Raw genomic sequence first — 57671 nt, forward strand, 5'->3', positions numbered from 1 at the left:
ACGAGAACATCTCCTGGAAATCCGTTTCGAGCTGCTGCTCGACCGGCTCCAGACACCTTACGCACTCCCCCTTGGCCAGCGCATGGGCGGTGCCTGTGACAAGCACCCCTTCCATGACCGACTCAAGACGGAGGTCGAGCTTCACCAGGGCGCCTTCCGGCACTCCGATGACTCCCTGCAGACCGAGGTCCTTGGGAGCGTCGATCTCACGGGTCAGGCGCTGCAGCGCACCGGGACGCCGCCCCAGCTCGTGTGTGTCGAACACAAGAGGGTTGCGGTGGTCGAGGCGGGCGTTCAGAGCCATTCCTGCTTTCGATCTCGAAACTCGGGGTACTGCCCTCGGTGATTCCCGGGCAGCTGTGATCGCGGACGTGCACACGACCGAAGAGCCAGGATACTGGACCTTTCGCTCACGGCCCAATCCGGTGCCCGCGCCCCTCCCGGGGCCCCGCCGGGGCGTGTGGTCAGCGCCCCTGTTCGTACGCCCGCAGCTGCTCCGCGCTGATCATCGTGGTGTCGAAGAGACTGGTCTCGTCGAGCGCGTTCTCCTGCGGCTGGGGCGTCTGGGGAGCCTGGGCGTACGCCTGCTGCTGGCCGCTCTGGTCGTACGCGGTCTGCTGGTCGTAACCCTGCTGCGGGTAGGCGGCGTACGGGTCGGCGTTCTGCTGGTAGCCGTACCCGTCGTGCTGCGCGTACTGCTGTTGCTGGTAGCCGTACGGGTCGGCGCTCTGCTGCTGGTAGGCGTACGCGTCCTGCTGTCCGTACTGCTGCTGGTGCGGCAGCTCCGCCGGAGGCTGGGGCTGGTCGGCGGCCCGGGGCCTGACGGCCTGCTCGGGGATCTCCGCGAGGCCGTCCAGGTACTCGGCGTCGGTGGTGTGCTGCCCGGTCGTCCCGTCCTCGCCGAAGGCGCCCAGGTCGCTCAGGTCGTCGCTGGCGATGCGGCCGTGCAGCTTCTGCCGGCCGCGGCCGACGGCGTCCAGGGTCTTGGCGAGGACGGCCTCGAAGGCGCCGAGCTTGACGTCGACGTACTGGTCGGCGTTGTGGCGCAGGGTCTCCGGGTCGAGGCTGCGCTCGGGGGCGTCCTCGTCCTCGTACCCCTGCTCGTCGGTGCCGGGGCCGGTGCCGAGCAGCTTCTCGCGGCCTCGGCCGACCGAACCGAGGGTCTTGGTGAGGACGACCTCGAAGTTGGCGAGCTTGGAGTCGACGTACTCGTCGGCCTCGGCGCGGACGTCCTCGGCCTCCTTGCGGGCCTCGGCCAGGATCCGGTCGGCCTCGTTCTGCGAGCGGCGGGCGACCTCGGTGTCGGAGATCAGCGAACCGCGCTCGGCGTGCGCGGACTCGACGATCCGCTCGGCCTCCAGCCGGGCCTGCTCGACCATCTGCTCACGGCCGCCGATCAACTCCTCGGCCTGGGCGAGAGAGCCGGGCAGCGCCTGGCGTACCTCTTCGAGCAGGGAGAGCAGTTCGGCGCGGTTGACCACGCACGAGGCCGACATGGGCATCGAACGGGCGCTGCCGACCGTCGAGACGATCTCATCGAGCTTCTTCTGCACGTCCACCGTGTGCTCGCCACTCTCTACAGCTGTGATGGAGACGGACGGTTCGACTGTACGACCACTCCCGCCCCGTCCGACACCGGATGCCGGACTTGCTCAGTCCTTCTTGAGCCGTTCCGTGAGGGCTCCGAGGACCAGCGGCGGGACCAGGTGGGAGACGTCTCCGCCCCAGGTCGCGACCTCCTTGACCAGCGAGGAGGAGAGGAAGCTGTAGGTGGGGTTGGTCGGCACGAAGAGGGTCTCGACGCCGGAGAGGCCGTTGTTCATCTGGGCCATCTGCAGCTCGTAGTCGAAGTCGCTGACCGCGCGCAGGCCCTTCACGATGGCCGGGATGTCGCGCTCCTTGCAGAAGTCGACGAGGAGGCCGTGGAAGGACTCCACCTCCACGTTCCCGAACTCCGCCGTGACCTGGCGGATCAGGTCGATGCGCTCCTCGATCTCGAAGAGGCCCTTCTTGGACTGATTGATCATCACCGCGACGTGCACGACGTCGTACAGCTTGGAGGCTCTGGCGATGATGTCGAGATGTCCGTTGGTAATCGGGTCGAACGACCCGGGACAGACGGCACGGCGCACTTCAGATCCCTCGCTCTCCGGTCCGGTCATCGTGCGTCTTCACACGTAGAGGCGGCGCGACCGTACCAAAACGTTCCCTCGCCGTAGCGACGGGAGCGCAGTGCGTCGAAGCCGTCCGGCCATCGGAACTCGCCGCCCCTTGTACTGCGTTCAACGGTGACGAGCGCTTCGCCCGCGAGCCAGCCCCCCGCACGGAGTGTGAGCAGGATCTCGCGAAGATCGTCGTCCGTGACCGCGTACGGCGGATCGAGGAACACGAGGTCGTACGGGGCTTCCGGGGAGGCGGTGCGGATGATCTGTTCCGCTTTGCCGGACCTCACCTCGGCGCCCGGCAGGCCCAGCAATGTCACGTTCTCGCGGATCGTGCGGGTGGCTCGGGCGTCGGCCTCCACGAGCAGGGTGTGTCCTGCGCCGCGGCTCAGTGCCTCCAGGCCGATGGCGCCCGAGCCTGCGTACAGGTCGAGGACGCGGTCGCCGTCCAGGGGCCCGCCGAGCAGGGACTGCCAGGTGGAGAAGAGACCCTCGCGGGCGCGGTCGGAAGTGGGCCTTGTGCCGGTGCCGGGCGGGACCGCGAGGCGGCGTCCGCCTGCTGTGCCGGCGATCACGCGGGTCATCGCGGGTCCTTGCTGGAGGGGGTGGTCACGGGGTCAGTCTGGCAGGTGAGGGGTCCTTCGCACGGTGGGCGGGTGCGGGTCCGTCGTGGTTGCTCGCGCAGTTCCCCGCGCCCCTACGAGGCGGGGCTGCGCCCCTGCCCTCGGGCTTGTCCGTCAGCTGCGGGCCCGGTGGGGGCCGGTCGCGCAGTTCCCCGCGCCCCTGAAAAGCCGGCTCCGCCGTGCCTTTCGTCTCGGCCGGCTGAGAAAGGCGGGGCTGTGCCCCTGTTTTTCAGCCCGTCCGGCGTTTGAGGACGAGGCCGTTCAGGCCGATGCGGGGGTCCGGGGGCGCAGCCCCCGGGGGACGGCCGCTCTCAGCCTTTGTCCAGGTACTGCTCTCTCTCCTCGTCCAGGAGCGCCTGGAGTGCCGTGCGCAGCCCGGGGAGACCGTCGAGGTCCGGGTCCGCGGCGACCACCGCCGTCGCCTCCTCGCGGGCCTCGGCGATGATCTCCTCGTCGTCGATGACGGCGAGCATCCGCAGCGACGTACGGGCCCCGGACTGCGCCTGGCCCAGAACATCGCCCTCGCGCCGCTGTTCGAGGTCGATACGGGAGAGTTCGAAGCCGTCGAGCGTGGACGCCACCGAGTTCAGCCGCTGGCGGGCCGGGCTCGCCTCCGGCATCTCGGTGACGAGCAGGCACAGGCCCGCGGCGGACCCACGGCCGACCCGGCCGCGCAACTGGTGGAGCTGGGAGACACCGAACCGGTCGGCGTCCATGATCACCATCGCGGTCGCGTTCGGCACGTTCACCCCGACCTCGATCACCGTCGTGGCGACGAGGACATGGGTCTCCCCGGCGGCGAAGCTCCGCATCACGGCGTCCTTGTCGTCCGGAGGCATCCTGCCGTGCAGCACCTCGACCTTGAGGCCCTGGAGCGGGCCCCGGGCGAGCTGGTCGGCGACTTCGAGGACGGCCAGGGGCGGCCTCTTCTCGGCGTCGTCCTCGGGCGACGCCCTCTTCTTCGCCTTCTTCGGGTCGTCGTCCTCGTCGCCGATGCGGGGACAGACCACGTACGCCTGATGGCCGTTCGACACCTCCTCCCGCACGCGTTCCCACGCGCGCGAGAGGAAATGGGGCTTGTCCGCGGCCGGGACGACATGGCTGGCGATGGGCGAGCGTCCGGCGGGGAGCTGGTCGAGGACCGAGGTGTCCAGGTCGCCGAAGACGGTCATGGCGACCGTGCGCGGGATGGGCGTGGCGGTCATCACCAGCAGGTGCGGGGGCTGTTTGCCCTTGCCGCGCAGGGCGTCGCGCTGCTCCACGCCGAACCGGTGCTGTTCGTCCACGACGACCAGGCCCAGGTCGTGGAACTGCACCTTGTCCTCGATCAGCGCGTGCGTACCGATGACGAGCCCCGCCTCGCCGGTGACCAGGTCGAGCAGCGCCTTGCGGCGGCCGGCCGCGCCCATGGAGCCGGTGAGCAGCACCACCTTCGTGGAGTCCTCGGCCCCGCCGAGCATGCCGCCCTCGGCCAGCTCCCCCATCATCTCGGTGATCGAGCGGTGGTGCTGCTGGGCGAGCACCTCGGTGGGGGCGAGCATCGCGGCCTGTCCGCCCGCGTCGACGACGGCGAGCATGGCGCGCAGGGCCACCATCGTCTTTCCGGAGCCCACCTCCCCCTGGAGCAGCCGGTGCATCGGGTGTTCCGTGGCCAGGTCGTCGAAGATCTCCTTGGAGACCTTCTGCTGGCCTTCCGTGAGCGTGAAGGGGAGCTTCGCGTCGAAGGCGGTCAGCAGGCCGTCCTGCTTGGGTTTCCTCGCCACCGCGGGCAGTTGGGAGTCCGCGTGGCGGCGGCGGGCCAGGGCCACCTGGAGGACGAAGGCCTCGTCCCACTTGAGGCGGGCGCGGGCATCCTCGATGTCCGCCTTGGTGTGCGGGCGGTGGATCTTCAGCAGGGCCTCGGGCAGGGAGACCAGGCCCCGGCCCTCCTGGAGCGGCCCGGGCAGCGGGTCGACGGCCTCCTGGGCGCTCGGCAGGACCGTCTGCACGGCCTTGGCGATCTTCCAGGACTCCAGTTTGGCGGTGGCGGGGTAGAGCGGGATCAGTGCTCCGGCCCAGGTGTCCACGGTCTCGTCCGCGTCCTCCCCGCGCAGCAGCTCGTACGCCGGATGGGCCAGCTGGAGGCGGCTGTTGAAGACGGAGACCTTGCCGGAGAACAGCGCGCGGGTGCCGGGCAGGAGGTCCTTGTGGGGCTTGTGCACGCCGTTGCCGAAGAAGACCAGCTTGAGCCGGCCGCTGCCGTCCGTGATGGTCACTTCGAGGCGCTGGCCCTTGCCGCGGGGTGCCTTGGCCGAGGCGAAGGTGAGCAGGCGGGCGTCGGCGACCTGGGCGACCACCGTCACGTGCTCGTCCATGGGCAGGTCGGCGAGGTGCGTGAGCTGCCCGCGCTCCTCGTATCTGCGCGGGTAGTGGTGCAGCAGGTCGCCGACGGTGTGCAGGCCGAGATGCTCGGCCATCACCTTCGCGGTGGCGGGTCCGAGCACCTTCTTCAGTGGTTCTTCGAGCGCGGGCACGAGATCCATTGCACACCACCCCACTGACAATGCCGTATACGTACTGGAAATCCCCTGGTCAGACGGCTCGTTCCGGGCCTAGGATGTCGCGCTCCGGCACTGTTCGCGGTCGCCTCGTCACGGGACCGCCCGACCCCGCGCCGTCGCACGTCCCCCCACCGGCGCAGCGACGATGGACTTCCAGAGCTCACAGCCGTCTCAGGCATCCCAGTCACCTCATACGTTCCAGGTCGACCTGCGCGGCCTCGTGGACCTTCTCTCCCACCACCTCTACTCCAGTCCCAAGGTCTATCTGCGCGAACTGCTGCAGAACGCCGTGGACGCGATCACCGCCCGGCGGGCCGAGCAGCCGCACGCGCCCGCGCTGGTGCGGCTGTTCGCCGAGGACGGCACCCTGCGCGTGGAGGACTCCGGGATCGGCCTCACCGAGGAGGACGTGCACAGCCTCCTGGCGACCATCGGCCGCAGTTCCAAGCGGGCGGACGGCCTGGAGTCGGCCCGTTCCGAATTCCTCGGCCAGTTCGGCATCGGCCTGCTCGCCTGCTTCGTGGTCGCCGAGCGCATCCGGGTGGTCAGTCGCAGCGCGCGTACGCCCGACGCACCGCCCGTGGAGTGGACGGCGACGGACGACGGCTCGTACCGGGTGCGTACGCTGCCGCCCGAGGCCCGCGCCGAACCGGGCACCACCGTGTATCTGGAGGCCCGTCCGGGAGCCGCCGACTGGCTGGCCGGGGAGCGGGTGCTGTCGCTGGCCCGGGACTTCGGTTCGCTGCTGCCGTACGACGTCCGGGTGGGCGACGAGGCCGTGACGGATCTGCCGGCGCCCTGGGACCGCTCGTACCCCGGTCCGGCCGCCCGGCGGGTCGCCCTGGCCCGGCACTGCCACGACCTGTTCGGGTTCACCCCGCTGGACTCGATCGAGCTGAACGTGCCGCTGGCCGGGATCCGCGGGGTGGCGTACGTGCTGCCGTCCGCGGTGAGTCCGGCCCAGCGCGCCGGTCACCGCGTCCATCTGAAGGGCATGCTGCTCACCGAGCGCGCCGAACAGCTGCTGCCCGACTGGGCGTTCTTCGTGCGCTGCGTCCTGGACACGGACAGCCTGCGGCCCACCGCGTCGCGGGAGGCGCTGTACGAGGACGAGACCCTGGCGGGCGTACGGGAGGCGCTGGGCGAGCGGATCCGGGCCTGGCTGACGTCGCTCGCGGCCGGCGATCCGGAGCGCCTCGCCGCCTTCCTGGCGGTGCACCACCTGGGGGTGAAGTCGCTGGCGCGGCACGACGGCGAGATGCTGCGCACGATGCTGCCGTGGCTGCCGTTCGAGACCACCGACGGGCGGCTGTCCCTGGAGGAGTTCGCGCAGCGGCATCCGGTGGTGCATTTCACGCGGACCGTGGAGGAGTACCGGCAGGTCGCGCAGATCGCGTCCGCGCAGGGCGTCGGGGTCGTCAACGGCGGCTACACGTACGACACCGAACTGGTCGAGGCCCTGCCCTCCGTGCGCCCGGGGACGGTCGTCGCGGAACTGGACGCCGACACGGTGACCGCCCACCTGGACGCGGTCGACCCGGCCGTCGAGCTGGCCCTGTCGGCCTTCCTGGGGGCCGCGCGGGCGAAACTCGACCCCCTGGGATGCGATGTCGTCCTACGGGCCTTCCATCCGCTCTCCGTCCCTGCCCTGCACCTGGACGACCGCGCGGCCCGCCACGAGCAGGCACGCGCGGACGCCGAGGAACAGGCCGACGACCTGTGGGCGGGCATCCTCGGCTCCCTGCGTGGCACCGCCCCACGCGCGCGGCTGGTGCTCAACCACCTGAACCCGCTGATCCGGCGGATCAGTTCGCTCGACGACCGGGAGCTGATCGGCACGGCCACGGAGTCGCTCTACGGACAGGCACTGCTGATGGCCCAGCGTCCGCTGCGGCCCGCGGACTCGGCGCTGCTGAACCGCGCGTTCATGGGCCTCCTGGAGTGGGCCACCCACCACGACCCCCCGGAGGAGGGCCACCGATGAGCGAGCCCATGGACAGGGACTTCGACGCGCTGCGCCGGGCGATGCAGGACAACTACGAGCAGCCGGAGGGCCCCGCCCGCAACGCGCGCGCGGAGCAACTGCTCACCGAGGCCGAGAAGCTGAACATCCCGCTCGCCGTGATCGAGGCGCTCGGCCACCAGCTGAAGGTCTACAACTACAGCTCCGAGAAGGACCGGATGTTCGTCCCCTTCGCGCGGCTGCTGCGCATGTGGGACGAACGGCCCGAGGACTTCGACGCGTACGAGATCCACTCCCTGCACTGGGTCTTCAAGTGGGTGTCCTCGGGGATGCTCGGCCAGCCGCACATACCGCTCGCCTCCATCGAGAAGTGGCTCGGCGAGATGGAGCACCGCTACCGGCTCGCCGGGCACTCCGAACGGGCTGTACGCGCCGCCGAGTTCACCGTGGCCAGGGAGGTCGGGGACCTGGGGCGGGCGGAGCGCGCGTACACGGCGTGGCTCGCCGCGGACCGGGACCGGATGGCCGACTGCCACGCCTGCGAACTGCACGACCAGGGCGGCTGGCGGGCCGAGCGGGGCGCGGACGCCGAGGCCCTTGAGCTGTGGCGGCCTGTCCTGGAGGGCGAGTACACCTGCGCCCACGAACCGCACGCCGTCCTCGCGTCCTCGCTGCTGCCCCTGCTGCGCCTCGGCCGTACGGATGAGGCACGTGCCCACCACTTGCGCGGTCTCCGGCTGGTGCGCCCCATGGAGAGCATGCGCGGCGCGTACGCGGACCATGTGGAGTTCTGTGTGCTGAGCGGCAACGAGGCACGCGCTCTGGAACTGCTCGCGGAGCGGCCCTCGTACTTCACGGACAGCGGGGAGCCGCGCAGCCGCATGGACTTCCTGGCCGTGGTCGCCCTGCTGGCGGACCGGCTGACCTCTCTCGGGCTGGGCACCAGGACCGTGCCGGGTCCGGCGGGGCGCACCTGGACGGCGGGCGAACTCGCCGCCCACGCACGCGTGGAGGCCCTTTCCCTGGCCGGGCGCTTCGACGCGCGCAACGGCACGACGCGGGTGAGCGAGCGGATCCGCCGGCGCATGGACCGGCAGCCGCTGGTGGAGCGCCTGCCGCTGGGCATACGGGCGTCGGTGCGGACCGGCGCCGCCACCGCTCCCGTACGGTCGGCGCCCGCTCCCGGCGCCGACGCGGAGCCGGAGCTGCCCGCGCTGCTCGCCGAGGCCCGGCGGCTCTCCGCGTCGCTGCATCCGGAGTCCGTCGCGGCGTGGGCGGCGGTCGCCGGGGCCGTCGGAGCCACTGGGGCCGTCGGGGACCAGGAGCTGACTCCTCGCGACCGCGCGGAGATGACCGACCACGAGGCGATGGGGCTCGGCCCGGAGGGCGTGGAAGTGTTCGCCCGCGCCGCCGAGTTGTACGAGGACGCTGGCGACCCGGGCGAGGCCCTGGCGGCACGCGCGCGTGGAGCGTACGCGCTGGCCCTGTCCGGCCGGAGCGAGGAGGCACTGGCCGCGGTCTCGGAGCCGTACGAGCTGGTGCTCACGCTCTTCGCGGAGGGTACGACCGGGCTCCCGCAGGCCGCTTCCGTGCTGGTCGGGCGGGCCCGGATTCTGCTTCAGCGGGCGCACGAGGCGGCTGCGACGAACGGGCTGAACGGTGGCTCGGGCGGCGGATCGAAGGCTTCGGCCGCCGCCCGGAGCGCCGCACGGGAGTTGCTGGCCCTCGCCGGGCCGGGCGCCGGGGACGATCTCCTCGTCGCCTCACGGGCCGCGGAGGCGCAGGCGATGCTCGGGGAACTCGCCGCGCTCTCCGGAGACGCGGAGAAGGCCGCGGAGCTGCTCACCCGGGCCTCGGAGGCGTTCGTCGCGGCCGGGGTGCCGTGGTTCGCGGTGGAGTACGAGGCCCGGCTGACCGGGCTCGCGCGCCAGCTGGGCGACGCCGAGGCGGCCGAGCGGGCGGCCAGGGCGGCGCTGGAGCACGGGGCGCTCTTCATGGAGGCGGTCGGGCATGCCCAGCTGCATCTCCAGCTGGCCGAGATACTCGGCGCCACGGGACGGTTCGGGCCCGCGGCGGACCACGCCCTGGAGGCGTCGCACTGGGCCGACGAGGGCGGCGAGAGCGCCACGCTGGGCGCCTGGGCGCGGCATCAGCTGGGCGGCTTCCTGCTGCGCCAGGAGCGGTGGGCGGAGGCCGCGGAGATCCTGGAGTCGGCGCTGGCGGAACTGAGCGCGGACACGCACGGCGACGAGGCGATCGTGCAGACGCGGTGGTGGCTCGGCGACTGTCTCACCGAGCTGGGCGAGCACCGCGAGGCGGCCGAGCACTGGCTCCGGGCGGCCGACATCGCCCGGCGGTGGCCCGAACAGCAGGACCACGCGACACTCGCGCACCTCGCCGCGGAGGCGCTCGGGCACGCGGGGCTGCTTGCCGAGGCGGAGCTGGCCTACGAGCGCGCCGGTGATCTGTGGGCGACCCTCGGGAACGTCCACGGGCTGGTCCGGTCGCTGCGGGCCCGTGCGTGGCTCGCTGTGCGCGGGCAGGACGGCGGGGGCCTTGAGGGTGCCGGGGACTCCGAGGTGTCTGAAGGTGCGGGGGCCGATGTGGCGCGGGAGTTGATGGGGCGGGCGGTCCTGGCGTGCGAGGCGGGTGTGGCCGCGTCCGTGTCCCTTTCCGGGGACGGGGACGGGGACGCTGCCCGTGCGTCGCTCGTCGCCGAACTCGCTCATACTCACCGTCAGTTCGGGGATCTGGTCGCCCGGTCCGTGCCAGAGGACGCGGCGGACGACGCGATTCGTGCCGTGTTCGAGGAGGCTCTGGGGCATTTCACGCAGGCCGTGTCGGGGTTTCTCTCGCTCGGTGAGGACGCGGTCCATGACTGGACGGGGGCGTTGCTTGCGGCGGGGTGGATCGAGGCGGATCTTGAGCGGCCGGGCGAGGCTGTCGGGCGGGCCCGAGCGGTCCTTGACGCCTACGCCCACGCCGCCGACGAGGTCGTGGTGGCTCGGGTTGCTGAGGCGGAGCGGTTGTTGCGGGCTGCGGGAGGGGGCTGAGCGCCGGGTGCGGGCCCGCTGTGGCTGGTCGCGCAGTTCCCCGCGCCCCTGGGACGGGGCTTCGCCCCGGAGGGGTCGAGGGGTGGGTGCGGGCCCGGTGGGGGCTGGTCGCGCCGTTCCCCGCGCCCCTTACAGGGCCCGCCGGTTCGTCACGGCGCTCGCGCAGCTCCCCCCGTCCCTGAGAAGCAGGGGCTGCGTCCAGGTTTCGCCCTGAAGGGGCGCGGGGAACTGCGCGACCAGCCCCCACCGGACCCCCACCCGACAGAAGTCCGAGGTTCGGTGGACGCGGAAGCGTCGAGGCCACTCGCGCCGCTCCCCGCGTCCCTTACGGGGCCCGCCGGTTCATCGTGGCGCTCGCGCCGTTCCCCGCGCCCCTTACGAGGCTCAAGGGGTGGCTACTCCACGCCGATCAGTAGCAGGGCTCCCTGGTGGCCGCCCCGGTACACCACCGTGTCCACGGCCAGGTAGGACTCGCGGACCCTTGCTTCCAGGTGGTCCGCGATCGTTGCGGGGGCCTCGTCGCCCAGGACCAGGGTGACCATCTCGCCGCCCGCCGAGAGCATGCGGTTGAGGACCGACTCCGCGGTGGCTGTGACGTCGGAGCCGATGACGGCCACGTCGCCGTCGATGAGGCCGAGGACGTCGCCGGCCTGGCAGATGCCGGCCATGGTCCAGGACTGGCGTTCCGCGACCTCCACCTCGGCGTACCGGGTCGCGCCCGCCGCCGAGGTCATCGCGACCACGTCCTCGTCGAAGCGCCGCTCGGGCTCGTGCACGGCGAGCGCGGCGATCCCCTGCACCGCGGAGCGTGTGGGGATCAGCGCGACCCGTACGCCCTCGGTGCGGGCCTGCTCCGCCGCCGCGGCGGCCGTGTGGCGCAGCTCGGCGTCGTTCGGCAGCAGGACGACCTCCAGGGCGTGGGCCCGCCGTACCGCGTCCACGAGCTCTCCGCTGGCCGGGGGCTCCCCGGGGCGCGCGAGGACGGTGGTGGCCCCGGCGTCGGCGTAGAGCCGTGCGAGGCCCTCCCCGGGGACGACGGCCACGACCGCGCGCTGTGCCCTCTCCCGGACCGGCCGGACCGTCGAGCCCGTGGTGTGCGCGTCGGCGGGCCCGAAGTGCGTGATCCGGATCCGGTACGGCCGGCCGGCCTCGACGCCCGCCTCCACGGCCGCGCCCGCGTCGTCGACGTGGACGTGCACGTTCCACAGTCCGTCCCCGCCGACCACGACGAGCGAGTCCCCGAGCCCGTCGAGCCGGTCCCGCAGGCGCGCGACGGCCGTGTCGTCCGCCTCCAGGAGGTAGATCACCTCGAAGGCCGGGCCGCTCTCGTCCTCGACGGGTGCGGTACCGGGACCGCCGTCGGCACACTCCCCCGTGTCGGCCTGCACGCGCGCGTGGGACGCGAGTACCGGGATCGCTCCCACGGCGGGGGCCGCTCCGGTGAACGTCTCCACCAGCGCCCCCAGCACGGCCACCAGTCCCCGTCCGCCGGCGTCGACCACTCCGGCCCGTTCCAGGACGGCCAGTTGCCCGGGGGTCGCCGCGAGCGCGGCCCGCGCGCCCTCGTACGCGGCCCGCGCGACCACCGCGCAGTCCCCCTCGGCGCCCGAGGCGGCGTCGGCGGCGGCTGTGGCGACCGTGAGGACCGTGCCCTCGACCGGGTGCGCGACGGCCTGCCTGGCCGCGTCGGCCGCGTGCCGCAGGGCGAGCCGCAGCCCCGGCCCGTCGGTCCGCTCGGTGCCGGTGTCCGCGGCGAGCACCTGGGCCATGCCCCGCAGGAGCTGCGCGAGGATCGTCCCCGAGTTGCCCCGGGCTCCGATGAGCGCGCCGTGCGCCATCGCCCGTACCGCGTCGGCGAGTGTGGGCGGCTCGATCAGCGGCCCATGGGAGACCGGCCCGTCGGAGACCGGCCGCCCGTCGGACACAGGCACGTCGGACACCGGTCCCTCGGACGACGGTCCCCCGGGTGCGGTGCCGACGACGGACATCGCCGCGTGCGCCGCGAAGACCGCCTCGACCGCCGCGGCGGCCGACTCGACGGTCAGATAGAGGTTGGTGCCGGTGTCCCCGTCGGCGACGGGATAGACATTGATCGCGTCGATCTCCTCGCGCGCACGGCCGAGGGCCTCCAGCGCGAGTCCGCTCCAGGCGCGTACCGCGGATGCGTCCAATGTCTGCGGCACCTGCGGCACCTGCGCCTCCTTGAGCAGCCGGTCTGAGCGGCCGGACCGAGCGGCCGAACGTCCGACGCAGCGTAGACCCAGGTGGGGTGCCGGCCGGAAGAGGGCCGGGAGAGACCCCGCACGGGACATGGTAGTTTCGTTGTACGGACGCAGTCGTTGTATGCTGCTCCGGTTGCCCGATCTCATCGGGCCTTCCCCCTGGCAGCGCCACTCAGATCCTACGATCCTGATCCCGGCATGCCGGGATCCACCGTAAGAGCATCTGAAGTCTTTGGAGTGACCCGTGGCTGCCAACTGCGACGTCTGTGGCAAGGGGCCGAGCTTCGGCAACAGCATCTCGCACTCGCACCGCCGTACGTCCCGTCGCTGGAACCCGAACATCCAGCGCGTCCGTACCGTGGTCAGCGGGACGCCGAAGCGCGTCAACGCTTGCACCTCGTGCATCAAGGCCGGCAAGGTCTCGCGCTGACATCTGCACAGCGCGCAGCCACTGCTGGTCCACCGCTCAAAGCCGGTCCCCCTCACGGAGGACCGGCTTTCTGCTGTTCACGAGCTGCTCGGCGATGTAGCGGGCGCCTCGCCTCGGCTACCCGGTCGCCCTCAGCGGCTCTCAGCCGCTCGCGGTCACCGAGGTGAACCGCCAGCCGTGATGCACCGGGCCGATCCCGGCCCCGAGCGCGAATCCGGCCGCGATCGCCCCGGTGACGTACTCCTTCGCCGCCACCACCGAGTCCGGCACCGACAGCCCCTTCGCCAGCTCCGAGGCGATCGCGCTCGCGAGCGTGCACCCCGTGCCGTGGGTGTGCCGGTTGTCGAACCGGGGCGCGCGCAGCCACAGCTCGTCGGAGCCGTCGGTGAGGAAGTCCACCGCGTCCCCGCTCAGATGGCCGCCCTTGATCAGCGCCCAGCCGGGCCCGTACGACAGCACGGCCTCCGCCGCCCGCCGCATCCCGTCCTCCGACTCGACCGTCACCCCTGTGAGCTGGGCCACCTCGTCGAGGTTCGGTGTCGCCACCGTGGCCACCGGAAGCAGCTTCGTGCGTACGGAGTCCAGGGCGGACGAGGCCAGCAGGGAGTCGCCGTGCTTGGAGACGCCTACCGGGTCGACGACGGCCGGCGCGTCGGTGCCGCCGATCAACTCGGCGACGGCCTCCACGAGTTCGGCGGAGGAGAGCATGCCGGTCTTGACCGCCTGGACGCCGATGTCGTCGACCACGCTGCGGTACTGGGCCCGCACCGCCTCCACCGGCAGCTCCCAGGCGCCCTGCACGCCGAGGGAGTTCTGCGCGGTGACGGCGGTGAGCACGCTCATGCCGTGCACGCCGAGCGCGAGCATGGTCTTCAGGTCGGCCTGGATCCCGGCCCCGCCACCGGAGTCGGAACCCGCGACCGTCAGCACACGCGGCGGGGTGCGGGGAGCGGCACTCGGCGGGGTGCGGGAAGGGGCACTCGGCGGGGTGCTCATGACTCGATGTCCCCGAAGTGGTCCCAGCCGCCCTTGCTGGTCCAGGGCGCCCCGTCAACCGTGACCTGGGGCAGCGCCGACGGGTTGAGGACCTCGCCGATCACCTTCCAGCGGGCGGGCAGTTTCACGTCCGCCGGGAAGGTCGCGACGATCGCGTGGTCCTCGCCGCCCGTGAGCACCCACTGGATCGGGTCGACGCCGACGGCCTGGCCGATGTCGTTCATCTGCGTGGGGATGTCGACGGCACCGGAGCGGATGTCGATGCGGACCTTGCTGGCCTCGGCGATGTGCCCGAGGTCGGCGATCAGCCCGTCGCTGACGTCCGTCATGGAGGTCGCGCCGAGCCCGGCCGCCGCGGGGCCCGCGTGGTACGGCGGTTCCGGGCGCCGGTGGGCCTCGACGAAGGCGCGGGGCGAACGGAAACCGCGCGAGAGCACGGCGTGCCCGGCCGCGGACCAGCCCAGCCAGCCCGTCACGGCCACCACGTCACCGGGCCGGGCGCCGGCCCGGGTCACCGGCTCGTGGTTGCGCAGATCGCCGAGCGCGGTGATCGCCACGGTGATCGTGTCGCCGCGTACGACGTCTCCGCCGACCACCGCCGCCCCCGCGACCTGGCACTCGTCGCGCAGGCCGTCCATCAGCTCGGAGGGCCAGGTGGCGGGCAGTTCGGCCGGGACGACCAGGCCGAGCAGCAGTGCGGTCGGCACCGCGCCCATGGCGGCGATGTCCGCGAGGTTCTGCGCGGCGGCCTTGCGCCCGACGTCGTACGCCGTGGACCAGTCGCGCCGGAAGTGGCGCCCCTCCAGGAGGATGTCGGTGCTCGCCACGACCCTGCGGTCGGGGGCGGCCACCACGGCCGCGTCGTCACCCGGCCCGACGCGTACCGCCGGGGTGGTGGTGAGCCGGGAGGTGAGCTCCTTGATGAGCCCGAACTCCCCCAACTCGCCCACGGTTCCCTTCACCGAGTCTCACCTGTTCCCTTCGTGCCCATGAGGCGAGTAGCCCTGTCTGCTTCTGTTCCTGCGTGACTGCGTCTGCTCTGTATGCGCTCGTTCGCGTCCAGCGTGCGTCCGGTCGCGGGCCGTCCCGTACCTCGGTACCGTCGAATCAACCGTCAACCTGTGCCGTCCGTGCACCCTGGCGCGCAAGCCCCCGCCCCCGCGGGTCTCCCCGTGGCGTGCGGCGACGCGATACCGTGGCGTTCCTTTTCCCCACATGATCCTCGTGGCCGCCCTGGAGGTTCCGTGGTACAGGCGTACATCCTGATCCAGACGGAGGTCGGCAAAGCGTCGACCGTCGCCGAGACGATCAGCAAGATTCCGGGGGTGATCCAGGCCGAGGACGTGACCGGGCCGTACGACGTGATCGTGCGGGCCCAGGCCGACACCGTGGACGAGCTCGGCCGCATGGTGGTCGCCAGAGTCCAGCAAGTGGACGGCATCACCCGCACCCTGACCTGCCCGGTCGTGCACCTGTAGCCCCCGTCTACGCTGGGCCGGTGGACTTCTTCCGTCACCGGCGTGCTTCTTTGGTCGGGCTCCCCGCCCTCGTTCTGCTGATCGCTGCCACAGGCTGCTCCTCAGCAGACGACAACGCCCCGGTCACGGTTCCCAGTCCGGGTGCGAAGGCCGCCGAGCTGTGCCGGAACCTGGACAAGTCGTTGCCACGGAAGGTGGACGGCCTCGATCGGGAGGATCCCGAGCCCCGGTCAGCGCTGACCGCGGGCTGGGGAAGCCCGGCGATCATACTGCGCTGCGGGGTGTCGCGGCCCGCGAAGATGGTCGACCCCAAAGTGGCCGACGGGAGTGATCCCGATGCGATCGGGGGTGGCGTGAACGGGGTGGGGTGGCTGATGGAGGAGCGGGACGATGGGGTGACCCGCTTCACCTCCGCTCAGCGGCGCGTGTACGTCGAGGTGACGGTGCCGTCCGGGCGGGATACGTCTTCTGTTCTCGTCGATCTGGCCGGGGCCATCAAGAAGACGATTCCTTTGGGGATCGCGGATTGATGGCCACGGCCGGTTCGTTCTCCGCCGGTGCGTTGCCGGGTGCGGGTGCGTCGTGGTTGGCGTTGCGCAGTTCCCCACGCCCCTAAAAGTAAAAGCCCGACCCAGCCCCGCCCGAAGGAGCGAAGCCGGCACCCGCGCCCCTATAGGCAAAGCCAAAAGCCTTACCGCAGGCCCGTCGACCTGCGTAGGGCCGCCTGGATCAGGCGGTCCACCAGTTCCGGGTACGGGACTCCTGTCGCTTCCCACATCTTGGGGTACATGGAGATCGGCGTGAAGCCGGGCATCGTGTTGATCTCGTTGATCACGAACTCGCCGTCCTCGGTGAGGAAGAAGTCCGCGCGGACCAGGCCCTCGCAGGACGCGGCCTCGAAGGCCTCGACGGCCAGGCGCCGGATCTCGGCGGTCTGCTCGGGAGTCAGCGGGGCCGGCACGATGCCGGGCGTCGAGTCGATGTACTTCGCCTCGAAGTCGTAGTACGCGTGCGACTGCACCGGCGGGATCTCGGCCGGTACGGACGCCCGGGGCCCGTCCTCGAACTCCAGGACCCCGCACTCGATCTCGCGACCGCGCAGCAGCGCCTCCACGAGGATCTTCGGGTCGTGGTGCTGGGCCGCCGCGATCGCCTCGTCGAGGCCGGACAGGTCCTCGACCTTGGTGATGCCGATCGACGAGCCCGCGCGCGCGGGCTTCACGAAGAGCGGCCAGCCGTGCTCCCCCGCGAAGTCGATGATCTTCTTGCGGGCCGCCGACTCGTCCTGCTCCCACTCACGGGGCCGGATCACCACGTACGGGCCGACCGGCAGCCCGAAGGAGGTGAACACCCGCTTCATGTACTCCTTGTCCTGGCCGACGGCCGAGGCGAGCACGCCCGAGCCGACGTACGGGACACCGGAGAGCTCCAGCAGACCCTGAAGGGTGCCGTCCTCGCCGTACGGGCCGTGCAGCATCGGGAAGACGACGTCGACCTCGCCGAGCGCCTTGGGCACCGAACCCGGCTCGCTGTAGACCACTTCGCGGTCGGCGGGGTCGAGGGGCAGGATCACGCCGCCCTCGCTCGACTCGGCGAGTTCCGCGACGTCGGGCGTACGACGCTCGCTGATCGTCATGCGCTCCGGGTCGTCGGCCGTGAGCACCCAGCGGCCTTCCCTGGTGATTCCGATCGGCAGGACGTCGTACTTGGTCCGGTCGACGGCCCGCAGGACGGCTCCGGCGGTGACCATGGAGATCCCGTGTTCGGAGCTGCGTCCGCCGAAGACGACGGCCACGCGCGGCTTGCGAGGCGGCTGCTCAGGGCTCTGGGGAAGGTTCTCGGTGCTCATATCGGGTTGAGAGTACCCGGTGGCAGGACCCTGAGTCAGCGGCCGGTGGCGGGGTCGCTCAGTGCCGTTCCGGCTTGGCGCTGCGTGACATCAGTTCCTTGACGGCGACGACCGGCGGCTTGCCCTCGTGGACGATCTCGACGACGGTCTCCGTGATGGGCATGTCGACTCCGTGCCGGCGCGCCAAGTCCAGTACGGACTCACAGGACTTGACGCCCTCGGCGGTCTGCTTGGTGACCGCGATGGTCTCCTGGAGGGTCATGCCCTTGCCGAGGTTCGTGCCGAAGGTGTGGTTGCGCGAGAGCGGCGAGGAACAGGTCGCCACGAGGTCGCCCAGGCCCGCGAGTCCGGCGAACGTCAGCGGGTCGGCGCCCATCCTCAGCCCGAGCCGGGTCGTCTCCGCCAACCCCCGTGTGATGAGGGACCCCTTGGCGTTGTCGCCCAGGCCCATGCCGTCCGCGATGCCGACGGCGAGGCCGATGACGTTCTTCACCGCGCCGCCGAGCTCGCAACCCACCACGTCGGTGTTCGTGTAGGGCCGGAAGTACGGCGTGTGGCAGGCGGCCTGGAGCCGCTGGGCCACCTCTTCGTCGCTGCACGCGACCACGGCGGCGGCCGGCATCCGCGCGGCGATCTCCCGGGCCAGGTTGGGCCCGGTGACCACGGCGATCCGGTCGGCGCCGACCTTCGCGACGTCCTCGATCACCTCGCTCATCCGCATCGCGGAGCCGAGTTCGACGCCCTTCATGAGGGAGACGAGGACGGTGCCGGGCGCGAGCAGCGGCGCCCAGTCCGCCAGGTTCTCGCGCAGTGTCTGCGAGGGCACGGCGAGCACCGTGAAGTCGGCGCCGCGGGCGGCCTCGGCGGCGTCCGTGGTGGCCCGCAGGTTCTCCGGGAGTTCGATGCCCGGCAGGTAGTCGGGGTTCGTGCGGGTGGAGTTGACCGCTTCGGCGAGTCCGGCCCGCCGTCCCCACAGCGTCACGTCGCAGCCCGCGTCGGCGAGCACCATGCCGAAGGCGGTGCCCCACGATCCGGTCCCGAAGACGGTCGCCTTGACGGGCCTGCCGGATGTCGTCACTTGCCGTGCCCCTTTTCGTGCTCTGCCTCGGTCGTGTCCCGCGCGCCTGCTTCCCGCACGGTGTTCTCGTGCGCGGCCGGTCCCCGGCGCGCGTTCAGCTCGTCGTGCTCGTCGTGCGCTTCCTGCTCGTCCTGTTCGCGCGTCCTGCGCCGCTGCTCGATACGCACCAGGCGCGGGTCGTACCGCGTGGCCGGCGCCTTCTCGCCGCGGATCAGCTCCAGCTGCGCGGTGATCGCGGCCATGATGACCTCGGTCGCCTCCTTCAGGAGGTCGGGGGTCATCTCCTTGTCGTAGAACCGCGAGAGGTCCACGGGCGGGCCGGCGAGCACGTGGTGCGTCTTGCGCGGAAAGAGATCGGGCTTCTTCGCGTACGGGGCCAGAAGGTGGTTGGCGCCCCACTGGGCCACCGGGATCACCGGGCACCTGGTCTGCAACGCGACCCGCGCGGCACCCGTCTTGCCGGTCATCGGCCACAGGTCGGGGTCACGGGTGAGGGTGGCCTCGGGATAGAAGGCGACGCACTCCCCGCGCTCCACGGCGTCGATCGCGGCCCGGTAGGCGCTGAGCGCGTCGGAACTCTCGCGGTACACCGGGATCTGCCCGGTGCCCCGCATGGCCGCTCCGACGAATCCGCTCTTGAAAAGCCCGCTCTTGGCGAGGAAACGCGGAACGCGGCCGGTGTTGTACTGAAAGTGCCCGTACGCGAACGGATCGGCGTGGGAATTGTGGTTCACCGCGGTGATAAATCCGCCATCGGCAGGAATGTTCTCCATTCCACGCCAGTCCCGCTTGATCAGAACCACCAGCGGCGGTTTGACGAGGACCGCTGAGAAGCGGTACCAGAAGCCGATTCTGCGGCGGGACACGCGAACACCTTCCTCTTGGGCCTTGGGGGCCGCACAAGTGTCACCCCAGGCCGCCGGTCTGTCGAGAACACCGTACGCCCCGGCCTCGGCGCCTCTCCGGTGCCCGGGGGACAATGGGCGGGACAAGGGAGGGACGAGACGCTCGTGCAATGGATCATGGTCGTACCCCTCAAAGCCCTTGCGCGGGCGAAGAGCAGGCTCTCGGACACCGCGGCCGACGGTCTGCGCCCCGGGCTCGCCCTCGCCTTCGCACAGGACACGGTGGCCGCGGCGCTGGCCTGCCCGGAAGTCGCGGATGTGGCCGTAGTCACGGGCGACGCGCTGGCCGGACGCGAGCTGGCCGCCCTGGGTGCCCGGATCGTCCCGGACGAGCCCGGGGGCGGCCTGAACGCCGCGCTGCGGCACGCGGAGGCGGTCGTACGCATCGCGAACCCGCACACACCGCTGGCCGCCATGAACGCGGATCTGCCCGCTCTGCGGCCTCTCGAATTGGCCCGGGTGCTCACGGCCGCCGCCGAATTCCCCCGGGCTTTCCTCGCGGACGCCGCCGGAATCGGCACCACTCTCCTGGCCGCGTCCCCGGGCCACGAATTGCTTCCCGCTTTCGGAACGGATTCCCGCGCGCGCCATCGCGCCTCGGGCGCCGCGGAACTCCTCCTGACCGCGGTGGATTCCGTACGCCAGGACGTGGACACGGGCGCGGACCTCCGAGCGGCATTGACACTGGGCACAGGCCCCCGCACGACAGCAGCCGCCCAACACCTCAAAGCAGCCTGAGCCCCGATAGGGGCGCGGGGCTGTGACATTTTGCGGCTCCGCCGCGGAGCGCGACAAGCCCCCAGCGCCGCCCCAAAGGGGCGCGGGGAACTGCGCGACAAGCCCCCACCAGCCCGCACGCACCCACCAACCCCGGAAACCCCACCCCTCCCCCGGCAGGGAAACCGCATACCCTTCCCCCATGCAGGCGACCGCGTACACATACGACCCAGAGACCCGCACGGGCCAGGTGCTGCTGGACGACGGCACCCCCGTCCCCTTCGACGCCCCGGCCTTCGACAAGGGCGGCCTGAGACTGCTCCGTCCGGGCCAGCGCGTACGGATCGAGGTCGAGGGCGACGACAACCGCCACATCACCCTGGTGACCCTGCAGACCTTCTGAGGCAAACCCACAGCATCCGCAAACGCCGCGGGCCGGGCTCCCCCGTGGGAGCCCGGCCCGGCGCGTTTATGCCCTGCGCCCCTGTCTACCTGCGGGCGGTGGCCTTCTTGGCGGTGGTGGTCGTACGGGCCGCCGACTTCTTGGCCGGCGCCTTCTTGGCCGCGGCCTTCTTCGCGGGGGCCTTCTTCGCCGCCGCCTTCTTCGCGGTGGTCTTCTTGGCCGCCGCCGAGGTCTTCTTCGCGGTCGCCGACGTCTTCTTGGCGGTCGCCTTCTTGGCCGTGGCGGTGGTCTTCTTCGCAGCCGCGGACGTGGTCTTCTTCGCCGCGGTCGCCTTCCGGGTCGTCGCCGCGGCCGTGGTCTTCTTCGCGGCCCCCGTCGCCTTCCTGGCGGTGGTGGCCTTCTTGGCCGCAGCCTTCTTGACCGTGGCGGAAGCGCCACCGCTCAGGCTGCCCTTGGGGGCCTTCTTGACCGCCACGTCGTTCTTGGGGAGCTTCTTCGAGCCGCTCACCAGGTCCTTGAAGCCCTGGCCCGCACGGAACCGGGGCACGGAGGTCTTCTTGACCCGAACCCGCTCTCCGGTCTGCGGGTTGCGGGCGTAACGGGCCGGACGGTCCACCTTCTCGAAGGAACCGAAGCCGGTGACCGAGACCCGGTCCCCGCCGACAACTGCACGCACCACGGCGTCCAGTACGGCGTCGACCGCGTCAGCGGCCTGCTGACGCCCGCCGACCTTGTCGGCAATCGCTTCTACGAGCTGCGCCTTGTTCACGTCTTCCCCTTCGGAGACATTGCCAGAACGAAAGTGTTCAAGCTTTTTCGCACGTTAGGCAGATATATACCGCAAATCAAACACGAAACGGGCTAATCACCCTTGTGCCGCAACGAACTGGGGCGCTGCCCAAGTTCCTCAGCGTTCCTCTTCGGGGATTCGGCCCTCGTCGAGGTCCGTCGTGAACCGCTCCAGACGCCTTGTCGCATCGGCGAGATCGTGTTTGGCCACGGCCGTAATGACCAGCAGCTTCCGGGTCAGCGCCATCCGTACGCCCTCCGGGACTTGCAGTGCGCGCACCGATGTGTGCGCTTCCTTGAGTTGGGACGCGACTGCCGCATAGAGGTCGAGTTGGCCGTCGTGTTCCATGCACAGATTGTGCCATCTGGGGCGAGTTGTCGCCTGCGCAGGGGGTAACTACCGCCTCCCGAGGGCCTTCCGCACACGTGCCCACCAGCCCCTGCCGGGGTTCGGCTACCCCAACAAGGCCCCTTGAAACAAGGGTAGTTGAGGCCAATCACAAAGGCCGGAACACCCCTTCCGGAGGCAGACACGGATGTACCCCCAACCGTCCACGATTGGGGGTACAGAGGCCTGTTGCCTGGCTGGAATCAGCCGTGCGGGTCCCGCTCCGGTCAGACCTGAACGGTCCGCGGCTTGTAGGAGGGCCGCTTGGCCTCGTACGTGGAGATGTCCGCCTCGTTCTGGAGGGTGATGGAGATGTCGTCCAGCCCGTTCAGCAGCCGCCAGCGGGCGTTCTCGTCGAGCTCGAAGGCGGCCGTGATGCCCTCGGCGCGCACCTCACGGGCCTCCAGGTCGACCGTGATCTCGGCCTCGGGGTCCTTCTCGGTGAGCTCCCAGAGCGCGTCCACGATCTTCTGCTCCAGAACCACTGTGAGCAGGCCGTTCTTCAGAGAGTTGCCGCGGAAGATGTCCGCGAAGCGCGACGAGATCACCGTCTTGAAGCCGTAGTTCTGCAGGGCCCAGACGGCGTGCTCGCGCGAGGATCCCGTGCCGAAGTCGGGGCCCGCGACCAGGACCGTGGCGCCCGCGCGCTCGGGCCGGTTGAGGATGAAGGACGAGTCCTTGCGCCAGGCCTCGAAGAGCCCGTCCTCGAAGCCGTCCCTGGTCACCTTCTTGAGCCAGTGGGCGGGGATGATCTGGTCGGTGTCCACGTTGCTGCGGCGCAGCGGGACCGCCCGGCCGGTGTGCTTGGTGAATGCTTCCATGGCTCTCAGACTCCAGCGGGCGTGCGGACGTCGGCGTCGGACAGGTCGGCGGGGGACGCCAGATGGCCCAGTACGGCCGTGGCGGCGGCGACCTGCGGCGACACCAGGTGCGTACGGCCGCCCTTGCCCTGCCTGCCCTCGAAGTTGCGGTTGGAGGTGGACGCGGAGCGCTCACCGGGGGCCAGCTGGTCGGGGTTCATGCCCAGACACATCGAGCAGCCCGCGTGCCGCCATTCGGCGCCGGCCTCCTTGAAGACCAGGTCGAGGCCCTCGGAGACGGCCTGCAGACCGACGCGCGCGGAGCCGGGGACGACCAGCATGCGTACGCCGTCGGCGACTTTGCGGCCTCCCACGATCTCCGCGGCGGCGCGCAGGTCCTCGATGCGGCCGTTGGTGCACGAACCTACGAAGACGGTGTCGACCTTGATGTCCCGCAGCGGCTGTCCGGCGGTCAACCCCATGTACTCCAGGGCCTTTTCGGCGGCGTACCGCTCCGAAGCGTCTTCGTACGAAGCAGGATCGGGGACGGCGGCCGAAAGCGGTGCTCCCTGGCCGGGGTTGGTGCCCCAGGTGACGAACGGCGCGAGGGAGGCGGCGTCGATGACGACCTCCGCGTCGAATTCGGCGTCGTCGTCCGACTTCAGGGTCTTCCAGTACGCGACGGCGGCGTCCCAGTCCTCGCCCTCGGGGGCGTGGGCGCGGCCCTCGATGTACGCGAAGGTGGTCTCGTCGGGGGCGATCATGCCCGCGCGGGCGCCGGCCTCGATCGACATGTTGCAGATGGTCATGCGGGCCTCCATCGAGAGTTTCTCGATGGCGGAGCCGCGGTATTCCAGGATGTAGCCCTGGCCGCCGCCCGTACCGATCTTGGTGATGATCGCCAGGATCAGGTCCTTGGCCGTGACGTCCTCGGGCAGGTCGCCGTCGACCGTGATGGCCATGGTCCTGGGGCGGGCCAGCGGCAGCGTCTGGGTGGCCAGCACGTGCTCGACCTGGGAGGTGCCGATGCCGAACGCGAGCGCGCCGAACGCGCCGTGCGTGGAGGTGTGGGAGTCACCGCACACGACCGTGGTGCCGGGCTGGGTCAGGCCCAGCTGCGGGCCGACGACGTGGACGACACCCTGCTCGACGTCGCCCAGCGAGTGCAGACGCACGCCGAAGTCGGCGCAGTTCTTGCGCAGCGTCTCCAGCTGGGCCCGGGAGACCGGGTCCGCGATGGGCTTGTCGATGTCGAGGGTGGGGGTGTTGTGGTCCTCGGTGGCGATGGTGAGGTCGAGCCGGCGCACGGGGCGCCCCGCCTGACGGAGGCCGTCGAAGGCCTGGGGGCTGGTCACCTCGTGCAGCAGGTGCAGATCGATGAAGAGAAGGTCGGGCTCGCCCTCCGCGCGCCGGACGACGTGGTCGTCCCAGACCTTCTCCGCGAGTGTCCTACCCATCGCTTTCCCTCCGGCCGGCCTGTGTGGCGCCGGCCCAACTAGAGATTTCCGGGGCGGCGGGCGCCCGTACCCCCCGTACCGGACGTCTTCCGCCAGGCCCGTCGGTCCACGGGCCGTGTACGTATCAGGGTGGCGCGTTCCACCGAAAATTGAACTTGCGTTTCACAGAGTGAGACGCGAGTATCGTTTCATGGACAACAGTAGCGGCGTCGGCGTTCTGGACAAGGCAGCCCTTGTCCTGAGCGCACTGGAGTCCGGTCCGGCCACCCTTGCGGGACTGGTCGCGGCGACCGGACTGGCACGGCCCACGGCACATCGCCTCGCCGTGGCACTTGAACACCACCGGATGGTGGCGCGCGACATGCAGGGCCGTTTCATTCTCGGCCCCCGGCTGGCCGAGCTGGCCGCGGCGGCGGGCGAGGACCGCCTCCTCGCGACGGCGGGCCCGGTGCTCACGCATCTGCGCGACATCACGGGCGAGAGCGCGCAGCTCTACCGCCGCCAGGGCGACATGCGTATCTGCGTCGCCGCGGCGGAGCGCCTGTCGGGCCTCAGGGACACGGTCCCGGTCGGCTCGACCCTCACGATGAAAGCCGGTTCCTCGGCCCAGATCCTGATGGCCTGGGAGGAGCCGGAGCGTCTGCACCGCGGCCTCCAGGGCGCCCGCTTCACGGCGACGGCCCTGTCGGGCGTACGGCGCCGGGGCTGGGCCCAGTCGATCGGCGAGCGGGAGCCGGGCGTCGCGTCCGTCTCCGCGCCGGTGCGCGGGCCCTCGAACCGCGTGGTCGCCGCCGTGTCGGTGTCGGGCCCGATCGAGCGGCTGACGCGCCACCCGGGCCGGATGCACGCCCAGGCGATCATCGACGCAGCCGCGCGGCTGTCCGAGGCACTGCGCCGCACCAGCTGAATCCCATCCTGTCGACCACCCCCCGGCCGATCGCTTCAACGCCGCAGCGAACGGCCAGGGTTGACGCCCTCACCTGTTGTCCTCGTCCGATGTCCTCAGGGCGCGCAGCACGAAAGAAGCCCTCCCCAAGCGGGGAGGGCTTCCTCTGTATGTACCCCCGACCGGATTCGAACCGGCGCTACTGCCGTGAGAGGGCAGCGTGCTAGGCCGCTACACAACGGGGGCGAGGATCACAAGTGATCCAGCTGGGCTACCAGGACTCGAACCTAGAACAACGGAACCAGAAACCGTCGTGTTGCCAATTACACCATAGCCCAATAGTGGTCTAGACCACTCCGTACCCCCGACCGGATTCGAACCGGCGCTACTGCCGTGAGAGGGCAGCGTGCTAGGCCGCTACACAACGGGGGCCCTAGCGATCCTGCATGAGAGTCAGCGGGTGCGACCCGGACTGACCCCCTGGGAAGGATCTGTACCCCCGACCGGATTCGAACCGGCGCTACCGCCTTGAGAGGGCGGCGTGCTAGGCCGCTACACAACGGGGGCCTTGCAGAGCTGGTCTCTGCTTGTGCAGATAAGCTCTGCGAGCTGGCCTACCAGGACTCGAACCTAGACTAACGGAACCAGAAACCGTCGTGCTGCCAATTACACCATAGGCCACTGAAACTCAACCCCATGGGGATTTTGTTTTAGCTTGCGCCTCCGGTCTCCGGCCTTTCGGCCCGCACTCCGGCGGCGCAGGAAGAACATTACCTGAAGGTGGACGGCGCTCCAAAACGGGTATCGGGCCGGAGGATCGCGGGGAGTTCGGCCAGCGAGACGATCCGCCGCGGGTGGGAGAGCCGATCCGCGGGCGGGCCCGGTGCGGCATCCGCAGCGGGGGGTGCGACCGCGCTCATGCCCGTGCGGTCGATCCAGACGGAGAACAGGCCGGCGTCGGCCGCGCCCCGCCCGTCGATCTCCGGATGGTCCCCGACGTACGCGACCTGGTGCGGGGGCAGGTCCAGGGCCTCGCAAGCCGTGTGGAAGGCCTCGGCCGCGGGTTTGGAGACGCCGAGTTCGGCCGCGCACAGCACCGATTCGAAGCGGTCCCGTACGCCGAGGACGCGCAGTTTGTGGTCCTGGACACGCAGGCTGGAGTTGGAGAGCACCGCGTGACGGTGGCTGCCCGCCAGGAGGTCGAGGACGGGCAGGACGTCCGGGAACAGCGCCCAGGCCCCTTCGTAGTGACCGAGATAACGGCCGAACCAGTCCTCCGCCTCCGCGTCGGTCAGCGGCCGGTCCAGGAAGGCCCGCACCCGGTCCCGGCGCCCGCCCTCCCAGTCCACCTCGCCCGCCGCGAACCGCGCCCACTGCTCGTCGGTGAGCTCGCGCCAGCGGTCCAGGGCCTGCTCCACGGAAGCGAATCCGCCGAGCAGCCCCTCAGCGGTCAAGTGCCCGCGCATACCGGCCCGGTCGGCCGTGGTGTAGTCGAAGAGGGTGTCGTCCACGTCCCACAGCACGGCTCGGATCGTCATGGTCCGACGGTACCTCCGGCGCCGTTCCCGGCGGACAGGGGGAAGGGGCGGCATCCCGTACGGATGCCGCCCCTTCCCCACGCGTCCGTCGTCGCCTACGCGGTCAGCTTCGCCAGGGCCGCGTCGATGCGCGCCAGCGACTTCTCCTTGCCCAGGATCTCCAGGGACTCGAAGAGGGGCAGGCCGATCGTGCGGCCGGTGACGGCGACACGGACCGGGGCCTGCGCCTTGCCCAGCTTCAGGCCGTGCGCCTCACCGGCGGCCAGGACGGCCTCCTTGAGGGCCTCGGCGGAGGTCCAGTCGGCGGATTCCAGCTTCTCGCGGGCCGTCGTGAGGAGAGCGTCGGAGCCGTCCTTCATCGCCTTCGTCCAGGACGCCTCGTCGACGGCCGGCTCCGGCAGGAACAGGAAGTCGACGTTGTCGGTGATCTCGGAGAGCACCTTCAGGCGGGTCTGGGCGTGCGGGGCGATCGCGTCCCACTTGGCCGGGTCGAAGCCCTCCGGCGCCCAGGGCGCGAAGGGGGCCTTCAGCCAGGGCGCGCAGCGCTCGGCGAACTCCTTGACGTCCAGGAGCCGGATGTGGTCCGCGTTGATGGCCTCGGCCTTCTTGAGGTCGAAGCGGGCCGGGTTGGGGTTCACGTCCGAGACGTCGAAGGCGGCGACCATCTCCTCGACGGAGAAGATGTCGCGGTCCGCCGAGAGCGACCAGCCCAGCAGGGACAGGTAGTTCAGCAGGCCCTCCGGGAGGAAGCCGCGCTCCCGGTAGAGGTTCAGCGAGGACTCGGGGTCGCGCTTGGAGAGCTTCTTGTTGCCCTCGCCCATCACATAGGGGAGGTGGCCGAAGGCCGGGGTCTCCTTGGCGATGCCCAGCTCGGTCAGCGCCTTGTAGAGGGCGATCTGACGCGGGGTGGAGGAGAGCAGGTCCTCGCCGCGCAGGACGTGGGTGATCTCCATCAGGGCGTCGTCGACCGGGTTGACCAGCGTGTAGAGCGGGGCGCCGTTGGCCCGGACGATGCCGTAGTCCGGCACGTTCTCCGGGAGGTAGGTGATCTCGCCGCGGACCAGGTCCGTGAAGGTGATCGCCTCGTCGGGCATGCGGAAACGGACGATGGGCTTGCGGCCCTCCGCCTCGTACGCGCTCTTCTGCTCGGCACTCAGGTCGCGGCAGTGGCCGTCGTAGCCGGACGGCTTGCCGGCGGCGCGGGCGGCGTCGCGGCGGGCGTCCAGCTCGGGGGTCGAGCAGTAGCAGTGGTAGGCGCGGCCGGCGTCCAGGAGCTTCTGCGCGACGTCCTTGTAGAGGTCCATGCGCTGCGACTGGCGGTACGGGGCGTGGGGGCCGCCGATCTCGGGGCCCTCGTCCCAGTCGAAGCCCAGCCAGCGCAGCGAGTCCAGGAGCTGCTCGTACGACTCCTCGGAGTCGCGGGCCGCGTCGGTGTCCTCGATACGGAAGACGAATGTGCCGCCGGTGTGGCGGGCGTACGCCCAGTTGAAGAGGGCCGTGCGGACCAGGCCCACGTGGGGGTTGCCGGTCGGGGAGGGACAGAAACGTACTCGGACGGCGGGGTCGGATGCGCTAGCCACGCTTGACAACCTTGTTGGTGAGAGTGCCGATGCCTTCGATGGTGACGGCGACCTCGTCGCCGGCACCGAGGGGGCCGACCCCGGCGGGGGTGCCCGTGAGGATGACGTCTCCGGGGAGCAGCGTCATGGCCTCGGTGATGTTGACGATCAGATCCTCGATGGAGTGGATCATCTCGCTGGTGCGGCCCAGCTGGCGCTGCTGGCCGTTGACCGTGCACTGGATGGTGAGGTCGGACGGGTCGAGGTCCGTCTCCACCCAGGGGCCGAGCGGGCAGGAGGAGTCGAAGCCCTTGGCCCTGGCCCACTGCTTCTCGCGCCGCTGGACGTCGCGCGCGGTGACGTCGTTGGCGCAGGTGTAGCCGAGGATCACGTCCTTGACACGTTCGCGCGGGACCTCACGGCACATCCGGCCGATGACCACGGCCAGCTCGGCCTCGTGGTGCAGTTCCTCGGTGAAGGAGGGGTACGCGATGTCGTCGCCGGAGCCGATCACCGAGGTGGAGGGCTTGAAGAAGGCGAACGGGGCGTCGGGCACCTCGCCGCCCATCTCCTTGGCGTGGTCCGCGTAGTTGCGGCCGAAGGCCACGACCTTGTTCGGGAGCACGGGCGGCAGGAGGCGGACCTTGCTCAGCGGGACCTTGGTCCCGGAGAGCTCGAAGTCGGCGAACGGGATGCCCTTGATGATGTCGAGCACGAGGCCGTCGGTCGATCCAGGAGGGCTCTCGCCCTCGACCGCACCGAACGCGACGTTGCCGTCGATGGAGAATCTGGCGATGCGCACGGTGTCCTTGCGCCCCTCACTGAGCTGGCCGGAGTCTGATGCTCCAGGCTAACGCGGCAAGGGGCGACCGCCTCGCGCATTACGGGCGAGGCCCACCGGGCCGGGGCCCGTCGGGGTGCGGTGACTACTCGGTGACGCCGGCCGCGACCGGGACGTCCATCAGGATCGTGCGGCGGGGGTTGGCGGTCTGCGCGGGGAGCTCGACGGCGTGCCCCTCCTGCTCCGGCGTACGCAGGTCCTCGGTGTCGTCGAGGTGCGCCAGGGTGGTGCGTCGCGGGTTGGCTATGTTGAGGAAGGTCATCGTCGTCTTCATCTGGGGTTACAGGCCCTGTTCCTTGGAGGCGCCGGCGGGTTCGGAAAACCGTCGCGTAGGCGCGGGTTGTCGGATTTGCCATCCCTGTAAAGCGTCAGGCTAAACATGCGCTTCCCTGTCGAAGCCGTGAAGACGCCGTGATCGTCGTGTGAGTTTCCTCACTTACTGCCGGGCATATGGGTCAATTGGGACCCCCGGCCTCGGGTCACCAAACGGGCATTACGCCACGGAAGACATCATTCCGCTCCTGATCATGGCGACTGGGACACCCCTTGCTCACGAAGGTCTCGTCCCTATGTGTCCGATATGGATGAGGTCACTTTCTACGTCTCGTGACGCTGCCCTCACAACGCGTCACGGAGGTCACAGCATGACCCATGGGCCTTGTTGGAGATCCGGCACTGTGCTGGAATTCCTCGGACCGCCGCAGGAACGACCCGGCGCGCAGGGGCGCAACGCAGCGCCGAGTGGCGGCGGGAAAGGGGAACCTGCGCCGGTCACTCACGACCACCACTGGGAGTGCTTTCAGGGCGCTCCCAAGACGCCGACACCGTCCCACCGTTCACGCGGAGGGGCGCCTGGTCCAGAGGTTGCGACGCTAGTGCAGGGACGTTTCAAGAGGGATGGCAGCGCTTCGGCGGAGCCGGAGCCGCAAGGCGGGACTGGCCCCAGGGCAGTCGGCTCCTCGCCCCAGCACGCCCAGAACCCGGGACCGGCGCAGGCCGGCAACAACGGTGACCGCTCCTCGCGGCCCGGTGCGCCCAAGGGCGCCCAGGGCAAGGGCGGTCCGAACGCGGCGAACGGTGCTCCCGGCACCCCGGCTCCCGCGCCGCCCAAGGCGAAGGCCCCCAGCGGCCCCGGCTCGCGAATAGCGCTGCGCAACTGGCGCATCTCCACGCGTCTGGTCTCGCTGCTCGCGCTGCCCGTGGTCGCGGCCACCTCGCTGGGCGCGCTGCGCATCAGCGACACGATGGACGAGATCCAGCAGCTCGAGAACATGAAGCTGCTGACCGACATGACCAAGCAGGCGACCGAGCTCGCCGCTGCGCTCCAGACGGAGCGCGACAGGTCGGCCGGTCCGCTCGCCAACGGCACCAAGGCCAGCGACGTCACGATCAAGGGCCTCCGCGACAAGACGGACCGTGCGCGTGCCAACTTCCTCGAAGGCACCCACGAGCTCGACGACGCGGACAACAACGAGAACCTCGACGGTGTCCGCGACAACGTGGTGGCCATCGCCACCCAGCTGAACACCCTCAACAAGGTCCGCAACAACGCCTTCCAGGACGAGGACAACTCGTCCCAGTCGGTCGAGGCGTACCACCGCCTCATCGAGCAGCTGCTCGGCCTCTCCCAGGACATGGCCGAGGCGACCAGCAACCCGGAGATGATCCAGCGCACGCGCGCCCTGGCGGCGTTCTCCACCGCCAAGGAGTACGCGTCCGTCCAGCGAGCGATCATCGCCGCGGCCCTGCCCGCCACGAACAAGACGTTCGGTGAACTCTCCCCGAACGACCGTCAGTACGGCCTCTCCGCCTTCGAGAACCAGAAGTTCGAACTCACGAGCTTCGCCAACATCTACGAGGGCAACGCCGACCAGCTCACCAAGCCGCTCGACGAGCCGAGCCCGACCATCAAGGACGCCGACGGCTATCTGTCGCGCGTCCTGCAGCGCAACAACGGTCTGCAGCTGCAGGCCAAGCGCTCGTACCTGGACTGGGTGGACGCCGACTCCGCCAAGATCCTGGAGATGTCGAAGATCGAGCTGACGCTCCTCAACCAGATGGAGCAGAAGGCCCGCGAGCTGCGCAACGAGGCCGAGCAGGAAGCGATCATCTCCGGTGCGCTGATCCTGCTGGTGCTCGGTGTCTCGCTGGTCGGCGCCTTCGTGGTGGCCCGCTCGATGATCCGCTCGCTGCGCCGGCTGCAGGACACCGCGACGAAGGTCGCCCAGGACCGACTGCCCGAGCTGGTCAAGCAGCTCTCCGAGTCCGACCCGCAGGACGTCGACACGTCCGTCGAGTCGGTCGGTGTGCACTCCAAGGACGAGATCGGCCAGGTGGCCGCGGCCTTCGACGACGTGCACCGCGAGGCTGTGCGACTCGCCGCCGAGCAGGCCCTCCTGCGAGGCAACGTCAACGCGATGTTCACGAACCTCTCGCGCCGTTCCCAGGGCCTCATCCAGCGTCAGCTCTCGCTCATCTCCGAACTGGAGTCCCGCGAGGCCGACCCGGACCAGCTGTCCTCCCTGTTCAAGCTCGACCACCTCGCGACCCGCATGCGCCGTAACGGTGAGAACCTCCTGGTCCTCGCCGGTGAAGAGCCCGGCCGCCGCTGGACCCGCCCGGTCCCGCTGGTCGACGTGCTCCGCGCCGCCGCGTCCGAGGTGGAGCAGTACGAGCGCATCGAACTCTCCTCGGTGCCCACCACCGAGGTCGCCGGCCGCGTGGTCAACGACCTCGTGCACCTGCTCGCCGAGCTGCTGGAGAACGCCACGTCGTTCTCCTCCCCGCAGACCAAGGTCAAGGTCACCGGTCACGCGCTGCCCGACGGCCGCGTACTGATCGAGATCCACGACACCGGCATCGGCCTCTCGCCCGAGGACCTCGCGGCGATCAACGAGCGGCTCGCCTCGCCGCCCACCGTGGACGTCTCGGTCTCGCGCCGCATGGGTCTGTTCGTGGTCGGTCGGCTGTCGCAGAGGCACGGCATCCGCATCCAGCTCCGCCCGTCCGACTCCGGTGGTACGACCGCGCTGGTCATGCTCCCGGTGGACGTCGCCCAGGGCGGCAAGAAGGTTCCGGGCAACAAGCAGGGCCAGGGCGCTCCCACCGTCGGCGGTCCGGCGGCGGCGCAGGCCGCGGCCGGTGTCGCGGCGGCCCGCCGGGGCGGTGCCGGCGGCGGTCCCGCCCTCGGCCAGGGTGCGCAGGGCCAGGGCAACGGGGGCCGGCTGAACCCGCCGCCGCAGCGCGGCCAGGTCGGAGCGGGTTCCGCACCGCGGGCCGCACTGCCCAGGCCCGAGGCGGGCGGCCGCCCGGGTGGACCGGGTGCGCAGGGCGGAAACCGCAACCAGCAGTCTCCGCAGCAGCCCCCGTATCCCCCGCAGGGCAGGCCGGCACCCGCGGGCGCCGGTGCCCAGCAGAGCTTCAACGGCTTCGGGAACAACTCCGGCGGCCAGCAGGACCTGTTCGGCGGCAACCGCCAGGACACCATGGGCGGCAACCGCGGCCCCGGTTCCTCGCAGCAGTCCCAGCAGCGGCCGGCCGGCAACGGCGACCAGGGCCGTCGCCCCCAGCAGCAGTCTCCGCAGCTGCCGCCCCGCGGCGGTCCGCGCGCCGAACTGCCGGGCGGCAACCCGCAGCCGCGGGTGCCCAGCTGGAGCGACGACAACGCGCAGCCGCCGGTGCCGCGTTCCGCGCAGGACGCCCCGCGCGGCCACGAGGAGCCGGACGTCACCTCGCAGATGCCGCGGATCGACGACCGGCAGGCCGGACCCGCGTCCACCGCCGAGTTCCAGCGGCCCGACTACGACGCCCCGCGTCCCGGCACGAACGCGCCGCAGGACAACGGACAGTTCGTCCGCACGGATGTGTTCGGTTCGCCGAACCACTCCGGTGCGGGGCACAACCCCCAGGCGGGTGGCCAGTACAACCGCCAGGACCCGGCCCAGTACGCCCCGAACGGCTACGACACCGGGACCAACGGCAACGGTCAGTACGCGGCGCCGGCCCAGCAGGACACCGGGCAGTTCCCGGCGCAGGGCTACAGCGAGGGTTACGGCGAGCGGCAGGACGGTGGCACCGGGCAGTTCGAACGGCCCGCCAACGGCAACCGCCCCTCGCAGCAGCGCCCGCAGTCGCGCCGCCGTCCCACGCTCCCCCCGGAGCCGGACAACAGGGCCGCGAACCAGCGGCCCGACGAGGTGCAGGCATCGAACGCCGGCTGGGAACTGCCGCCGGCGACGAGTCCCGGCGACGGGCGCACCCCGCTGTACGACACCCTGGAAACCAACTGGTTCAACCAGGCTCAGGGCGGCGACGGCGCCCAGAACGAGCAGACACCGCAGCAGCCCGCACAGGCTCCCGCGGCCCCGCAGCGTCCGGCAACCGCCGGCGCTTCCGCCTCCTCCTGGCGGACCACTCCCAATGACGAACTCGGCCGTCAGGCCGAGCGGGTACGCCAGCCCTCCGCGGGTGGCGTGACCGTCTCGGGTCTGCCGCGCCGGGTCCCCCGCGCGAACCTTGTCGCGGGAACGGCTCAGCAGCAGCAACAGCACCAAACCGGTCCGCAGGTCTCGCGTGCGCCCGATGACGTACGCGGACGGCTGACCAATCTTCGTAGGGGCATTCAGCAGGGGCGCCAGGCCGGTACCGGCCAGACCGGCAGCTTCCCCAGCCCCACTCACCAGCAGGAGCGTTAGTTGAGCCAGATGAGCCAGGCGGCACAGAACCTCAACTGGTTGATCACCAACTTCGTTGACAACACCCCCGGGGTGTCCCACACCGTCGTCGTTTCCGCCGACGGACTCCTTCTGGCAATGTCCGAGGGCTTCCCGCGCGACCGCGCCGACCAGCTCGCGGCCGTTGCCTCCGGACTCACGTCCCTGACCGCCGGCGCCTCGCGCATCTTCGAGGGCGGCACGGTGGCCCAGACGGTCGTCGAGATGGAACGGGGTTTCCTTTTCCTGATGTCCATCTCGGACGGGTCGTCCCTCGCGGTCCTCTCCCACCCGGACTGCGACATCGGCCTCGTCGGATACGAGATGGCTCTGCTTGTGGACCGTGCGGGCGCAGTGCTCACACCGGACCTGCGGGCGGAGCTCCAGGGCAGCCTGCTCCACTAGCAAGGTTCTACCGAATGTAGGAAAACCGTCCGGCCGCCCTCCCCCCACCGGCCCCGTCAGACGGCACGACTGACCGACTTGCTGTCCCGCCCGGAGGATCCATGACCCCGCCGCCCACCGCTTCTCATGATCCGTACGCTCATTCGTACGAGGACGAGGGCGACCAGCCGCTGGTACGTCCGTACGCGATGACCGGCGGCCGGACCCGGCCGCGCTACCAGCTCGCCATAGAGGCACTGATCAGCACCACGGCCGATCCGGCAGCGCTCATGGGACTGCTCCCCGAGCACCAGCGGATCTGCCACCTCTGCCGTGAAGTCAAGTCGGTGGCCGAGGTGTCGGCTCTGCTCTCCATGCCCCTGGGCGTGGCACGGATTCTTGTCGCGGACCTCGCGGAAGCCGGACTCGTCGCGATCCACCAGCCCGGTGGCGACGAGAGCAACGGTGGCGCCCCGGCCGTGACACTGCTCGAAAGGGTGCTCAGTGGACTTCGCAAGCTCTGACGGAGGGCGGGCGACCACCTCCGCGAAGATCGTTGTGGCGGGTGGTTTCGGCGTCGGCAAGACCACGTTCGTGGGTGCCGTCTCCGAGATCAACCCGCTGCGCACCGAGGCCGTGATGACGTCCGCTTCGGCCGGCATCGACGACCTCACCCACACCGGGGACAAGACCACCACCACGGTGGCCATGGACTTCGGCCGTATCACCCTGGACCAGGACCTGATCCTGTACCTCTTCGGTACACCCGGCCAGGACCGCTTCTGGTTCATGTGGGACGACCTGGTACGCGGCGCGATCGGCGCCGTCGTCCTGGTCGACACCCGCCGCCTGGCCGACTGCTTCCCTGCGGTCGACTACTTCGAGAACAGCGGACTGCCGTTCGTCATCGCCCTCAACGGCTTCGACGGACACCAGCCCTACACTCCCGAAGAGGTTCGCGAGGCTCTGCAGATCGGGCCCGACGCCCCGATCATCACGACGGATGCCCGCCATCGTTCGGACGCCAAGAGTGCTCTGATCACGCTCGTCGAGCACGCCCTGATGGCACGCCTGCGGTAGGGCCCGCCCGGCGAATGGCGTCCTGGGAGGCTCGGCATTCAAGTAGGCAACGCCGTACGAAAGTTGTCGTAGACGCATTGGAGCCGGCTGTGTCGTTTGACACGGTCGGCCTCAGTGTTCATAACGTTTCGACAGAGATATCGAGTGGTGCCGCCACGCGACGCGGTCGTCTGATGCCGCTGTGCTCACAAAAGCCCCGCCTTTTGGCGGGGCTCGTTCTTTATGTTCCGTTTTATCTGCGGTTCCCGTCACGCGGAATCTTCGGTTCCGAGTGTTTGGACGAGCACACACTGACGTGCTGGAATGCCAGAACTGCCCAGTAGTAAGGGCCGGAAGACACACGCGGCACGACGAAGGTGCCGAGCCGAGAGGTTGTTGGTCGAGTGAGGCGAAGCAAGAACGGTCCCGAGCCGTCGGCACGGGGCAACTTCACCCCGCCGCCGCGCGGAGCGGCACCCGCACATGTGCCCGGCTCGGAGCCGACGGCCGCACCGCCGCCCAGCGGCGGCCGTTTCTCTCCGCGTAACTGGCGCGTACCGACCAGACTGAATGCGATTCTGCTCATACCCGTGGTGGTCGGCCTCGTCATGGGCGGCTTCCAGGTGAAGAGCTCCATCGACACCTGGCAGCAGGCCGAGGACGCGGAGAGCACCGCGCGTCTGGTCCGTGCCGCCCTGACCTACGGCGACAAGCTCTACTCCGAGCGTGACATCACCGCCGCCCCCCTGCTCGAGGGCAAGGGCGCGAAGGACGCGACCGTCGTCAAGGCCCGCGGTGAGACGGACGCGGCGGCCCTCGCCTTCAACGAGGCCGCCAAGGACATGCCGGCCAAGGCCGGACTCGAACGCCGCCTCGGCATCTTCCGCAAGCAGGAGCCCAAGCTCGCCGCCCTGCGCGCGGCCGCGTACACCTCGAAGCTCAAGGGTGTGCAGACCGAAGAGGGTTACGTCGAGATCCAGCACCCGCTGATGGAGTTCGCCAACGAACTCGGTCTGGGCACCGGAAACATCACCAGCTACGGCCGTACGGTCTACGCGATCTCCCTCTCCAAGGCCGCTCTCTCGCTCCAGCGCTCCATCGGCACCCATCTGCTGATCAAGCCGGGGCCCTCCGACGACAGCCTGGCCAAGCAGCGTGTCGCCCTCACCTCGTACGCCTACCTCGAAGGCATCGCCGTCGAGGAGTACATCGGTGGTGGTACGGAAAGCGACGCCGCCAAGCTGGAGCAGGCCAAGAAGCAGATCCAGACCGACGGCGCGGCGCAGGCCAAGGAGGCCGCGGAGACCGCCGCTGCCCGGGGGCAGACCTATGTCCCGCCGCCGTCCGGCGAGACCGACATGGTCAGCGGTATCGGCACCCTCGCGACGACCGACGCCAGTGCCCGGGTCGCGCTCGCCAACAAGGGCATCACCGCCCAGAACTGGTGGGCGGTCAACACCGCCAAGTACAACGCGTACCGCACCATCGAGGCGGACCTCGGCGACAAGGCCGTGTCCGAGGCCTCGACCATCGCCTCCGACGCCAAGCGCGACGCCTTCATCACCGGTGCCGCCGTCGTCATCGCCCTGCTCGCCGCGTTCATCCTGGCCGGCATGGTGGCCCGCCAGATGAGCCGCTCGATGCGCCAGCTGCGCAACGCCGCCTTCGGAGTGGCCGAGCAGCGCCTGCCGATGCTCGTCGACCAGCTCTCGCGCACCGACCCGGGCCGGGTGGACACCCGTGTCCAGCCCATCCCGATCAACACCACGGACGAGATCGGCGAAGTCGCCCGCGCCTTCGACCAGGTCCACCGCGAGGCCGTACGGCTGGCCGCCGAGCAGGCCCTCCTGCGAGGCAACATCAACGCGATCTTCACCAACCTGTCGCGCCGCAACCAGTCCCTGATCGAGGGCCAGCTGACCCTCATCACCGACCTGGAGAACAACGAGGCCGACCCGGACCAGCTGGAGAACCTCTTCCGCCTGGACCACCTGGCCACCCGTATGCGCCGCAACGGCGAGAACCTCCTGGTCCTCGCCGGCGAGGAGCCGGGCCGTCGCTGGGACCAGCCGGTCCCGCTGGTCGACGTGCTGCGCGCCGCCTCCTCCGAGGTGGAGCAGTACGAGCGCATCGAGCTGTCGGGGGTCCCGGAGGCCGAGATCCACGGCCGTGCCGTGACCGACCTCGTGCACCTGCTCGCCGAGCTGCTGGAGAACGCCACCACGTTCTCCTCCCCGCAGACCAAGGTCCGCGTCACCGCGACCCGTCTGCCGGACGGCCGCATCATGGTCGAGATCCACGACAAGGGCATCGGCCTCACCGCCGAGGACTTCGCGGACATCAACCACAAGCTGGCCAACCCGCCGACCGTGGACGCCGCGATCTCCCAGCGCATGGGCCTCTTCGTGGTCGGCCGGCTGTCCGACCGGCACGGTATCCGCGTCCAGCTGCGCCCCTCGGGCGAGCAGGCCGGCACGACCTCACTCGTCATGCTCCCCGACGCCATCACCCACGGTGGCGGCGGCGACTACCAGGTGCAGCGCGACGACTTCACGGTCTCGCAGATCATCCCGGAGCCCGAGCAGCCGCAGCCGCCCTTCGGCGGCGAGGAGTTCCAGAGCGTCCAGCCGGCCCTGCGCACGGCCGCCGAACTGGGCTTCGACGACAGCCGCTACAACCCCGAGGTCCCGGACGACATACGCGAGCTGGACCCGGTGGGCCGCTCGCTCATGCGTGAGGAGCGCCGCGCGGCCCTGGAGGCCCAGACGCACGGCCCCGACGGCGAGGCTCCCTCCTTCCAGGGCGAGTTCGACCCGCAGCAGGCCTACGAGAACGGCGGCCAGGGGTACGAGAACGGTCAGCCCGCGTTCGACGACACGGCGGCCGCGTACACCGAGACGTCCGCGTACACCGACGCTCCCGGCTACGACCAGCAGACGTCGTACGAGGGACAGCAGCAGACGTCGTACGACGAGACGTACTTCCCGCCGGTCCCGCAGGCCGGCGGGTACCAGGAAGGCACCTACGCGGAGCCGGGCCAGGACGAGCACCAGCCGGACCAGGCCGCCGGGCAGGACGCGTTCCCGCCCTTCCAGGAGCAGCCCTACCAGGACGACTGGCCGCAGCAGGAGACGTACCGGAACGGCTTCCCCGCCGAGTACGCTCCCCAGGCCGAGTCCTCGCAGACCGCTGAGGCGGCCGAGCCGGACAGCGTAGGCTTCGATGCTCCGGGACCGGTCCCCTCCAGCGCCCCCGAGCTCACCGACGCCGGACTTCCGCGCCGCGGAACCACCGACGCCGGACTTCCCCGCCGCGGAGCCACCGCGGTCGGCAAGCAGTCCGTGGGCCAGGAGTCACCGGCGCCCTTCGCGAACAACGACAGCAACGGCGGCGGCAGCAACGGCACCGGCGGCAAGGGCGACTGGCGGTCGAACAACGACCAGATGTGGCACCGGGCCGAGGCGCTGAAGCAGCCCAAGGCGGGCGGGGTCACCTCCTCCGGTCTGCCGCGGCGGGTGCCCAAGGCCAATCTGGTCGAGGGCACCGCGGAATCGACCCCCCAGGGCGGCCCGCAGATCTCCCGTGCTCCCGAGGACGTCCGGGGCAGGCTGAGCAATCTGCGACGCGGTGTGCAGCGGGGCCGTGACGCGACCAGTGAAACGAACGGTCAGGCCACCAGGAACCAGCCCGGTGGCCCTGACAGCACCTACAACCAGGAGCGTTAGTGTGAGCCCGATGAGCCAGGCGGCACAGAACCTGAACTGGTTGATCACCAACTTCGTGGACAACACCCCCGGGGTGTCCCACACCGTGGTGGTCTCCGCCGACGGACTCCTTCTGGCGATGTCCGACGGTTTCCCACGCGACCGTGCCGACCAGCTGGCGGCCGTCGCGTCGGGCCTGACCTCACTGACCGCGGGCGCGTCCCGCATCTTCGAGGGCGGGCAGGTGAATCAGACGGTTGTGGAGATGGAGCGGGGATTCCTCTTCCTCATGTCCATTTCCGACGGTTCCTCGCTCGCCGTTCTCGCACATCCGGAAGCGGACATCGGTCTCGTTGGGTACGAGATGGCCCTTCTGGTCGACCGTGCCGGTACGGTCCTCACGCCGGATCTGCGTGCCGAACTGCAGGGGAGCCTTCTCAACTAGCAGACAAGCGATGCGTTTTGGCGTCCCGTGGCCGTAAGGTTTCGGGACGCGGCTCCACGTTGACGGGCCCGGCACATTCGGAGGAGGAGAAAGTGGCAACACCCCCAGGCGGTTCGCCTTCGGGCAACTGGTCCTACGGCCCCGGCCAGGGCGGCGACGGTTCGCCGAACCGGTACAACTTTCCCTCCGCGCCGAGCCCCCGACGCCAGCAGCCGTACTCTCCCCAGGGTCCGGGTCCTTCTCCGTACGACCAGCCGCCGGCGCCGCGCATCCAGCCCGTGCAGCCGCAGCGGCGCTCGCCCGAACCGTCACCCGCGGGGAGTGCCAGCAATCCGCTGGTCCGCCCCTATGCGATGACGGGCGGCCGTACCAGGCCGCGATACCAGCTCGCCATCGAGGCACTGGTGCACACCACAGCGCAGCCGCACCAGATGCAGGGCCAGTTGCCCGAGCATCAGCGCATCTGCAACCTCTGCCGGGAGATCAAGTCGGTGGCCGAAATCTCGGCCCTCCTGACGATCCCTCTCGGCGTGGCCAGGATCCTCGTCGCCGACTTGGCGGAAGCGGGCCTGGTCGCCATTCATCAGCCGGGCGGCGACGAGAGCGCCGGCGGCCAGCCAGCCGTGACTTTGCTCGAAAGGGTGCTCAGTGGACTTCGCAAGCTCTAGCGGAGGGCCTTCCCGCTCCACCACGTCCGCGAAGATCGTGGTGGCGGGCGGCTTCGGCGTGGGCAAGACCACGTTCGTCGGGGCCGTCTCGGAGATCAACCCGCTGCGTACCGAGGCCGTGATGACGTCCGCTTCGGCGGGCATCGACGACCTCACCCACACCGGGGACAAGACCACCACGACGGTGGCCATGGACTTCGGCCGTATCACCCTGGACCAGGACCTGATCCTGTACCTCTTCGGTACACCCGGCCAGGACCGCTTCTGGTTCATGTGGGACGACCTGGTACGCGGCGCGATCGGCGCGATCGTGCTCGTCGACACGCGCCGTCTCGCCGACTGCTTCCCCGCGGTCGACTACTTCGAGAACAGCGGACTGCCGTTCGTCATCGCCCTCAACGGCTTCGACGGCAGCCAGCCGTACAACCCGGACGAGGTCCGGGAAGCGCTCCAGATCGGCCCCGACACCCCGATCATCACGACGGACGCCCGCCACCGAGCGGACGCGAAGTCGGCGCTGATCACGTTGGTGGAGCATGCCTTGATGGCGCGCTTGCGGTAGCGGATACGACGCCAGGCCTGCTTACTACCAAAGGGTGGCTACTCCTCACGGAGTAGCCACCCTTTGGCGTCGCCCCTGCCACAATTGACGCTCGTTGGTCTGGCAAGGGGGCGGATGAGCGGCGCAGAAGTAGCTGCGTTACGGCTGGGAACGACCGTGGCGAACACGGCGGCCCAGATGTGGCTGGGCGGCAAGCGGCGTGAACAGGAGCGTCGGCTGTCATTGGACGAACTGATACGGGTGCGGGTGCCCGGCTTACGGCTCCAGCGCAGTGTCAGCAGACAGTTCGAGGAGATGGCCGACGCTGCCGCGGCCCGCATGGAACCGTTCCTGGCCCGCGAGTTCCGGGGGCTGGACGAGAGCGGCCGGGAAGCAGCGATCAACGGGGTGTGCGACACATTCGCCGTGGCCGACCTGTCGGACGAGGCGGTCCTCGCCGCCGACGCCAATCCGGCGGAACTCATCCGCCGGATCACCCGGACGGTCCCGGCACCGGTCGGCCTCAACGAGGCGGAGGAGCAGTTCTACCGGCTGCTCTTCACCGAGTGCTGCCAGTACTACGTCAGCATCGTGCGGAGTCTGCCGGTGTTCGAGGAGAGGGCGCTCACCGAACTCCTGGAACGCTCCACGTCACTGGGCACGGATGTCGCACGCATTCTGGAACGGCTGCCCGACCGCTCACTATTCGCGCCGGAGGGCGCCGACCAGGACGCCGACTTCAGGCGTTATTACATGAATCTAGTCAGTAATCACCTCGACGAGGTCGAGCTGTTCCGCCGCACGTCCGACCGTGCGGCGGCACGGGTCCGGCTGTCGGTGGCTTACGTCAGCCTGCGGACTACCGGGGACGCTGGCACACGCCGTGCAGGCCGCCGCTCGTCTCCACTGCTCCGACCCGACATGAGCGATTGGGAGGAGCCTGGCACGGAGAGTTCTGGAATGCGGGTCGAGGCCGCACTCGGCGCGGCTTCCAGGGTGATGCTGCGAGGTGAGGCGGGCTCGGGCAAGACCACGTTGCTGCGATGGCTGGCCATCACGGCGGCACGTGGCGCCTTCACCACCGAACTGGCCGACTGGAACGGGCTCACACCCGTGTTCGTCAAGCTGCGCGAGTACAGCGGCCGTCCGCTGCCGACGAAGCCTGAGGAGTTGCTGGACGGGGTCGCCGGAACCATCACCGGGGTCATGCCCAAGGCGTGGGTGGAACGACAGCTCGCCGACGGCAAGGTCCTGCTGCTGGTGGACGGCGTGGACGAGTTGCAGGGCAAGGAGCGACGTTCGATACGGGAGTGGTTGCGCAGGCTGCTCGGGACGTACGGCGATATCCGGGTGGTGGTCACCTCGCGCCCGACCGCGGCAGGCGTGGACTGGCTGCGGTCGGAGGAGTTCACCGCCCTCCATCTCGACCGTATGACCCCACCGGACCTAACCGCCTTCGTACGGCGATGGCATCAGGCCGTACGTGAGCTGGGCGACGACCTGCCCTGCGCCGTGGACGAACTCCCCCGCTATGAGCAGTCCCTCCTGAACAGCCTCAAGGATCGGCCACATCTCCCCTCCCTCGCAGGCACCCCGTTGCTGGCGGCCATGCTCTGCGCCATGCATCTGAACCGGGGCAGTCAGCTCCCGCGCGACCGGATGGAGCTGTACAAGAACGCTCTGGACACGCTCGTCCATGACCGTGACACGGAGCGCAATGTCCCGAGCGCCGCCGACAGCAAGCTCAGCCTGTCGGACAACAACCGCAGCGAGATCAGCTGGGTCCGAACCCTCAGCGGTGTCGGCGACTTGTCGGTATTGGCGGCTCACCCACAACTGCGCGCTCTGACAGTCCTTGGGCAAGGGCCGCTGCAGTGCCTCGAATCAGTGGCGAACTTGCAGTATCTCAAGTACCTAGGCCTCGGACTCCGTGGTACGCCTGACCTAGACGGTCTGTGTCTTGGGCAAGCCGTTTCGAGGGTCAGCTTGTTCGGGGTGAGTGAGACCATGACGCTGGGCGCGTTTAGCGGCTGCTCCAACGTTTCGAACCTCTTCCTGTCCGGCAAGCACATCTGCACGCCCCACAGTCTCAACGGCCTCTCTGCCATGTCCGGGCTTGAAACCCTCACCCTCCGCCACTTCGACCTGAGCACCTACCTGACGGCGAGCGATGGCCTGCCTCCTTCCTTGCAAGACCTCCTCATTCATGGATGACGCATCCCCGACGAGCCCCTCGGATTGGGCAGACTCAGCTCCCTGAAGTCGGCACAGATCGCTTCCTGCTACACCTCCGACGACCAGCCCGTCACAGCTCTGCACTTGCCAGGCGTGAACGTCACCATTACTTGAGGTCCACGCCCGACGGAACCGATGTCCTTCAAGCGACGAGCGTCGAGCCTACCGGCGGTGGCACGACAGGCAGGTTCAGTTCGAACCAGATCGTCTTGCCGCCGGGGCCGAACTTCCCTTCCCCTATGGCACAGCCGCCCCACCGGTCGGCCACGGTGTCAAGGATGAGCAGGCCGCGGCCGTCCTCCGCGTGCGCCGTGACCTCCGTCCGCCGGGAGCCCGGTGCCGGGGGCAGGTCGGGGCTCATGTCCCAGACGCTTACCCGCAGTACGGGGCACAGCCACTGGAGCCGTACGGATGCGGGGCCCTGCGTGTGCCGTACGGAGTTGGTGGCCAGCTCTGAGGCGAGCAGTTCCGCGCGGTCCGCGAGCGGGGTGAGGCCGTGGGCGTCCAGGACTGCCCGGAGCGTCACGCGGGCGATGCCAGGCCCTCTAGGGTCGCGGGGGAAGTGGAGTTCGTAGCACCAGGGAGCGGTGAAGGGCAGGGGCGGTGGGTCCGGGGTCCCTGACAGAGGGTCGAGGGCTGGGAGGAGGTAAGAGGCCGGACCGGGGTGGTGGTTCCGTTCGGTGTTCATGTGGCAGCTCCGAGGTGCGGGGCCAACTGGACGTGTGCCATGGCGTCTTCACACCGGCGGACACCGGGTGGCACAAGTCGCACCGTAGCGCACTCATTACAACCCGTGATACCTCTTTCAATCCAACGAGTTGCATTTTTGATTCGGATGGACGGGGGCAATACGGACGGGCACACTGTGCGCGAGCAAGGAGAGGACCACATGGCGCCACGTCAGACCCCCACCATCAGTCAACGCCGCTTCGGGGCCGAACTGCGGCGCCTGCGCGAGGCTGTCGGCCTGTCCGCGCCGCGGGCGGCCGAGTTGCTCGGCACCGACCGCACGACCATCTCGAACGTCGAAGCGGGGCGCTTCGGCATCAGCGAGCAACGCCTGCGGCGGCTGGCGAGCATCTACGAGTGCGACGACCCGGAGCTGATCGAGGTTCTGGCCTCGATGACCGGCGGCCGTAAAGGCGGGTGGTGGGACGAGTACCGGGGCAAGGTGCCGCCGGACTTCCTCGATGTGGCAGAGCTGGAGTACGGCGCCCGTTCTCTGCGAACCCTGCAGACAGCTCACATGCCGGGCATGTTCCAAACCGAGGAGCATGCCCGCGCCCTTTTCGATCTCTTCATCCCGGCCCTGCCACGCCTCGAAGTGGAACTCCGCATCGCGCAACGCCTCGCCCGCCACGACGTGATCACTAAAGAGCCTGCCGTTCCGTACACGGGCTTGATCCATGAAGCCGCCCTGCACATGCGGGTGGGCGGGCACCGCGTGGCCCGGGCCCAACTGCATCGCCTGCTCGAAGAGAGCGAGCGCGACAACGTGACGCTGCAAGTGATCCCGTTCAGCGCCGGCGGATTCCCCATGGCAGGCGACTCGGTGCTGTACGCCTCGGCCGAGAGCGCCCATCTCGACACCGTTCAGGTGGACTCACCGATCGGTGCCGTCTTCTTCGAGTCGCCCACTCAGCTGGCCAACTTCCGTCGACGCATGGACGCAGTCGAACAGGTAGCGTTGAATGCCCAGCAATCGAGGGACCGCATCCTCAGAATCGCTCAAAACCTGTAAGAGGTCCGTACCTTGCCCGAGTTGACGTGGCTCAAGTCGTCCTTCTCCGAAGCCTCCGGCAACAACTGCGTCGAGGTTGCCGCCACCGAAGACGGCACCGCCCTCCGCGAGGGTGACGACCCCGGGCGAATACTCGCCGTGCCGCGTGCAGGGCTCTCCGCATTGCTCGTGGTCATCAAGCAGAAGCCCTGAGCCGTCCCGGTACCGGAAAGAGGAGCGTCACTCGTGTCCGGCCTGAACTGGGTCAAGTCCTCGTTCTCCGACGAGGGGGGCAACAACTGCGTCGAGGTCGCCGCCACCGAAGACGGCACCGCCCTCCGCGAGAGTGACGACCCCGGGCGAATACTCGCCCTGCCGCGTGCAGGGCTCTCCGCGCTGCTCTTGGCCGTCAAGCAGACCCCCTCCCCCTGAGCGAAACAGCGATCGCCGGGCCCGCTCCACGAGGAGCGGGCCCGGCGATCGGGCGAACCCGTGGGCTCAGCCCTGCCAGGAGTGCGGGGCGCGGAAGCCCGGGGTGCGTTCCAGGCGGCGCCAGCCGGCCTTCGGGTGGCGCCGGTGGGTCGGGGCCTCGGCGGGCGCGGAGGCCGCGCGGGCCAGGAGGAGTGCCGTGACCGCAGCCAGTTCCTCGGGGCCGGCGTGGCCCTTCTCGACGCGGATATCAGGAATGTCCATGGGTGAAAGTCTCCGTGAGAGAGAGGTACGCGGGATTGCCGCGATGAATCCGCCGGGTTACTACTGCGGCGGGTTTCCGTGCTTGCGGGAGGGCAGGTCCGCGTGCTTCGTGCGCAGCATCGCGAGGGAGCGGATGAGGATCTCGCGGGTCTCGACCGGGTCGATGACGTCGTCGACCAGGCCGCGCTCGGCCGCGTAGTAGGGATGCATCAGCTCGGCCTTGTACTCCTTGACCATGCGCACGCGCATCGCCTCGGGGTCCTCCGCGTCCGCGATCTGACGGCGGAAGATGACGTTCGCGGCGCCCTCCGCGCCCATCACGGCGATCTCGTTGGTCGGCCAGGCGTAGGTGAGGTCGGCGCCGATGGACTGGCTGTCCATCACGATGTACGCGCCGCCGTAGGCCTTGCGCAGGATCAGGGAGATCCGCGGCACGGTCGCGTTGCAGTAGGCGTACAGCAGCTTCGCGCCGTGGCGGATGATTCCGCCGTGCTCCTGGTCGACACCGGGCAGGAAGCCCGGCACATCCAGCAGCGTGACGATCGGGATGTTAAAAGCGTCGCACATCTGGACGAAACGCGCCGCTTTTTCCGACGCCTCGATGTCCAGCACGCCCGCCAGGGCCTGCGGCTGGTTGGCGACGATGCCCACGACCTGGCCGTCGAGCCGGGCCAGGGCGCAGATGATGTTGCGGGCCCAGCGCTCGTGGATCTCCAGGAAGTCGCCGTCGTCGACGAGCTCCTCGATGACCTTGGTCATGTCGTACGGACGGCTGCCGTCCGCCGGCACGAGGTCCAGGAGGACGTCCGAGCGGCGGTCCGCCGGGTCCTCGGACTCGGTGGTCGGCGGGTTCTCGCGGTTGTTCTGGGGCAGCATCGACAGGAGGTAGCGGACCTCCGCGATGCAGGTCTCCTCGTCGTCGTACGCGAAGTGCGCGACGCCGCTCGTCTCGGCGTGCACGTCGGCGCCGCCGAGGCCGTTCTGGGTGATCTCCTCGCCGGTGACCGCCTTGACGACGTCCGGGCCGGTGATGAACATCTGCGAGGTCTCGCGGACCATGAAGACGAAGTCGGTGAGGGCGGGGCTGTAGGCCGCGCCGCCCGCGCACGGGCCGAGCATCACGGAGATCTGCGGGATGACGCCGGAGGCGCGGGTGTTGCGCTGGAAGATGCCGCCGTACCCGGCGAGGGCCGACACGCCCTCCTGGATGCGGGCGCCGGCGCCGTCGTTGAGGGAGACCAGGGGCGCTCCGGCCGCGATGGCCATGTCCATGATCTTGTGGATCTTCGTGGCGTGGGCCTCGCCCAGCGCGCCGCCGAAGATACGGAAGTCATGGGCGTAGACGAAGACCGTGCGCCCCTCGACCGTGCCCCAGCCGGTGATGACACCGTCCGTGTAGGGCCTCTTGGCCTCCAGGCCGAAGCCGGTGGCCCGGTGCCGCCGCAGCTGCTCGACCTCGTTGAACGAGCCCTCGTCCAGCAGCAGCTCGATCCGCTCCCGGGAGGTCAGCTTGCCCTTGGCGTGCTGCGCCGCGGTCGCCTTGTCGCTGGGTCCGCGAAGAGCCTCCGCACGGATCGCCTGCAGCTCGGCCACGCGCCCACGGGCATCCGCGGGTTCGTCGGCCAAGGATTCGGTCTCGTCCAAAACGGTCATGTAGCGACCTTACGAAGTCCACCAAGGAAAGCGGGCCGTCGACTCTGTACAGTCTCCGGCCCGTTTTACTGGTAGCCCTGAACAGAACCCTGCCCGCATGCAGGCGATCCGACTGCTCAGAGGCCCTGTGGCTTGTAGGGGTCGCACAAAGCGCTCAGCTGAGAGTCACCTCACACTCCAGCGATGCACATACCTTCCCTGGAGTGACGCGCAGCCTGAGCCGGCGTCCCGTGGCGAGCACCTCGACTCCCGGATCGGCGCGCACGACCCCGCGTACGGGACGGTCCCAGGTGACGTCCAGGGTCTCCCCGGTACGCGGTGGCTCGCTCACGCAGACGGTCGCGGTCCGGCCCCGGCGGCGTACGAGCACGCTCACGGGGGCCGTGACGGAGAGCGGGCCGGCCGTCCCCGGGCGCCAGAAGTTCGCCGCGAGCAGCCCCAGCGCCGGTACGGAGACCGCCTGGCGGCCGGAGTCGTTGGCGAGGACCGACAGCCGGTGCCGGTCGGCGGCGCGGGCGGCGACCGTACGGCGCGAGGCCCCGGGCAGCACGACGTACGCGTACGAGGCGTCCACCGGGTCCGTGCCGTGGTCGAGCCACAGCGTCTGCCAGCGGCGGGTCCGGCGTTCGGTGGTGGAGGTGGTGTTGATGTCGGACCAGGCGCCGGTGCGGTCCTCGCGGAGGGTGCGCAGGGCGGGTCCCGCCAGGACGACCCAGCCGCCGTGGCCCTCCAGGTGGGCCCAGCCCGGACCTCGTACGAAGGCCTGCGTGCCGCCCTCCCCCAGGTTCCTGTTGTCGACGACCGTCTCGACCGGGACGCCGTCCGTGGCGGTGATGCCCGCGCCGAGGCAGACGACCGCGTCGTCGAGGCAGAACCAGGACTTGCGGGCCTGCAGGGTCGAGCCGAGCCCCGGCAGGTGCTGCCCGACCGCCGCGAACTCCCCGTCCGTGGTGCCGCCGACCCAGCGCGCCGCCGGCTTGGGCTCGCCCCACTCGCCGCCCGCCCGGTCGGCGAGCCGCTTGGTGGACACGGTCGTCCCGGGCAGCCGGTACCAGTCGACGGTCGGCCAGTACCAGTCCGTGTACTGACCGGACCCGCCCGACGGACCGGACCGGCTCCCGCCGGCCCACCAATAGAGCATTCCGGCGCCCGTGTGCCAGCCGCGCGGGTTCTCGCCGTTGCCGCACTCGTAGTACGCGATCCGCTCGCTCGCCATGGAGATGTTGGCGGTGAAGCCCGCGCCCCTCCCGGAACCGGCGCCGGAGCCCCGGTGGACCGCCCGGTCCATGGCCGCGAAGAGATGGTGGCCGGCCGGTTCGGGCGCGGCCGGGAGGGCCGAGTCGGCGACGGCCTGGAGTCGGGCCAGATCGGCCACCCCGAACTGGCGTGCCGTCAGGATCGGCGTGACGGTGTCCCGCTCGATCCAGCCCGTGATCCTCCCCTGCCAGCGCTCGCGTTCCGCCGCGCCCGCGCCCTGGGCGAGGAGCGTGATCGCGGCGATCAGCGCCTGTCCGTGGAAGTGGTCGCTGCGCATGACCTGCCGGTCGTCGCTCTTGAGGTAACCCCGGCTGATGGCACGGCCGTTGACACTGTCCATCATCAGCCCGTCGTGGATCAGCGGCGCGTACGCCTTCTCCACGCTGTCGAGGATGATCTGCCGGCCAGGATCGGTGACCTCCCACCGCGACCCGGCGAGCAGTGCGAAGAGCCGCCCGAGCCCGTCGAGCATGACCTGCCCGTACGTTCCCGAGTACGCGACCCAGGTGTGCTGGACGAACGACCCGTCGGCGTAGAGCCCGTCCCCCTTCGTGACGTACGGGAAGACCGGCGAGAGCGCGTCCCGGGCGAGCGCGATCTTCTCTGGGGCGCGGCCGAGGATGCCGCGCAGGGCGACGGAACGGCACAGGTCGACGCGGTTGGCGCCGGTCGAGGTGCCCGTGTAGTCACCGAGCATGCTGTCGGGGACGAAGTGGTCGACAGCGGCGCAGGCCGCGGTGACCTGGGCGCCCGTGAGCTGCCCGTACAGGGCGGCCACGATGTCCATGAGGAGGCGGGGGCTGCCGATCTGCCACTCCCACCAGTTGCCGTACCGGGTGGTGGAGGGGTTGTAGACGGTGGCGGAGAGGTGGTCGAGGCCGCGCAGGACGTCCGCGAGCAGGCCCGCGTCGCCGGTCGATCCGGTGCCCTCCTGAACGTACGCCTGCGTCATCGTCCACAGCCTGCTGTAGGCCTGGGTGATGCCGGCGGGCGGGTCGTAGGGGTAGCCGGGCCACAGCGAGTTCGCCGTCGGCGCCATGGACGCCCGGAAGCCGCGGGCGAGTTCGCCGGTCTCGGCGAGCCGGGACGCGTACGACTCGGCGGCCGGGTCGTAGCCCGCGCCGAGGGCGATCTCCAGCCAGCGGCGGCGGAGCGTGTCGTAGGCGTCGTCGTACGCGTCGTCGTCGGCCGCGTGGGCGACGGGAGCGGACGCCAGGAGCGGGGCGGCGGGTGCGAGCGCCGCCGCCAGCAGGAACGTGCGTCGGGTGGAGATCATCTCCTAGCAGCCGCCGCAGTTGTGGTAGAGGACGTCCCAGTGGTTGCCCTCGTCCGCGTAGATGTTGCCCGAGCCCGACTGGTACTGGAGGGCTCCGTCGCCGCGCGGGCCGATGTAGGTGAACGTGTTCTTGATGTAGTTCGTGACGCAGGTGCTCTTGGCGTAGTCGAGCTTGTAGCCGTTCCAGTGGGAGTACGTGCCGCTCGCGTGGCCCGTCTCGGTGCCGCCGGTGATGTTGAGGGCGCAGCCGGTGGCGCTCTTCAGGGTCTGCGCGCCCTGGGCGGTGGCGAGGTTCAGCTCCGTGAAGGACGTACAGGTGGAGTTGTCGCGGTCCGAGCAGCCGCCGGAGGACGACCAGGTGATGCCGGACTGGCTGAACATCGAGGTCGCCGTGGCGTGGCTGATCTTCGTGACCGCGACGGCGGCGGCACCGTTGGAGGGGGTGGCGGTCGCCCCTGTCGCGCCGCCGAGCACGACGGCGGCCGGGGCGGCGAAGAGGGTGAGGGCGGTCAGGGCGGAACGGAGCTTCATGCGGAGCCTTCCTGCGGACGACCGTGCTGGCTGTGGGGCGGCGGTGCAGGTGGAGCAAGGCGATCGTGCCCGAGGGCTGCACGTGTCCACCAGGGGGCCGGTGGATCACCTTAGGAGTAGACCAATGGCAACCGGGTGTAACCGGGGCAACACGCCACGACCACAGTTGAAACCCGTAGGGAATAGGTCTATGGTCGCCCTAGTTGAACGTTAAACAGCTTCGGCGCAGAGCCGGAACTCGTCCCCCAAGGAGCCAGTCATGGGAATCTTCGGCCGCAAGGACACCGACACCGCAACCGCGACGCCCGGCGCCGTGAACCCCGACCTCGCCGCTCTGACCGGCGACTACACGATCGACCCGTCGCACTCGACGATCGGTTTCGTGGCGCGCCACGCCATGGTCACGAACGTCAAGGGCGGTTTCCAGGACTTCACCGGCAGCCTGCACCTCGACGGTGCCGACCCGTCGCTGTCGACCGCGTCCCTCGACGTCAAGATGGACAGCATCAGCACCGGCTCCGACGACCGTGACGGTCACCTGAAAAGCGCGGACTTCTTCAAGACGGAGGAATTCCCCACGATGACCTTCCGTTCCACCGCGGCCGAGGCCCTCGGTGGCGACGACTACCGCATCACCGGTGACCTGACGATCCTCGGCACCACCAAGCCGCTCTCCATCGACCTGGAGTTCAACGGCGTGGCCAAGGACCCCTTCGGCAACGAGCGCGTCGGCTTCGAGGGCAAGTCCGAGATCCTGCGCTCCGAGTGGGGCCTCACCTGGAACGCGGCGCTCGAGACCGGTGGCGTGCTCGTCTCCGACAAGATCAAGCTGACGTTCGACATCTCGGCGATCAAGAACGCCGCCTGATCCCCCCGGGGGGCCGGGTCCCGCCCGGCGACCTGCGCCCGTCACTGCCTGGGGGCTCCGCCCCCCGGACCCCCGGTGCGCAGTTCCCCGCGCCCCTGAAGGGGCCCGAGCACGCCCGCCCTCCGGCTCCTTGCGAGCGGAAGGCGGGCGCTCGGCGTTATTGAGCGGCGCGGCCACCTCAGGGGCGCGGGGAACTGCGCACCGGGGGTTCGGGGGCGGAGCCCCTGAGCGGTGACGGGGAGCCGGGGACGCAGCCGCGGATATACCGGTGCGGGCCCGGTGGACCGCACGTTAACCTCCGGCCATGACATGGCTGCCCACCGACTTCGCCCACCCCCTCCGCGCCGCCCTGCCCGGAGGGCTGCTGCATCTGCGGCCGATCTCCGGTGGCGACGCCGCGGTCGACTACCCGGCGGTGATGGGCTCACGGGAGCGGCTGTGGTCGATCTTCGGGGAGGCCTGGGGCTGGCCCGCCGCCACGATCACGTACGAGGCCAACAAGGCGGACCTGGAACGGCACGCGGCCGAGATCGAGGCGCACGAGTCCTTCAACTACGTACTGTTCGACGAGGCGGAGACCACCGAGTACGGGTGCGTGTACATCGACCCGCCGGAGAAGGCCGGTGCCGACGCCGAGATCTCCTGGTGGGTCGTCGACGACCGGGCGGGGACCCCGCTGGAGCAGGACCTGGACGCGTTCGTACCGCGCTGGATCGCCGAGGCCTGGCCCTTCGAGCGGCCGCGGTTCATCGGCCGGGACCTGTCGTGGAAGGAATGGCTGGCCCTGCCGGACCGCGCCTGACGACGGCCGGACGCGGCCCGGACGCGAACGGCTGGTTTTCACCCCTTGTGGCGGTGCTCACAGCGTTCCCATAATCCTTCAACAGAAATTGACCGGCCCATGACGAGAACATCGGGATCTTCTCTCGTCGGACTTGGCATGAGCCTGTCACTTCCACCCCCCACGGAAGGCATCACGTTGAAGAACCTCCTCAAGACGCTCAAGAGATGCGCGGTCGCCGGCGCCGCGGCCCTCGCGGTCATCAGCCTTCAGCCCCTGTCCTCCGCACAGGCCGCCCCGGCGCCCGTCGTCGGCGGAACCCGCGCCGCGCAGGGCGAGTTCCCGTTCATGGTCCGCCTCTCCATGGGCTGCGGCGGCGCGCTCTACACCCAGCAGATCGTGCTCACCGCCGCGCACTGCGTGGGCGCCACCGGCAACAACACGAGCATCACCGCCACCGCCGGTGTCGTGGACCTCCAGTCCACCTCCGGCCGGGTCCAGGTCAAGTCCACCAAGGTCTACCGGGCCCCCGGCTACAACGGCACCGGCAAGGACTGGGCGCTCATCAAGCTCGCCTCGCCCATCAACCAGGCGACGCTGCCGATCGCCACCACCACGGCGTACAACTCCGGCACCTTCACCGTCGCCGGCTGGGGTGCGGCCAGCGAGGGCGGCGCCCAGCAGCGTTACATGCTCAAGGCCAGCGTGCCGTTCGTCAGCGACGCCACCTGCCGCACGTACAGCGGGTACAGCGGCCTCGTCGCGAGTGACGAGATCTGCGCCGGTTACGCCGCCGGAGGTGTGGACACCTGTCAGGGCGACTCCGGCGGCCCGATGTTCCGCAGGGACAGCGCCAACGCCTGGATCCAGGTCGGCATCGTCAGCTGGGGCATAGGCTGCGCCCGCGCGAACGCCCCCGGCGTCTACAGCGAGGTCTCGACCTTCTCCTCCGCGATCGCCTCGGCGGCCGCGACTCTCTGACGTCCGCGGTACGACATCCACGCGTCGTACGACGTCCACGCGCACGCTTGTACGAGGTCCACGGGCCCGGCGCCGCACCGCGCCGGGCCCGTATCCGTACCGGTGCCCACGCCGCGGGTCAGAACCCCCCGCCGAAGTCGCCGCCGCCCCCGCCTCCGAAGTCCCCGCCACCGCCGCCGTCGAAGCCCCCGCTGAAGTCACCGGAGTCGAAGTCGGCGCCTGACACGTCCCCGCCCTCGTACCCGCCGCCGCCGAAGTCCCCGTAACCGGAGCCGTAGTCGGCCGCGTACGCCGGACCGGCCATCATCGAGCCGAGAACCGTGCCGACGAGGAGGCCGGGCAGGATGCCGCCGCCGAAGTAGCCGCCCGCCCAGGGGCCGTACGCCGGGCCCGCGTCCCAGTAGGGCCGCCGCCCGTACTCCGTGTCGACCTCGCGCACGGCCGGGTCGGTGCCCTCGGCCAGCCGGACCTGGTCGGCGGCGCAGACGGGCACCTCGCGGGGCGCTCCGCCCGCCGGCGTCCAGGCGGCGTCGGCGACCGAAGGCCCGTGGCGCGGGTCGAAGAAGCAGGGCGCCCGGCGCTCGGGAACGGGCCTGCCCTCGCGGCGCGCGGCGAGCACGGCCAGCGAGAAGCGCCCGTCCTCCAGCGCCTCGGTGACCCCTCGCACGTCTTCGGGGCGGGTGGCCGCGGCCATGAAGGACTTCGCCTTGTCGTACGCGTCCAGGGAGCGCTCGTAGTCGGCGCGCATCGCGTCGTCCGCGCCCGCCTCCGCGGGGTGGAAGTCGAGCCGGTCGAGTTCCTCGCCGAAGGCGGTGATGTCCTCGTCCACGACCACGCGCAGCCGGTCGAGTGCGGCCCGCTGCTCCGCCTCCTTGCGGCGGCGGTTGCGCCTCACGAGGGCGTACGCGCCCGCGCCGCCCGCCACGACGACCACGCCGGCGCCGATGAGGGCGCCGGTGTCCACGCCGTCGTCGCCGTCGCTCCAGCTGCTGGGCGCGGAGCCGCCGACGTTGGCGAGGGCCCGGTCGGTGAAGTGGTTCAGCTGGGTCAGGGCGTCCTCGCCCCGGACGCTGGTCACCAGGTTGCGCACGGCGGCGTTCGGCATGACGGAGGAGTCGGCCTTCGCGTCGAACCGGGAGCCGAGCCGGATCGCGTACAGGCCCGTGACACCGGTGTCGGTACGCAGGTTCTGGAAGAGGTTCTCCGTGGGGAAGTCACCGGGGAGAACCGCGACGAACAGCGGCTTGTCCGCCTTCTCGATCTTCGCGGCCAGCGCGTCGGCCTCCGCGTCGGACAGCACCCGGGCCATGGACGGATCGACGTACACGGGCCGCTCGCGCAGGGCGTCCGCGACGGCTGAGACGCCGGTGGCGTCCGTAGCGGCGTGGGCACGGATGCCCCCGACGCCCAGCGCCGCGAACGCGATCAAGAAAACGGCCAGTCCTCGTGCCAGTACGCCCGTCATACCCCGAACCTACTCCTGACGGCCGCAATCGGCGGCCCACACCTCCTGGCACCGGGGCGCCCTTCAGGGGCGCGGGGCTGTGTTCATATGCGGCTCCGCCGCGTGGGCGCGACCAGCCCCCACCGGGCCCGCAGACGAAGGGCATCGCGGGCCCGATGGCCGTCAGGCCGAGTCAGGCCGCCGCATACGCAGCCGCAAGCTTCGCCACAGCCTGTGCGTACTTCCCGGTCAGCAACAGATGATCCGCATCAGCGAACGGCTTGGCCACAGCCGAAGTGAGCCCCTGCCCGACCTTCTGCTGGACGATCAGCCTCGCCTTGCCGACGATCGCGCGCCCCGCCTCCTCGGCCCCGGCGCGCTCGGCGAGCGAGGCCGCGACGGCGAGACCCTTCAGCGTCGTGAGCCCACCCGTCGGCACCTTCGTGAGCGTGGTCAGCCCCCACCCGTACGGGAACTGCGGATCGTACGCGGAGTCACCGACGTTGATCGGCAGCTGCGCCTCGGACTTCGGCCAGGTGACGGGCAGCTGCCCGGTGAAGGCCCGCTTCCCGTAGAGCACGTCCGCGACCCCGTCGCCCTCCGTGCCCGGCAGCCAGGACGCGACGAGCGCGTCGATGTCACCGAGCTGGTCGCCGATGAGCTGCGGGCGGCCCGAGACGACGAGCACCGCGCACTTCATGGCGGCGCACACCTTGTCGACGGCGGCCTTGTCCGCGGCCGTCAGCGCCAGGTCGTTGCCGTTGCCGACGTCACCGACGCCCTCCGCGTACGGTGTCTCGCCGACGACCACGACACCCACGTCACTGTCGGCGGTCGGCGCCGAGGCGTCCTTGGAGTAGGTGACCGGACTGCCGGTGGCCTTCCGGATGCCCTCCAGGATCGTCGTCCCGTCCGTGATCTTCCCGGACGAGCCCTGCCAGGTGATGGTCCAGCCACCGGTCTGGTTGCCGATGTCGTCGGCGTCGGACCCGGCGACGTACACCTTCTGCGACTTCTTCAGCGGCAGCACACCGCCCGCGTTCTTCAGCAGGACCTGCGACGCGGCGGCGGCCTCGCGGGCCACGGCCCGGTGCTTCGCCGAGCCGATCGCCGAAGCGCCGCTCGTGTCGGCGTACGGCTTCTCGAAGAGACCGAGCTTGAACTTCTGCGTGAGGATGCGCGAGACGGCGTCGTCGATCCGCTTCTCGCCGACCCGCCCGGCCCTCACCTCGTCGAGGAGCGTGGCGTGGAAGTCCTTGTACGCGTACGGGACCATGATCATGTCGAGGCCCGCGTTGATCGACGTACGGACGTCGCTCGCGTAGTCGCCGGGGATCTGGTCGATGGCCTGCCAGTCGCTGATCACGAAGCCGTCGAAGCCCATGCGGTCCTTGAGGACTCCGTTGATCATGTCGGCGCGGGCGTGCATCTTCACCGCGCCCGTGCCGTCACCGAGGATGTCCAGCGAGGAGTACGAGGGCATGAACGTGCCCACGCCCCGGTCCACCGCGTCCTGGTACGGAGCCAGGTGCACGGCCTCCAGCTCCTGCCGGGTGACCTTGGTGATGCCCTGGTCGATCGTGTACGAGCCGGTCGTGGACGAGCCGAACTCCGTGCCGCCGTCCCCGACGAAGTGCTTGGCGGTGGCGAGCACCTTGTCGTTGCGCTTCAGGTCCTTCCCACTGGCCGCCCCTTGCAGCCCCTCGATGACGGTCTCCATGGACTCGACGAGCGCCGGGTCCTCACCGAACGACTCGTACGTACGGCCCCAGCGTTCGTCGCGCGCCACGCACAGGCAGGGCGCGAAGTCCCACGGGATGCCGGTGGCACGGACCTCGGCGGCCGTCACCTTGCCCGCGTCGTGGGCGACTTGGGGATCACGGGTGGCGCCGATGCCGATGTTGTGCGGCAGGATCGTGGCGCCGACGAGGTTGTTGTGGCCGTGCACGGCGTCCACGCCGTAGATGAGCGGGATCTGGAACCGGGTCGCCTGCGCCCGGAGTTGGAAGCCGTCGATCATCTTCGCCCAGGCCGCGGGCGTGTTCGGGGTCGGCGTGGAACCGCCGCCGGAGAGCAGCGAGCCGAGGTCGTACGCGGCGATGTCGCCCGGCGCGGTGAGCGCGCCCCGCTCGGCCTGGGTCATCTGGCCGGCCTTCTCGGCGAGGGACAGCCGGGACAGCAGGTCGGCGACCCGCTTCTTCACCGGCAGCTTCGCGTCCAGGTACGGGAGTCCGTGGGCGTCGATGACGACCTGCGGGTTCTCGGCGGGCGCCTTGGCGCCGGTGACCGTGAGCTTCAGCGGGACGGTCTCGGCGTTCTCGGCCGCCTTGTCGCGCAGGGTCGCCACGGTGACCGTCCGCGAGGCGCCGGAGGCCGTACCGGCCGGGAAGGTCAGCTCTCCCTTGACCGGGGTGTAGTCCTTGCCGGACTCGCCGGTGCCGCCGGCCGTCTCGTACGCGACGGTGACCGGCTCCTCGATCGGGGCGGAGCCGGTGGTGGCCACCGTGATCTTCACGGCGGCCGAGCGGCCCTCCTTCACCGGGTACACGGCCGCGTCGGTGACGACGTTCGCGCGCAGTGCCTGGTCGGCCTTGCCGTACAACTCCGCGCCGTCCATGGCGAACTGATCCCTGACGCCGACCGGGAGCGTGAGCGCGTAACCCCACATCTCGGTGAGGCCGAGGACCTGGTCGATGCCGCCGACCGGCTGGTAGTCCGTGCGGTAGACGAAGTCGGTGAACGGGATCTCCACCTGCCTCCAGCCGGTGAAGTCGTCGGTGAAGGACGTCGTCCACAGCTCGGAGGCCTCGCCGTTGGCGCCGCCGTCCTTCAGCTCGAAGTTGACCTTCTTGCCGTTGTTCCGGCCGTCCCACCAGAAGCGGATGCCCTTGCTGGCCGACCAGTCGTGGGCCGGCTCGGCGAAGGCGAAGTCGTGGGTGAAGCCTCCGTAGCCGCTGATGTCGTACGTGCCGGCCAGGACCTTGTCGCCCTGCGGCGCGTCGGCGCGGGCGGCGAATTCCAGTGTGGGCGGGTCGTCGGCGTCGCTGCCCCAGGTGAAGATGCCCTCCGCGGGCGGGTTCGCGAACGGGATCTCGCCCTCGAAGTTGTCGACGGGGACGGGGGCGGGATCGTCGGCTCCGGAAGCGGGGGTCGCCGCGGCGAACGGCAGCAGTCCGGTCAGCAGGGTGGCGGCTACGAGCAGGGCGGTTCTTCGCATGGACCTTCCCTCGGCTCAGGCTTTGACGGGGGTGATCTCGCGGGGCTTAAATCACGCCGTGAGTTAACTGACGCCCCGCGAGGGCGTCAAGCCTTCGCGCCGAATCCGGGGGCGGGGTTTTCTCGCCCCCGCCGCCCCTGCCCTTCCCGTCACTGTGTCCTCAAACGCCGGACGGGCTGAAAGACATCCGCCGGTCCGGGGACATCTCAGCCCGTCCGGCGTTTGAGGACCGGGGGTTCGGGGGCCGGCCCCCGAGGCAGGTACGAGAAGGGGAGCTACGCCGGGGGCTCAACGCCCGCGCGCAGCAAGCCGTACGTGTACGCATCCTCCAGCGCCTGCCACGACGCCGCGATCACGTTCTTCGCGACGCCCACCGTCGACCACTCCCCCGCGCCGTCCGACGTGGAGATGAGGACGCGCGTCGTGGACTCCGTGCCGTGCTTGCCCTCCAGGATGCGGACCTTGTAGTCGACCAGTTCCAGCTTCGCGAGCTGGGGGTACAGGGTCTCCAGGGCCACCCGCAGCGCCCGGTCGAGCGCGTTGACCGGCCCGTTCCCCTCCGCCGTGGCGACGATCCGCTCGCCCTTGGCGAAGAGCTTCACCGTCGCCTCGTTGGCGTGGCTGCCGTCGGGGCGGTCCTCGACGATGGCGCGCCAGGACTCGACGTCGAAGTACCTGCGGGCCTTGCCCTCGGCCTCCTCGCGCAGGAGGAGTTCGAAGGACGCGTCGGCGGCTTCGTACGTGTAGCCCTGCAGTTCACGCTCCTTGACCCGGCTCACGACCCGCCCGATCAGCTCGCGGTCGCCGCCGAGGTCGACGCCCAGT

Annotated in this window: 49 protein-coding genes, 5 tRNA genes and 1 pseudogene (2 of these 55 cut by a window edge); 23 read left to right on the forward strand and 32 right to left on the reverse strand. The window is 70.1% G+C overall.

Going from position 1 to position 57671, the window contains the following annotated elements:
* The 5 genes and pseudogenes from ACZ60E_RS28300 to recG form a co-directional block, all read right to left on the reverse strand.
* Positions 1-304 carry the 5' end (the start) of a YceD family protein gene (locus tag ACZ60E_RS28300; protein WP_469444087.1) on the reverse strand. Its footprint begins 350 nt before the window's first position, so only the first 304 of its 654 coding nucleotides appear in the window; its start codon is at positions 302-304; its stop codon lies off the left edge, out of view.
* Between the two features lie 160 nt (positions 305-464).
* Positions 465-1559 (reverse strand): ATP synthase F0 subunit B, encoded by a 1095-nt coding sequence (locus ACZ60E_RS28305; RefSeq protein ID WP_469444089.1) that lies wholly within the window; start codon positions 1557-1559, stop codon positions 465-467.
* A gap of 93 nt (positions 1560-1652) precedes the next feature.
* Entirely contained in the window at positions 1653-2132 is a 480-nt protein-coding gene (gene coaD, locus ACZ60E_RS28310) for a pantetheine-phosphate adenylyltransferase (RefSeq protein WP_189775483.1), read from the reverse strand.
* A gap of 26 nt (positions 2133-2158) precedes the next feature.
* Positions 2159-2755 (reverse strand): annotated as a pseudogene (rsmD, locus tag ACZ60E_RS28315) (16S rRNA (guanine(966)-N(2))-methyltransferase RsmD); the annotation flags it as partial.
* Positions 2756-3096: 341 nt separating this feature from the next.
* Positions 3097-5307, reverse strand: coding sequence for an ATP-dependent DNA helicase RecG (gene recG, locus ACZ60E_RS28320; protein ID WP_469444090.1), 2211 nt, complete (start codon positions 5305-5307; stop codon positions 3097-3099).
* Between the two features lie 163 nt (positions 5308-5470).
* Here recG and ACZ60E_RS28325 point away from each other — a divergent pair, with 163 nt between their 5' ends.
* Both ACZ60E_RS28325 and ACZ60E_RS28330 read left to right on the forward strand, forming a co-directional pair.
* The gene (locus ACZ60E_RS28325; RefSeq protein ID WP_469444091.1) at positions 5471-7309 is read left to right on the forward strand and encodes an HSP90 family protein; all 1839 of its coding nucleotides are present in this window, start codon (positions 5471-5473) and stop codon (positions 7307-7309) included.
* Positions 7306-10341: a tetratricopeptide repeat protein gene (locus ACZ60E_RS28330; protein WP_469444093.1), complete on the forward strand. Its 3036-nt coding sequence runs from the start codon at positions 7306-7308 to the stop codon at positions 10339-10341. Before ACZ60E_RS28325 ends, ACZ60E_RS28330 begins: the two co-directional genes overlap by 4 nt.
* A gap of 395 nt (positions 10342-10736) precedes the next feature.
* Here the strand turns inward: ACZ60E_RS28330 and ACZ60E_RS28335 are convergent, their stop codons facing one another.
* Complete coding sequence (locus tag ACZ60E_RS28335; RefSeq protein ID WP_469444095.1) at positions 10737-12533, reverse strand: DAK2 domain-containing protein; 1797 nt, start codon at positions 12531-12533, stop codon at positions 10737-10739.
* 274 nt (positions 12534-12807) lie between these two features.
* Here ACZ60E_RS28335 and rpmB point away from each other — a divergent pair, with 274 nt between their 5' ends.
* Positions 12808-12993 (forward strand): 50S ribosomal protein L28, encoded by a 186-nt coding sequence (rpmB, locus tag ACZ60E_RS28340; RefSeq protein ID WP_107021922.1) that lies wholly within the window; start codon positions 12808-12810, stop codon positions 12991-12993.
* A 141-nt stretch (positions 12994-13134) separates the two neighbouring features.
* Here rpmB and thiD read toward each other — a convergent pair whose 3' ends face one another.
* Positions 13135-13989, reverse strand: coding sequence for a bifunctional hydroxymethylpyrimidine kinase/phosphomethylpyrimidine kinase (gene thiD / locus ACZ60E_RS28345; RefSeq protein WP_469444097.1), 855 nt, complete (start codon positions 13987-13989; stop codon positions 13135-13137).
* Positions 13986-14951, reverse strand: coding sequence for a thiamine-phosphate kinase (locus tag ACZ60E_RS28350; protein ID WP_190850100.1), 966 nt, complete (start codon positions 14949-14951; stop codon positions 13986-13988). Before ACZ60E_RS28350 ends, thiD begins: the two co-directional genes overlap by 4 nt.
* Before the next feature lie 282 nt (positions 14952-15233).
* Between ACZ60E_RS28350 and ACZ60E_RS28355 the strand changes: the two genes are divergently transcribed.
* Both ACZ60E_RS28355 and ACZ60E_RS28360 read left to right on the forward strand, forming a co-directional pair.
* Positions 15234-15467, forward strand: coding sequence for an Lrp/AsnC family transcriptional regulator (locus ACZ60E_RS28355; protein WP_210889534.1), 234 nt, complete (start codon positions 15234-15236; stop codon positions 15465-15467).
* Positions 15468-15487: 20 nt separating this feature from the next.
* On the forward strand, positions 15488-15997 hold the full coding sequence (locus ACZ60E_RS28360; RefSeq protein WP_469444099.1) for a DUF3515 domain-containing protein: 510 nt from the start codon (positions 15488-15490) through the stop codon (positions 15995-15997).
* Between the two features lie 161 nt (positions 15998-16158).
* Here the strand turns inward: ACZ60E_RS28360 and ACZ60E_RS28365 are convergent, their stop codons facing one another.
* From ACZ60E_RS28365 to ACZ60E_RS28375, 3 genes are read right to left on the reverse strand one after another with little or no spacing between them, the layout of a single operon-like run.
* Positions 16159-17316 (reverse strand): D-alanine--D-alanine ligase family protein, encoded by a 1158-nt coding sequence (locus tag ACZ60E_RS28365; RefSeq protein ID WP_469444100.1) that lies wholly within the window; start codon positions 17314-17316, stop codon positions 16159-16161.
* Between the two features lie 58 nt (positions 17317-17374).
* The gene (locus tag ACZ60E_RS28370) at positions 17375-18394 is read right to left on the reverse strand and encodes an NAD(P)H-dependent glycerol-3-phosphate dehydrogenase (protein WP_469444101.1); all 1020 of its coding nucleotides are present in this window, start codon (positions 18392-18394) and stop codon (positions 17375-17377) included.
* Positions 18391-19260, reverse strand: a complete 870-nt coding sequence (locus ACZ60E_RS28375) for a lysophospholipid acyltransferase family protein (protein WP_469444102.1) — start codon at positions 19258-19260, stop codon at positions 18391-18393. Before ACZ60E_RS28375 ends, ACZ60E_RS28370 begins: the two co-directional genes overlap by 4 nt.
* 144 nt (positions 19261-19404) lie before the next feature.
* Between ACZ60E_RS28375 and cofC the strand changes: the two genes are divergently transcribed.
* Both cofC and ACZ60E_RS28385 read left to right on the forward strand, forming a co-directional pair.
* The gene (gene cofC, locus ACZ60E_RS28380) at positions 19405-20037 is read left to right on the forward strand and encodes a 2-phospho-L-lactate guanylyltransferase (RefSeq protein ID WP_453794622.1); all 633 of its coding nucleotides are present in this window, start codon (positions 19405-19407) and stop codon (positions 20035-20037) included.
* Between the two features lie 181 nt (positions 20038-20218).
* The gene (locus ACZ60E_RS28385) at positions 20219-20419 is read left to right on the forward strand and encodes a hypothetical protein (protein WP_469444106.1); all 201 of its coding nucleotides are present in this window, start codon (positions 20219-20221) and stop codon (positions 20417-20419) included.
* Between the two features lie 85 nt (positions 20420-20504).
* On the opposite strand, the gene ACZ60E_RS28390 is transcribed toward ACZ60E_RS28385, so the two are convergent.
* The 4 genes from ACZ60E_RS28390 to leuC all read right to left on the reverse strand — a co-directional run bounded on the left by ACZ60E_RS28390 (position 20505) and on the right by leuC (position 23853).
* Complete coding sequence (locus ACZ60E_RS28390; RefSeq protein WP_267027429.1) at positions 20505-21188, reverse strand: HU family DNA-binding protein; 684 nt, start codon at positions 21186-21188, stop codon at positions 20505-20507.
* A gap of 138 nt (positions 21189-21326) precedes the next feature.
* Positions 21327-21557 carry an SCO5555 family protein gene (locus ACZ60E_RS28395; RefSeq protein WP_107021933.1) on the reverse strand — a complete coding sequence of 77 codons (231 nt, stop codon included), beginning with the start codon at positions 21555-21557 and terminating at the stop codon, positions 21327-21329.
* A gap of 266 nt (positions 21558-21823) precedes the next feature.
* Positions 21824-22417 carry a 3-isopropylmalate dehydratase small subunit gene (gene leuD / locus ACZ60E_RS28400; protein ID WP_384811540.1) on the reverse strand — a complete coding sequence of 198 codons (594 nt, stop codon included), beginning with the start codon at positions 22415-22417 and terminating at the stop codon, positions 21824-21826.
* A gap of 5 nt (positions 22418-22422) precedes the next feature.
* Positions 22423-23853, reverse strand: a complete 1431-nt coding sequence (gene leuC, locus ACZ60E_RS28405) for a 3-isopropylmalate dehydratase large subunit (RefSeq protein ID WP_453794624.1) — start codon at positions 23851-23853, stop codon at positions 22423-22425.
* A 190-nt stretch (positions 23854-24043) separates the two neighbouring features.
* On the opposite strand from leuC, the gene ndgR reads away from it, so the two are divergent.
* Positions 24044-24760, forward strand: a complete 717-nt coding sequence (gene ndgR, locus ACZ60E_RS28410; RefSeq protein ID WP_107021936.1) for an IclR family transcriptional regulator NdgR — start codon at positions 24044-24046, stop codon at positions 24758-24760.
* Between the two features lie 152 nt (positions 24761-24912).
* On the opposite strand, the gene ACZ60E_RS28415 is transcribed toward ndgR, so the two are convergent.
* The 9 genes from ACZ60E_RS28415 to ACZ60E_RS28455 all read right to left on the reverse strand — a co-directional run bounded on the left by ACZ60E_RS28415 (position 24913) and on the right by ACZ60E_RS28455 (position 28951).
* Positions 24913-24985, reverse strand: a tRNA-Glu gene (locus tag ACZ60E_RS28415).
* Positions 24986-25005: 20 nt separating this feature from the next.
* Positions 25006-25077: transfer RNA gene (locus ACZ60E_RS28420), tRNA-Gln, on the reverse strand.
* Positions 25078-25098: 21 nt separating this feature from the next.
* Positions 25099-25171 (reverse strand) — tRNA-Glu (locus ACZ60E_RS28425).
* Between the two features lie 62 nt (positions 25172-25233).
* A tRNA-Glu gene (locus tag ACZ60E_RS28430) sits at positions 25234-25306 on the reverse strand.
* A gap of 42 nt (positions 25307-25348) precedes the next feature.
* Positions 25349-25420 (reverse strand) — tRNA-Gln (locus ACZ60E_RS28435).
* 89 nt (positions 25421-25509) lie between these two features.
* Positions 25510-26277, reverse strand: a complete 768-nt coding sequence (locus ACZ60E_RS28440; RefSeq protein WP_453794625.1) for an HAD family hydrolase — start codon at positions 26275-26277, stop codon at positions 25510-25512.
* A 95-nt stretch (positions 26278-26372) separates the two neighbouring features.
* Complete coding sequence (gene gltX / locus ACZ60E_RS28445) at positions 26373-27857, reverse strand: glutamate--tRNA ligase (protein ID WP_469444109.1); 1485 nt, start codon at positions 27855-27857, stop codon at positions 26373-26375.
* Positions 27850-28638 (reverse strand): fumarylacetoacetate hydrolase family protein, encoded by a 789-nt coding sequence (locus ACZ60E_RS28450; protein ID WP_469444111.1) that lies wholly within the window; start codon positions 28636-28638, stop codon positions 27850-27852. The genes gltX and ACZ60E_RS28450 overlap by 8 nt, the downstream gene beginning before the upstream one ends.
* 124 nt (positions 28639-28762) lie before the next feature.
* The gene (locus ACZ60E_RS28455) at positions 28763-28951 is read right to left on the reverse strand and encodes a hypothetical protein (RefSeq protein WP_469444112.1); all 189 of its coding nucleotides are present in this window, start codon (positions 28949-28951) and stop codon (positions 28763-28765) included.
* A gap of 601 nt (positions 28952-29552) precedes the next feature.
* Here ACZ60E_RS28455 and ACZ60E_RS28460 point away from each other — a divergent pair.
* The 9 genes from ACZ60E_RS28460 to ACZ60E_RS28500 all read left to right on the forward strand — a co-directional run bounded on the left by ACZ60E_RS28460 (position 29553) and on the right by ACZ60E_RS28500 (position 42404).
* On the forward strand, positions 29553-33371 hold the full coding sequence (locus ACZ60E_RS28460) for a sensor histidine kinase (RefSeq protein ID WP_469444114.1): 3819 nt from the start codon (positions 29553-29555) through the stop codon (positions 33369-33371).
* 9 nt (positions 33372-33380) lie between these two features.
* A complete protein-coding gene (locus ACZ60E_RS28465) occupies positions 33381-33794 on the forward strand; it encodes a roadblock/LC7 domain-containing protein (protein ID WP_055520031.1) in 414 nt (137 codons plus the stop codon).
* A 101-nt stretch (positions 33795-33895) separates the two neighbouring features.
* On the forward strand, positions 33896-34297 hold the full coding sequence (locus ACZ60E_RS28470) for a DUF742 domain-containing protein (protein ID WP_384811524.1): 402 nt from the start codon (positions 33896-33898) through the stop codon (positions 34295-34297).
* Positions 34278-34853: a GTP-binding protein gene (locus ACZ60E_RS28475; protein ID WP_055520027.1), complete on the forward strand. Its 576-nt coding sequence runs from the start codon at positions 34278-34280 to the stop codon at positions 34851-34853. The genes ACZ60E_RS28470 and ACZ60E_RS28475 overlap by 20 nt, the downstream gene beginning before the upstream one ends.
* 383 nt (positions 34854-35236) lie before the next feature.
* Entirely contained in the window at positions 35237-38557 is a 3321-nt protein-coding gene (locus ACZ60E_RS28480) for a sensor histidine kinase (RefSeq protein WP_469444116.1), read from the forward strand.
* A gap of 10 nt (positions 38558-38567) precedes the next feature.
* The gene (locus ACZ60E_RS28485; RefSeq protein WP_267027419.1) at positions 38568-38981 is read left to right on the forward strand and encodes a roadblock/LC7 domain-containing protein; all 414 of its coding nucleotides are present in this window, start codon (positions 38568-38570) and stop codon (positions 38979-38981) included.
* Positions 38982-39073: 92 nt separating this feature from the next.
* Entirely contained in the window at positions 39074-39649 is a 576-nt protein-coding gene (locus tag ACZ60E_RS28490; RefSeq protein ID WP_469444118.1) for a DUF742 domain-containing protein, read from the forward strand.
* Positions 39630-40211, forward strand: coding sequence for a GTP-binding protein (locus ACZ60E_RS28495; protein ID WP_006375305.1), 582 nt, complete (start codon positions 39630-39632; stop codon positions 40209-40211). The genes ACZ60E_RS28490 and ACZ60E_RS28495 overlap by 20 nt, the downstream gene beginning before the upstream one ends.
* 63 nt (positions 40212-40274) lie before the next feature.
* Entirely contained in the window at positions 40275-42404 is a 2130-nt protein-coding gene (locus ACZ60E_RS28500; RefSeq protein ID WP_469444120.1) for an NACHT domain-containing protein, read from the forward strand.
* A 163-nt stretch (positions 42405-42567) separates the two neighbouring features.
* On the opposite strand, the gene ACZ60E_RS28505 is transcribed toward ACZ60E_RS28500, so the two are convergent.
* The gene (locus tag ACZ60E_RS28505; protein WP_469444122.1) at positions 42568-42951 is read right to left on the reverse strand and encodes an ATP-binding protein; all 384 of its coding nucleotides are present in this window, start codon (positions 42949-42951) and stop codon (positions 42568-42570) included.
* A gap of 363 nt (positions 42952-43314) precedes the next feature.
* On the opposite strand from ACZ60E_RS28505, the gene ACZ60E_RS28510 reads away from it, so the two are divergent.
* From ACZ60E_RS28510 to ACZ60E_RS28520, 3 genes are read left to right on the forward strand one after another with little or no spacing between them, the layout of a single operon-like run.
* Entirely contained in the window at positions 43315-44166 is an 852-nt protein-coding gene (locus ACZ60E_RS28510; RefSeq protein WP_469444124.1) for a helix-turn-helix domain-containing protein, read from the forward strand.
* 12 nt (positions 44167-44178) lie between these two features.
* Positions 44179-44358: a DUF397 domain-containing protein gene (locus tag ACZ60E_RS28515; protein WP_469444126.1), complete on the forward strand. Its 180-nt coding sequence runs from the start codon at positions 44179-44181 to the stop codon at positions 44356-44358.
* Positions 44359-44391: 33 nt separating this feature from the next.
* Positions 44392-44577: a DUF397 domain-containing protein gene (locus ACZ60E_RS28520; RefSeq protein WP_469444128.1), complete on the forward strand. Its 186-nt coding sequence runs from the start codon at positions 44392-44394 to the stop codon at positions 44575-44577.
* A 66-nt stretch (positions 44578-44643) separates the two neighbouring features.
* Here the strand turns inward: ACZ60E_RS28520 and ACZ60E_RS28525 are convergent, their stop codons facing one another.
* The 4 genes from ACZ60E_RS28525 to ACZ60E_RS28540 form a co-directional block, all read right to left on the reverse strand.
* The gene (locus ACZ60E_RS28525) at positions 44644-44838 is read right to left on the reverse strand and encodes an acyl-CoA carboxylase epsilon subunit (RefSeq protein WP_384811515.1); all 195 of its coding nucleotides are present in this window, start codon (positions 44836-44838) and stop codon (positions 44644-44646) included.
* A 60-nt stretch (positions 44839-44898) separates the two neighbouring features.
* The gene (locus ACZ60E_RS28530; protein ID WP_384811513.1) at positions 44899-46491 is read right to left on the reverse strand and encodes an acyl-CoA carboxylase subunit beta; all 1593 of its coding nucleotides are present in this window, start codon (positions 46489-46491) and stop codon (positions 44899-44901) included.
* Positions 46492-46645: 154 nt separating this feature from the next.
* Entirely contained in the window at positions 46646-49024 is a 2379-nt protein-coding gene (locus tag ACZ60E_RS28535; RefSeq protein ID WP_469444130.1) for a polysaccharide lyase 8 family protein, read from the reverse strand.
* A gap of 3 nt (positions 49025-49027) precedes the next feature.
* Positions 49028-49555 carry a hypothetical protein gene (locus ACZ60E_RS28540; RefSeq protein WP_384811507.1) on the reverse strand — a complete coding sequence of 176 codons (528 nt, stop codon included), beginning with the start codon at positions 49553-49555 and terminating at the stop codon, positions 49028-49030.
* Positions 49556-49814: 259 nt separating this feature from the next.
* Here ACZ60E_RS28540 and ACZ60E_RS28545 point away from each other — a divergent pair, with 259 nt between their 5' ends.
* The 3 genes from ACZ60E_RS28545 to ACZ60E_RS28555 all read left to right on the forward strand — a co-directional run bounded on the left by ACZ60E_RS28545 (position 49815) and on the right by ACZ60E_RS28555 (position 52185).
* A complete protein-coding gene (locus ACZ60E_RS28545; protein ID WP_385835257.1) occupies positions 49815-50423 on the forward strand; it encodes a YceI family protein in 609 nt (202 codons plus the stop codon).
* 304 nt (positions 50424-50727) lie between these two features.
* Complete coding sequence (locus tag ACZ60E_RS28550; protein ID WP_469444132.1) at positions 50728-51225, forward strand: N-acetyltransferase; 498 nt, start codon at positions 50728-50730, stop codon at positions 51223-51225.
* Between the two features lie 177 nt (positions 51226-51402).
* Positions 51403-52185, forward strand: coding sequence for a serine protease (locus ACZ60E_RS28555; protein WP_469444270.1), 783 nt, complete (start codon positions 51403-51405; stop codon positions 52183-52185).
* A gap of 118 nt (positions 52186-52303) precedes the next feature.
* On the opposite strand, the gene ACZ60E_RS28560 is transcribed toward ACZ60E_RS28555, so the two are convergent.
* The 3 genes from ACZ60E_RS28560 to cimA all read right to left on the reverse strand — a co-directional run.
* Positions 52304-53650 carry a hypothetical protein gene (locus ACZ60E_RS28560; protein WP_384811501.1) on the reverse strand — a complete coding sequence of 449 codons (1347 nt, stop codon included), beginning with the start codon at positions 53648-53650 and terminating at the stop codon, positions 52304-52306.
* Positions 53651-53822: 172 nt separating this feature from the next.
* A complete protein-coding gene (locus ACZ60E_RS28565; RefSeq protein WP_469444134.1) occupies positions 53823-56846 on the reverse strand; it encodes a glycoside hydrolase family 3 protein in 3024 nt (1007 codons plus the stop codon).
* A 275-nt stretch (positions 56847-57121) separates the two neighbouring features.
* A protein-coding gene (gene cimA, locus ACZ60E_RS28570) for a citramalate synthase (protein WP_469444136.1) crosses the window boundary here: on the reverse strand, positions 57122-57671 show its end. Its footprint extends 1055 nt past the window's final position; the window shows 550 of its 1605 coding nt (coding positions 1056-1605); its start codon lies off the right edge, out of view — the gene reads right to left on this strand; its stop codon occupies positions 57122-57124.

The organism is Streptomyces sp. NPDC102514, from assembly GCF_055584525.1.

Bases quoted from the DNA above. Each gene is read 5' to 3' on its own strand.
- recG (WP_469444090.1), bottom strand. From the start codon at position 5,307: ATGGATCTCGTGCCCGCGCTCGAAGAACCACTGAAGAAGGTGCTCGGA.
- ACZ60E_RS28325 (WP_469444091.1), top strand. From the start codon at position 5,471: ATGGACTTCCAGAGCTCACAGCCGTCTCAGGCATCCCAGTCACCTCAT.
- ACZ60E_RS28330 (WP_469444093.1), top strand. From the start codon at position 7,306: ATGAGCGAGCCCATGGACAGGGACTTCGACGCGCTGCGCCGGGCGATG.
- thiD (WP_469444097.1), bottom strand. From the start codon at position 13,989: ATGAGCACCCCGCCGAGTGCCCCTTCCCGCACCCCGCCGAGTGCCGCT.
- ACZ60E_RS28365 (WP_469444100.1), bottom strand. From the start codon at position 17,316: ATGAGCACCGAGAACCTTCCCCAGAGCCCTGAGCAGCCGCCTCGCAAG.
- ACZ60E_RS28385 (WP_469444106.1), top strand. From the start codon at position 20,219: ATGCAGGCGACCGCGTACACATACGACCCAGAGACCCGCACGGGCCAG.
- ACZ60E_RS28395 (WP_107021933.1), bottom strand. From the start codon at position 21,557: ATGGAACACGACGGCCAACTCGACCTCTATGCGGCAGTCGCGTCCCAA.
- leuD (WP_384811540.1), bottom strand. From the start codon at position 22,417: ATGGAAGCATTCACCAAGCACACCGGCCGGGCGGTCCCGCTGCGCCGC.
- leuC (WP_453794624.1), bottom strand. From the start codon at position 23,853: ATGGGTAGGACACTCGCGGAGAAGGTCTGGGACGACCACGTCGTCCGG.
- ndgR (WP_107021936.1), top strand. From the start codon at position 24,044: ATGGACAACAGTAGCGGCGTCGGCGTTCTGGACAAGGCAGCCCTTGTC.
- ACZ60E_RS28440 (WP_453794625.1), bottom strand. From the start codon at position 26,277: ATGACGATCCGAGCCGTGCTGTGGGACGTGGACGACACCCTCTTCGAC.
- ACZ60E_RS28455 (WP_469444112.1), bottom strand. From the start codon at position 28,951: ATGAAGACGACGATGACCTTCCTCAACATAGCCAACCCGCGACGCACC.
- ACZ60E_RS28465 (WP_055520031.1), top strand. From the start codon at position 33,381: ATGAGCCAGGCGGCACAGAACCTCAACTGGTTGATCACCAACTTCGTT.
- ACZ60E_RS28470 (WP_384811524.1), top strand. From the start codon at position 33,896: ATGACCCCGCCGCCCACCGCTTCTCATGATCCGTACGCTCATTCGTAC.
- ACZ60E_RS28485 (WP_267027419.1), top strand. From the start codon at position 38,568: ATGAGCCAGGCGGCACAGAACCTGAACTGGTTGATCACCAACTTCGTG.
- ACZ60E_RS28510 (WP_469444124.1), top strand. From the start codon at position 43,315: ATGGCGCCACGTCAGACCCCCACCATCAGTCAACGCCGCTTCGGGGCC.
- ACZ60E_RS28525 (WP_384811515.1), bottom strand. From the start codon at position 44,838: ATGGACATTCCTGATATCCGCGTCGAGAAGGGCCACGCCGGCCCCGAG.
- ACZ60E_RS28530 (WP_384811513.1), bottom strand. From the start codon at position 46,491: ATGACCGTTTTGGACGAGACCGAATCCTTGGCCGACGAACCCGCGGAT.
- ACZ60E_RS28535 (WP_469444130.1), bottom strand. From the start codon at position 49,024: ATGATCTCCACCCGACGCACGTTCCTGCTGGCGGCGGCGCTCGCACCC.
- ACZ60E_RS28540 (WP_384811507.1), bottom strand. From the start codon at position 49,555: ATGAAGCTCCGTTCCGCCCTGACCGCCCTCACCCTCTTCGCCGCCCCG.
- ACZ60E_RS28545 (WP_385835257.1), top strand. From the start codon at position 49,815: ATGGGAATCTTCGGCCGCAAGGACACCGACACCGCAACCGCGACGCCC.
- ACZ60E_RS28550 (WP_469444132.1), top strand. From the start codon at position 50,728: ATGACATGGCTGCCCACCGACTTCGCCCACCCCCTCCGCGCCGCCCTG.
- ACZ60E_RS28560 (WP_384811501.1), bottom strand. From the start codon at position 53,650: ATGACGGGCGTACTGGCACGAGGACTGGCCGTTTTCTTGATCGCGTTC.
- ACZ60E_RS28565 (WP_469444134.1), bottom strand. From the start codon at position 56,846: ATGCGAAGAACCGCCCTGCTCGTAGCCGCCACCCTGCTGACCGGACTG.